The 57671-nt window shown below is 39.2% G+C and carries 53 protein-coding genes and 1 tRNA gene (1 of these 54 running past the window's edge); 35 read left to right on the top strand and 19 right to left on the bottom strand.

Annotated features, from left to right (window positions below):
• The 4 genes from HCJ55_RS13220 to HCJ55_RS13205 form a co-directional block, all read left to right on the top strand.
• Positions 1-262, top strand: partial view of an amino acid ABC transporter ATP-binding protein gene (locus HCJ55_RS13220; RefSeq protein ID WP_185518575.1) — the 3' end only. The gene continues 386 nt to the left of window position 1, outside the view; only the last 262 of its 648 coding nucleotides appear in the window; its start codon lies off the left edge, out of view; it ends in the stop codon at positions 260-262.
• Position 263: 1 nt separating this feature from the next.
• On the top strand, positions 264-1079 hold the full coding sequence (locus HCJ55_RS13215) for an amino acid ABC transporter substrate-binding protein (RefSeq protein WP_185518573.1): 816 nt from the start codon (positions 264-266) through the stop codon (positions 1077-1079).
• Between the two features lie 91 nt (positions 1080-1170).
• Positions 1171-2277, top strand: a complete 1107-nt coding sequence (locus HCJ55_RS13210) for an iron-containing alcohol dehydrogenase family protein (protein ID WP_185518571.1) — start codon at positions 1171-1173, stop codon at positions 2275-2277.
• A 2-nt stretch (positions 2278-2279) separates the two neighbouring features.
• Complete coding sequence (locus tag HCJ55_RS13205) at positions 2280-2798, top strand: GNAT family N-acetyltransferase (RefSeq protein ID WP_185518569.1); 519 nt, start codon at positions 2280-2282, stop codon at positions 2796-2798.
• On the opposite strand, the gene gltC is transcribed toward HCJ55_RS13205, so the two are convergent.
• Positions 2795-3682, bottom strand: a complete 888-nt coding sequence (gltC, locus tag HCJ55_RS13200) for a glutamate biosynthesis transcriptional regulator GltC (RefSeq protein WP_185504693.1) — start codon at positions 3680-3682, stop codon at positions 2795-2797. The genes HCJ55_RS13205 and gltC overlap by 4 nt on opposite strands.
• A gap of 192 nt (positions 3683-3874) precedes the next feature.
• On the opposite strand from gltC, the gene gltB reads away from it, so the two are divergent.
• Together gltB and HCJ55_RS13190 are read left to right on the top strand one after the other, a co-directional pair.
• Positions 3875-8467: a glutamate synthase large subunit gene (gene gltB, locus HCJ55_RS13195; protein ID WP_185518567.1), complete on the top strand. Its 4593-nt coding sequence runs from the start codon at positions 3875-3877 to the stop codon at positions 8465-8467.
• A gap of 14 nt (positions 8468-8481) precedes the next feature.
• Positions 8482-9951 (top strand): glutamate synthase subunit beta, encoded by a 1470-nt coding sequence (locus HCJ55_RS13190; RefSeq protein ID WP_185518565.1) that lies wholly within the window; start codon positions 8482-8484, stop codon positions 9949-9951.
• Positions 9952-9998: 47 nt separating this feature from the next.
• Here HCJ55_RS13190 and HCJ55_RS13185 read toward each other — a convergent pair whose 3' ends face one another.
• From HCJ55_RS13185 to HCJ55_RS13175, 3 genes are all read right to left on the bottom strand, one after another.
• On the bottom strand, positions 9999-10829 hold the full coding sequence (locus HCJ55_RS13185; protein WP_011702528.1) for a carbohydrate ABC transporter permease: 831 nt from the start codon (positions 10827-10829) through the stop codon (positions 9999-10001).
• A 16-nt stretch (positions 10830-10845) separates the two neighbouring features.
• Positions 10846-11739 (bottom strand): carbohydrate ABC transporter permease, encoded by an 894-nt coding sequence (locus tag HCJ55_RS13180; RefSeq protein ID WP_003722208.1) that lies wholly within the window; start codon positions 11737-11739, stop codon positions 10846-10848.
• A 61-nt stretch (positions 11740-11800) separates the two neighbouring features.
• Positions 11801-13045: a sugar ABC transporter substrate-binding protein gene (locus HCJ55_RS13175; protein WP_185518563.1), complete on the bottom strand. Its 1245-nt coding sequence runs from the start codon at positions 13043-13045 to the stop codon at positions 11801-11803.
• 428 nt (positions 13046-13473) lie between these two features.
• On the opposite strand from HCJ55_RS13175, the gene bglX reads away from it, so the two are divergent.
• The 9 genes from bglX (at position 13474) to HCJ55_RS13130 (ending at position 27186) form a co-directional block, all read left to right on the top strand.
• Positions 13474-15645 carry a beta-glucosidase BglX gene (bglX, locus tag HCJ55_RS13170; protein ID WP_185518561.1) on the top strand — a complete coding sequence of 724 codons (2172 nt, stop codon included), beginning with the start codon at positions 13474-13476 and terminating at the stop codon, positions 15643-15645.
• Positions 15642-18902, top strand: a complete 3261-nt coding sequence (locus HCJ55_RS13165; protein ID WP_185518559.1) for a GH36-type glycosyl hydrolase domain-containing protein — start codon at positions 15642-15644, stop codon at positions 18900-18902. Before bglX ends, HCJ55_RS13165 begins: the two co-directional genes overlap by 4 nt.
• A gap of 47 nt (positions 18903-18949) precedes the next feature.
• Positions 18950-19915 carry a LacI family DNA-binding transcriptional regulator gene (locus HCJ55_RS13160; protein ID WP_008948073.1) on the top strand — a complete coding sequence of 322 codons (966 nt, stop codon included), beginning with the start codon at positions 18950-18952 and terminating at the stop codon, positions 19913-19915.
• Positions 19916-19974: 59 nt separating this feature from the next.
• Complete coding sequence (locus HCJ55_RS13155) at positions 19975-20958, top strand: Gfo/Idh/MocA family protein (protein ID WP_185518557.1); 984 nt, start codon at positions 19975-19977, stop codon at positions 20956-20958.
• A gap of 137 nt (positions 20959-21095) precedes the next feature.
• Positions 21096-22424, top strand: a complete 1329-nt coding sequence (locus tag HCJ55_RS13150) for a DEAD/DEAH box helicase (RefSeq protein WP_185503358.1) — start codon at positions 21096-21098, stop codon at positions 22422-22424.
• Between the two features lie 135 nt (positions 22425-22559).
• Positions 22560-25238 carry a sigma-54-dependent transcriptional regulator gene (locus HCJ55_RS13145; protein ID WP_185503357.1) on the top strand — a complete coding sequence of 893 codons (2679 nt, stop codon included), beginning with the start codon at positions 22560-22562 and terminating at the stop codon, positions 25236-25238.
• A gap of 157 nt (positions 25239-25395) precedes the next feature.
• Complete coding sequence (locus HCJ55_RS13140; RefSeq protein ID WP_008948069.1) at positions 25396-25704, top strand: PTS sugar transporter subunit IIB; 309 nt, start codon at positions 25396-25398, stop codon at positions 25702-25704.
• Positions 25705-25773: 69 nt separating this feature from the next.
• Positions 25774-26076, top strand: a complete 303-nt coding sequence (locus HCJ55_RS13135; RefSeq protein ID WP_003728245.1) for a PTS sugar transporter subunit IIA — start codon at positions 25774-25776, stop codon at positions 26074-26076.
• Positions 26077-26097: 21 nt separating this feature from the next.
• Positions 26098-27186 (top strand): DUF871 domain-containing protein, encoded by a 1089-nt coding sequence (locus HCJ55_RS13130; protein ID WP_185399695.1) that lies wholly within the window; start codon positions 26098-26100, stop codon positions 27184-27186.
• A gap of 68 nt (positions 27187-27254) precedes the next feature.
• On the opposite strand, the gene HCJ55_RS13125 is transcribed toward HCJ55_RS13130, so the two are convergent.
• Entirely contained in the window at positions 27255-27839 is a 585-nt protein-coding gene (locus HCJ55_RS13125) for a TetR/AcrR family transcriptional regulator (RefSeq protein ID WP_185518555.1), read from the bottom strand.
• 186 nt (positions 27840-28025) lie between these two features.
• Here HCJ55_RS13125 and HCJ55_RS13120 point away from each other — a divergent pair, with 186 nt between their 5' ends.
• Both HCJ55_RS13120 and HCJ55_RS13115 read left to right on the top strand, forming a co-directional pair.
• Positions 28026-28694 carry a class I SAM-dependent methyltransferase gene (locus HCJ55_RS13120; RefSeq protein WP_185518553.1) on the top strand — a complete coding sequence of 223 codons (669 nt, stop codon included), beginning with the start codon at positions 28026-28028 and terminating at the stop codon, positions 28692-28694.
• A 102-nt stretch (positions 28695-28796) separates the two neighbouring features.
• On the top strand, positions 28797-29369 hold the full coding sequence (locus tag HCJ55_RS13115) for a hypothetical protein (protein WP_185518551.1): 573 nt from the start codon (positions 28797-28799) through the stop codon (positions 29367-29369).
• A gap of 64 nt (positions 29370-29433) precedes the next feature.
• On the opposite strand, the gene HCJ55_RS13110 is transcribed toward HCJ55_RS13115, so the two are convergent.
• The 5 genes from HCJ55_RS13110 to HCJ55_RS13090 all read right to left on the bottom strand — a co-directional run bounded on the left by HCJ55_RS13110 (position 29434) and on the right by HCJ55_RS13090 (position 34003).
• A tRNA-Arg gene (locus tag HCJ55_RS13110) sits at positions 29434-29505 on the bottom strand.
• A gap of 108 nt (positions 29506-29613) precedes the next feature.
• Positions 29614-30606 carry a rod-share determining protein MreBH gene (gene mreBH / locus HCJ55_RS13105; RefSeq protein ID WP_008948064.1) on the bottom strand — a complete coding sequence of 331 codons (993 nt, stop codon included), beginning with the start codon at positions 30604-30606 and terminating at the stop codon, positions 29614-29616.
• 219 nt (positions 30607-30825) lie between these two features.
• Positions 30826-32085, bottom strand: coding sequence for an MDR family MFS transporter (locus HCJ55_RS13100; protein ID WP_185503353.1), 1260 nt, complete (start codon positions 32083-32085; stop codon positions 30826-30828).
• A gap of 102 nt (positions 32086-32187) precedes the next feature.
• Complete coding sequence (locus HCJ55_RS13095; RefSeq protein ID WP_008948061.1) at positions 32188-33420, bottom strand: aminopeptidase; 1233 nt, start codon at positions 33418-33420, stop codon at positions 32188-32190.
• A gap of 136 nt (positions 33421-33556) precedes the next feature.
• Positions 33557-34003 carry a flavodoxin gene (locus HCJ55_RS13090; RefSeq protein WP_008948060.1) on the bottom strand — a complete coding sequence of 149 codons (447 nt, stop codon included), beginning with the start codon at positions 34001-34003 and terminating at the stop codon, positions 33557-33559.
• Positions 34004-34190: 187 nt separating this feature from the next.
• Here HCJ55_RS13090 and map point away from each other — a divergent pair, with 187 nt between their 5' ends.
• Entirely contained in the window at positions 34191-34949 is a 759-nt protein-coding gene (gene map, locus HCJ55_RS13085) for a type I methionyl aminopeptidase (protein WP_185392635.1), read from the top strand.
• 127 nt (positions 34950-35076) lie between these two features.
• The gene (locus tag HCJ55_RS13080; RefSeq protein ID WP_185518549.1) at positions 35077-35883 is read left to right on the top strand and encodes an AAC(3) family N-acetyltransferase; all 807 of its coding nucleotides are present in this window, start codon (positions 35077-35079) and stop codon (positions 35881-35883) included.
• 19 nt (positions 35884-35902) lie between these two features.
• Here the strand turns inward: HCJ55_RS13080 and HCJ55_RS13075 are convergent, their stop codons facing one another.
• Positions 35903-36124 (bottom strand): DUF1128 domain-containing protein, encoded by a 222-nt coding sequence (locus HCJ55_RS13075; RefSeq protein WP_185392631.1) that lies wholly within the window; start codon positions 36122-36124, stop codon positions 35903-35905.
• An 89-nt stretch (positions 36125-36213) separates the two neighbouring features.
• On the opposite strand from HCJ55_RS13075, the gene HCJ55_RS13070 reads away from it, so the two are divergent.
• Positions 36214-37083, top strand: coding sequence for a YihY/virulence factor BrkB family protein (locus HCJ55_RS13070; RefSeq protein ID WP_008948056.1), 870 nt, complete (start codon positions 36214-36216; stop codon positions 37081-37083).
• Positions 37084-37110: 27 nt separating this feature from the next.
• On the opposite strand, the gene HCJ55_RS13065 is transcribed toward HCJ55_RS13070, so the two are convergent.
• The gene (locus tag HCJ55_RS13065; RefSeq protein WP_008948055.1) at positions 37111-37755 is read right to left on the bottom strand and encodes a deoxynucleoside kinase; all 645 of its coding nucleotides are present in this window, start codon (positions 37753-37755) and stop codon (positions 37111-37113) included.
• A gap of 106 nt (positions 37756-37861) precedes the next feature.
• Here HCJ55_RS13065 and HCJ55_RS13060 point away from each other — a divergent pair, with 106 nt between their 5' ends.
• The 4 genes from HCJ55_RS13060 to HCJ55_RS13045 all read left to right on the top strand — a co-directional run bounded on the left by HCJ55_RS13060 (position 37862) and on the right by HCJ55_RS13045 (position 40485).
• On the top strand, positions 37862-38242 hold the full coding sequence (locus HCJ55_RS13060; protein ID WP_185518547.1) for an OsmC family protein: 381 nt from the start codon (positions 37862-37864) through the stop codon (positions 38240-38242).
• A 64-nt stretch (positions 38243-38306) separates the two neighbouring features.
• Positions 38307-39686: a 23S rRNA (uracil(1939)-C(5))-methyltransferase RlmD gene (rlmD, locus tag HCJ55_RS13055; RefSeq protein ID WP_185518545.1), complete on the top strand. Its 1380-nt coding sequence runs from the start codon at positions 38307-38309 to the stop codon at positions 39684-39686.
• Between the two features lie 15 nt (positions 39687-39701).
• On the top strand, positions 39702-40103 hold the full coding sequence (fosX, locus tag HCJ55_RS13050) for a fosfomycin resistance hydrolase FosX (protein WP_185518601.1): 402 nt from the start codon (positions 39702-39704) through the stop codon (positions 40101-40103).
• Between the two features lie 28 nt (positions 40104-40131).
• Positions 40132-40485, top strand: coding sequence for a hypothetical protein (locus HCJ55_RS13045; protein WP_185518543.1), 354 nt, complete (start codon positions 40132-40134; stop codon positions 40483-40485).
• Between the two features lie 40 nt (positions 40486-40525).
• Here HCJ55_RS13045 and HCJ55_RS13040 read toward each other — a convergent pair whose 3' ends face one another.
• Positions 40526-40732, bottom strand: coding sequence for a hypothetical protein (locus tag HCJ55_RS13040; RefSeq protein WP_003762628.1), 207 nt, complete (start codon positions 40730-40732; stop codon positions 40526-40528).
• Positions 40733-40759: 27 nt separating this feature from the next.
• Complete coding sequence (locus HCJ55_RS13035; RefSeq protein ID WP_008948048.1) at positions 40760-41662, bottom strand: methyl-accepting chemotaxis protein; 903 nt, start codon at positions 41660-41662, stop codon at positions 40760-40762.
• A 189-nt stretch (positions 41663-41851) separates the two neighbouring features.
• On the opposite strand from HCJ55_RS13035, the gene HCJ55_RS13030 reads away from it, so the two are divergent.
• Complete coding sequence (locus HCJ55_RS13030; RefSeq protein ID WP_008948047.1) at positions 41852-42394, top strand: GNAT family N-acetyltransferase; 543 nt, start codon at positions 41852-41854, stop codon at positions 42392-42394.
• 34 nt (positions 42395-42428) lie between these two features.
• On the opposite strand, the gene HCJ55_RS13025 is transcribed toward HCJ55_RS13030, so the two are convergent.
• Entirely contained in the window at positions 42429-43394 is a 966-nt protein-coding gene (locus HCJ55_RS13025; protein ID WP_008948046.1) for a cation diffusion facilitator family transporter, read from the bottom strand.
• Positions 43395-43601: 207 nt separating this feature from the next.
• On the opposite strand from HCJ55_RS13025, the gene HCJ55_RS13020 reads away from it, so the two are divergent.
• Positions 43602-44276 (top strand): VanZ family protein, encoded by a 675-nt coding sequence (locus HCJ55_RS13020; protein WP_185503350.1) that lies wholly within the window; start codon positions 43602-43604, stop codon positions 44274-44276.
• 26 nt (positions 44277-44302) lie between these two features.
• Positions 44303-46900, top strand: a complete 2598-nt coding sequence (gene mprF, locus HCJ55_RS13015; RefSeq protein ID WP_185518541.1) for a bifunctional lysylphosphatidylglycerol flippase/synthetase MprF — start codon at positions 44303-44305, stop codon at positions 46898-46900.
• Positions 46901-46920: 20 nt separating this feature from the next.
• Here the strand turns inward: mprF and HCJ55_RS13010 are convergent, their stop codons facing one another.
• Positions 46921-47823: a TIGR01777 family oxidoreductase gene (locus tag HCJ55_RS13010; protein WP_185518539.1), complete on the bottom strand. Its 903-nt coding sequence runs from the start codon at positions 47821-47823 to the stop codon at positions 46921-46923.
• A gap of 97 nt (positions 47824-47920) precedes the next feature.
• Here HCJ55_RS13010 and recX point away from each other — a divergent pair, with 97 nt between their 5' ends.
• From recX to HCJ55_RS12995, 3 genes are read left to right on the top strand one after another with little or no spacing between them, the layout of a single operon-like run.
• On the top strand, positions 47921-48730 hold the full coding sequence (recX, locus tag HCJ55_RS13005; protein WP_008948042.1) for a recombination regulator RecX: 810 nt from the start codon (positions 47921-47923) through the stop codon (positions 48728-48730).
• 1 nt (position 48731) lies between these two features.
• Entirely contained in the window at positions 48732-48965 is a 234-nt protein-coding gene (locus tag HCJ55_RS13000) for a YfhJ family protein (RefSeq protein ID WP_008948041.1), read from the top strand.
• 11 nt (positions 48966-48976) lie between these two features.
• Positions 48977-49438, top strand: a complete 462-nt coding sequence (locus HCJ55_RS12995; RefSeq protein WP_008948040.1) for a dCTP deaminase/dUTPase family protein — start codon at positions 48977-48979, stop codon at positions 49436-49438.
• 31 nt (positions 49439-49469) lie between these two features.
• Here the strand turns inward: HCJ55_RS12995 and HCJ55_RS12990 are convergent, their stop codons facing one another.
• Positions 49470-50450, bottom strand: a complete 981-nt coding sequence (locus tag HCJ55_RS12990) for a metal-dependent hydrolase (protein WP_185518538.1) — start codon at positions 50448-50450, stop codon at positions 49470-49472.
• A gap of 200 nt (positions 50451-50650) precedes the next feature.
• Between HCJ55_RS12990 and mutY the strand changes: the two genes are divergently transcribed.
• The 3 genes from mutY to ntdP all read left to right on the top strand — a co-directional run bounded on the left by mutY (position 50651) and on the right by ntdP (position 53180).
• Complete coding sequence (mutY, locus tag HCJ55_RS12985; RefSeq protein WP_185518536.1) at positions 50651-51748, top strand: A/G-specific adenine glycosylase; 1098 nt, start codon at positions 50651-50653, stop codon at positions 51746-51748.
• A gap of 3 nt (positions 51749-51751) precedes the next feature.
• Entirely contained in the window at positions 51752-52498 is a 747-nt protein-coding gene (gene fabL / locus HCJ55_RS12980; protein ID WP_185392594.1) for an enoyl-[acyl-carrier-protein] reductase FabL, read from the top strand.
• Positions 52499-52652: 154 nt separating this feature from the next.
• Positions 52653-53180: a nucleoside tri-diphosphate phosphatase gene (gene ntdP, locus HCJ55_RS12975; protein ID WP_003723875.1), complete on the top strand. Its 528-nt coding sequence runs from the start codon at positions 52653-52655 to the stop codon at positions 53178-53180.
• Positions 53181-53221: 41 nt separating this feature from the next.
• Here the strand turns inward: ntdP and HCJ55_RS12970 are convergent, their stop codons facing one another.
• Together HCJ55_RS12970 and HCJ55_RS12965 are read right to left on the bottom strand one after the other, a co-directional pair.
• Positions 53222-54310 (bottom strand): aromatic acid exporter family protein, encoded by a 1089-nt coding sequence (locus HCJ55_RS12970; protein ID WP_003739130.1) that lies wholly within the window; start codon positions 54308-54310, stop codon positions 53222-53224.
• A gap of 106 nt (positions 54311-54416) precedes the next feature.
• Complete coding sequence (locus HCJ55_RS12965) at positions 54417-55715, bottom strand: glutamate-1-semialdehyde 2,1-aminomutase (protein ID WP_008947643.1); 1299 nt, start codon at positions 55713-55715, stop codon at positions 54417-54419.
• A 142-nt stretch (positions 55716-55857) separates the two neighbouring features.
• Between HCJ55_RS12965 and HCJ55_RS12960 the strand changes: the two genes are divergently transcribed.
• Together HCJ55_RS12960 and perR are read left to right on the top strand one after the other, a co-directional pair.
• Positions 55858-56799 (top strand): NAD(P)-dependent oxidoreductase, encoded by a 942-nt coding sequence (locus HCJ55_RS12960; protein ID WP_185518534.1) that lies wholly within the window; start codon positions 55858-55860, stop codon positions 56797-56799.
• 82 nt (positions 56800-56881) lie between these two features.
• Complete coding sequence (gene perR, locus HCJ55_RS12955; protein ID WP_008947641.1) at positions 56882-57328, top strand: peroxide-responsive transcriptional repressor PerR; 447 nt, start codon at positions 56882-56884, stop codon at positions 57326-57328.
• The last annotated feature ends 343 nt before the right edge of the window (positions 57329-57671 follow it).

Here is a 57671-nt window from a genome sequence, read left to right as displayed (position 1 = left end):
TAGCATGCCGTTCCAATTATCAGGTGGACAAAAACAACGCGTAGCTATTGCTCGTGCGCTTGCGATGAACCCAAAAGTACTCCTGTTTGATGAACCAACATCGGCACTCGATCCTGACTTACGCGATCACGTTGCAGCGTTAATTTTAAGTTTGAAGAAGGTTGGTATTACGCAGATTATCGTGACGCATGATCACACTTTTGCAGAAAAAGTAGCGGATCAAATGATGGAAGTTGAACCACTAAAAAAGGAGGTAATTTAAGATGAAAAAAGGACTATTAATAGCAGTAATGGCAGTTGTGATGTTAACGCTGGGGGCTTGTTCCAGTAGTGAATCGAAGGAAGACCAGTGGGAGCGAATTAATAAAGATAAGGAAGTCGTGATTGGCTTGGATGATAGTTTTGTCCCAATGGGATTTCGGGATAAAGACGATAATTTAGTTGGTTTTGATATTGATTTGGCGAAAGCAGTTTTTGCGGGATATGGCATTAAAGCGAAGTTCACGCCGATTGATTGGACGATGAAAGAGTCAGAATTGAAAAATGGCTCGATTGATTTAATTTGGAATGGCTATACTGTGACGGATGCTAGAAAGAAACAAGTCGCTTTTAGTAATCCTTACATGAAAAATGAACAAGTACTAGTTACGTTGAAATCAAGCAATATCAACAAATTTAGCGATATGAAAGATAAAACGCTTGGTGCTCAAAACGGCGCAAGTTCGATTGATGACATGGCGAGCAAGCCAGAAGTACTGACAGATATTATTAATAATAATGAACCAGAATTATATGATACGTTTGATACAGCTTTTATTGATCTAAATAATAAACGTATTGATGGTCTAATCATTGATGAGGTTTACGCGCGTTATTACATTGATAAGCAAAAAAATAAAGATGATTACAACATTATAACTGGCGGTTTTGATGCAACAGATTTTGCTGTAGGAATGCGCAAAAGCGATAAAGAACTACAAACAAAAATCAACGAAGCTTTTGAAAAATTATACAAAGAAGGAAAAATGCAAGAAATTAGCAAAAAATGGTTTGGCGATGACGAAATCGCTAAGCAATAGCTAGTTTGACAGTAGGTTTAAGTTCCTATACAATTTGAAATATAAATGTCGCAGCCGAATATCCGACCGTGCCAGACAGAAGGGATGATTTTTGTTGAATAAAGAATTGATTGTTCGCGGAGCTCCGCAAGAGTATTTTTGCCAAGTAGGCGCGTGGGATACGTTACCTACTCACTTAGAACGCCGCGGTTTGAAAAATGTGTTAGTAGTTCGCGGAAATGCTTCTTGGGAAGTCGCTAAAAATAAATTCCCAGTATTATCAACCGTTACATCTACTTTTGAAGTATATAATGGTGGTTCTACCTACGCGGAACGTGATCGTTTGGTAGCGATAATGGAAACGAATAAGATGGATGCAATTATTGCAGTTGGTGGCGGGAAAATTGCCGATGTATGTAAAGCGGCAGCAGCAGTGTTACGTTTACCAGTCATCATTTTACCTACACTTGCATCTACTTGTGCTGCTTATACACCGCTTAGTGTAATGTACGACGAGGCAGGAGCAATGATTCGCTATGATGTGTTCGCTAGTAGCAATGCATTATTATTAATTGATCCAGAAATGATTTTAGATTCACCAAAAGAACTGCTTGTTGCGGGCATTGGTGATACGTTAGCAAAATGGTACGAAGCCGATGTGATTATTAACTCCTTACCGAGCAAATCCGTCGAAATCGAAATTGCCCACATTGCTGCGAAAATGTGCCGTGATAACTTGCTACAATTTAGTGAAGAGGCACTCGCTGCTATGGATAAACAAGAGCTAAATGAAGCATTCGTTAAAATTATTGAAACAAATATTTTAGTTGGCGGAATGGTTGGCGGTTTTGGTGATGATTATGGTCGTTGTGCGGGGGCGCATTCGATTCATGACGCGCTAACGATGGTTCCAGAAACGCATCACTTGTTACATGGTAATAAAGTGGCGTACGGAATTTTAGTTCAACTAGTGATTGAAAATAGATGGGATGAAATCGAACAACTATTGCCGTTTTATTCCAAACTAGGACTTCCAACCAGTTTATACGATATGGGGCTTGCGACACTTGCTGATGAAACGCTTGTTGCTGTTTCTAAGCGCGCCACGGAGCCGCATGAAACAATCCATATGATGCCAGGCGAAATCACGGCTGATGTCGTGTTGAACGCTATGAAACAACTGGAAGATAGTATGGCAATGAAACGAGTGACTAAGTAAAAATGATTATTCGGAAAGAACAACCACAAGATTATCCGGCGATTCGTCGTGTGAATGAGGAAGCTTTTAAAGGCACTGTGGAAGCAGACTTAATTGAAAGTATTCGGACATCTGATTATTATCAGCCGGGGTTATCGCTTGTAGCGGAAGCCGAGGATGGCCGCATTGTTGGCTATATTATGTTTAGCGAAATTTCGCTTGAGGCTGCTGGACGAAGCAGGTTTATTTTAGCACTTGCCCCATTAGCCGTTTTACCTGAATATCAGGGGACGCGAGTGGGGTCAAGGCTAATGGAAGAAGGCATCCGTTTATCACGCGAAAAAGCATATCCGGCCATTGCTGTGCTTGGACATGCTGATTATTATCCGCGATTTGGCTTTATTCCTTCTGAGCAGTTTGCGATTCCAGCACCATTTGATGTACCAGATGAATACTTTATGTTGCTTGAACTATATGATGGAAGCTTGGAAAATTTAGCTGGAACCATTCATTATCCAGCGGCCTTTTCGGTAAATGCTTAATTAGAAAAAAACGAAATAATAAACGAACGGAACAAATTCTCGGAAGGGGATAGGTTCCGTTTTTTTGTCGTAATAATCCCGACTGAACGGCGCAACTCTTTGTCACGAAGCGCAATACTTTTCGTTTCTTTAAAAATCGCCCCATCTAAAATCATTTCCGGCAAAATACTAATACCAAGTCCAGCTCCAACCAACCCTTGGATCGTATAAAAATCTCTACTTTGAAAAGCAATTTGCGGCGCGAAGCCTTTTTTATTGGCGGCTGTTGTCACAATTTTATATAAATCAAAGTCTTCCGGGTAAAGAACGAATTTTTCAGAAGCAAGTTCTTTCAGGGAAACATTAAAGTTTTCAGCAAGCGGATGATTCTCGGGAACGATTAATTTCAATTTCTCATCAAAGAAACGAATGGCTTCGATTTGGTCGCTAGATTCGGGAACGGGTGATAAGAAAGTCATGTCGAGTGCGCCGTTTAGTAGCATTTCGGTAAGCTCCTCATTTGTTCCTTCCATAAATTTATAAGTGATTTGCGGATATTTTTCCCGGAAAGTAGAAATGACGGATGGTAAAACTTTGGTGGAAAGCGAGTTAGGTAAGCCAACTCGGACGGTTCCTTTTGCGGGATCGGTATATTCGGTTACGAGCGCTTCGGCTTTTTGCAATTCATTTAAAGCGATGGCGGATTGCTTTAGAAATTCTTGCCCGACACTTGTGAGCTGCATATTTCTACCAACACGATCAAATAAATGCACACCAAGTTCTTCTTCTAGTTTCGTTATCTGCCTACTTACGGCAGATTGGGCTACGTGCAAATTCTCACTAGCTTTGGTCATATGCTCGACGCGGGCTACTTCCATAAAATACTTTAATTGTCGTAGTTCCATTTCTTACCTCCGATTGTTCTCGAAATGAGATTGTTTTATTCTATTATATATATTGTTTCGATAAATGAAAAGGAATAAAATAGATACTACAAGAAATGTAAGGTAAGCTGAATCGCTGGTTAATTATCAGTTAATTTAAATAATTACCAGAGAGACCTTGAAGGATTCAGTTTTTGAAGAGGAGGAACTAGGATGAAACAAACTAATTTACCAAAAAAACATGGCCTATACAATCCAGAAAATGAGCACGATGCTTGTGGAATTGGCTTCGTAGCAAATATTAAAAAGATTTCTTCTCATAAAATTGTCGAGCAAGGTATTCATATGCTTTGCCAATTAAAACACCGTGGCGGAGAAGTTGGCGGGGATACGGGCGATGGCGCTGGTATTTTACTTGAAATTTCTGACTCTTTCTTCCGACGGGAATGTAGCAAATTAGGAATTAATTTGCCTGAAAAATATCATTATGCGGTGGGTATGTTTAATTTCCCACAAACTAAAGCAGAACGCGAATGTTTAATGGCAGAAACGGAAAAACTGATTGCGAGCGAAGGACAAATTTTTCTTGGCTGGCGCGAATTACCAACTGATGTAACAAAGGTTGGTGCAGGTGCAAGAGAAACAGAACCAGCAATTTATCAACTATTCATTCAAAAAAACGCCGAGCTAGATGAAGCGGGATTTGAGCGGGCACTTTATTTAATTAGAAAACAAGTTGAAAAATTTGCGGCGACTTCTGAGCAAATTACAGAAACTTTCTACGTTCCAAGTTTATCAACGAGAACGGTTATTTTTAAAGGAATGCTACTACCAGAACAAATTAATCAATATTATTTAGATTTAGCAGATCCAGCGTATGTATCGGCTTTTGCGCTAGTGCATTCACGCTTTTCAACGAATACTTTTCCAAGTTGGGAGCGGGCGCATCCGTACCGTTATTTAATTCATAATGGTGAAATTAATACGCAACGAGGCAATGTCAACTGGATGAAAGCTCGTGAAAAAAGAGCGGAATCTGGTTTACTTGGCGATGATTTAGCTAAATTACTACCAATTATTGATGAAAGTGGTAGTGATTCAGCGACTTTAGATAATGCGCTAGAATTTTTAGTGCAGGCAGGGCGTTCGTTACCTCATGCGGCGATGATGCTTATTCCAGAACCTTGGGATAAAAATCCGCACATGACTGATCCGAAACGCGCTTTTTACGAATATCATAGTACGCTGATGGAGCCTTGGGATGGACCGACTTCGATTTCATTTACGAATGGTCGCGTTATCGGGACGATTTTGGATAGAAACGGTTTACGTCCGGCTCGTTATTATGAAACGAAAGACCATACGATTATTTATTCTTCGGAAACGGGCGTTGTACCTGTTGATCCGAGTGAGATTATTCGCAAAGAAACAGTTGGTGCGGGAACAATGTTGTTAATCGATTTAGAAGAAGGACGCATTGTGACGGATTCTGAATTAAAGGAAGAACTAACAACAGAAAAACCATACCGTGAATGGCTGAATGCGGAAATGACGGAGATTGCTGACTTAGCGACAGCAGAGTTAGATTACGAAGCGATGGATAAATCAGAACGCTTTAAAAAACAACGCGCATTTGGTTACACGCAAGATGAATTAAATAAAATTTTGATTCCGATGGTAACAGAGAAAAAAGATCCAATGGGTGCAATGGGTTATGACGCGCCACTTGCCGTTTTAAGCCAACGTCCGCAAGTATTATTTAATTACTTTAAGCAACTTTTTGCCCAAGTTACGAACCCGCCGATTGATGGGATTCGCGAAGAAACAGTTACTTCTGCGATGACGCTGCTCGGGGATGAAGGAAATATTTTAAATCCTACTGCGAAAAATGCGAACCGAATTCGTTTGAAAACACCAATTTTATCACGAAAAGAATTTGCGGCTCTTGCACAGCAAACGAAATTCGCGAAACAAACCGAAACATTATCCATTCTATTTAAAGCAAAAGAACGTGATAATTTAGAAGCACGCTTGGAAGCCTTATTTATAGAAGCCGATAAAAAAATCGCAGGTGGCGCCGAGTTGCTTGTGCTAACAGATGATGGCGTAGATGCGGATTGGATTGGCATTCCTTCATTGCTAGCAGTAAGTGGCTTGCACCATCATTTAGTTAAGGCAGGAACGCGTACACAAGTGAGTATTATTGTGAAAACCGCGGAAGCGAGAGATGTTCACCAATGCGCGCTATTAATTGGCTACGGGGCGGATGCCGTATTCCCGAGTTTAGCTATTGATACATTTGACGGTTTAATCAAAGAAGGTCGTATTAAAGGGTTTACGCTTGATGAGGCAGAAAGTCGTTATATTGAAGCAATCACGGATGGCATTTTGAAAATCATGTCGAAAATGGGGATATCTACTGTCCAAAGTTACCGTGGGGCGCAGATTTTTGAAGCAATCGGTATTGGCGATGATGTGATTAAAAACTATTTCCCAGGGACAGCTTCACAAATTGGCGGTATTCCACTTGAAGTAATTGCCCAAGAAGCTTGGTTGCGTCACCGCGAAGCCTATCATGATATCGGCTACCAAAGTTTCACGCTTAATACTGGCGGTGAATATCAGTGGCGTTCAAACGGTGAATACCATGTGTACAATCCATTAGCAATTCATTCTTTACAACAAGCGACGCGCGAAAATGACCGCGAAACATATAATTTATATTCAGATTTAATGCAAAATCAAAATAATGCCTTTTTAAGAGGGCTGCTAACATTTACAAGTGATCGCAAGCCGATTCCACTGGACGAGGTAGAGCCAGCAGAAGCGATTTTTAAACGATTTAAGTCAGGTGCGATGTCATATGGTTCGATTAGCCAAGAAGCTCATGAGGCGCTTGCTATCGCGATGAATCGTATCGGCGGAAAAAGTAACAGTGGGGAAGGCGGCGAAAATCCGAACCGCTTTACTCCAGACGAAAATGGCGACTGGCGTAGAAGTGCAATCAAACAAATCGCTTCTGGTCGTTTTGGCGTAACAAGTCATTATTTGGTTAACGCAGAAGAGCTACAAATCAAAATGGCTCAAGGCGCAAAACCGGGTGAAGGCGGCCATTTACCAGGGAATAAAGTGTATCCGTGGATTTCGAAAACACGTGGTTCAACAACAGGTGTCGGCCTGATTTCACCACCGCCACATCATGATATTTATTCAATTGAAGATTTATCGCAACTGATTTTCGATTTAAAAAATGCTAACCAAAATGCACGCGTTAACGTGAAGCTAGTTTCGAAAACCGGTATTGGCACGATTGCTGCCGGGGTTGCGAAAGGGAATGCCGACGTTATCTTGGTAAGTGGTTATGAAGGCGGAACCGGTGCTGCGGCGAGAACGAGTATCCGTCACGCGGGTGTACCGTGGGAAATCGGCTTAGCGGAAACGCATCAAACATTACTTTTAAATGGTCTAAGAAATAAAGTCGTTGTTGAAACAGATGGTAAATTAATGACAGGGAAAGATGTCTTAGTTGCCGCGATGCTAGGGGCAGAAGAATTCGGATTCGCCACAGCGCCACTTGTGACACTTGGTTGCGTCATGATGCGCGTTTGTCATTTAGATACGTGTCCAGTTGGTGTAGCGACACAAAATCCAGAACTTCGTAAAAAATTCAATGGCTCTGCGGACTATGTTGTAAACTTCTTCCATTTTATCGTTGCAGAAATGCGTGAAATGATGGCGGAACTTGGCTTCAGAAGTTTGACAGAAGTAATTGGACATAAAGAGTTACTAACAACTCACGAGAAAAAAGAGGCACATTGGAAAGCGAAATATATCGACTTTTCGAATATGCTTTACAGTGATGATTTCTATAAAAACCAAGTCCAATATTGCACAAAACAACAAGACCACAAAATCGAGCAAACACTTGATATGCGAGAAATTGTTCCGTTAATTAAACCAGCACTTGAAAACGGTGAAAAAGTAACTGGAACTTTCGCTGTACGAAACATTGACCGCGCGATTGGAACGATTGCTGGATCCTTTATTAGTAAAAAGTACGGCGCAGAAGGTTTGCCAGAAGATACGATTTCACTTGATTTCGTTGGTTCGGCGGGTCAAAGCTTTGGTGCTTATACGCCACTTGGCATGACACTTCGAATTCACGGTGATGCCAATGACTACTTTGGAAAAGGGCTTTCAGGTGGTAAATTGATTGTTAGTCCAGATGCAAAAACACCAATCAAACCGCATGATTCCGCGATTGTCGGTAATGTAACGCTTTACGGTGCCACTGGTGGATATGCTTATATGCACGGAAAAGCTGGCGCAAGGTTCGCCGTTCGTAATAGTGGTGCTACCGCGGTTGTTGAAGGTATTGGCGACAATGGTTGTGAATATATGACAGGTGGTGCAGTAGTCATTCTCGGCGAAATTGGCGAGAACTTTGCGGCCGGAATGTCTGGTGGGCTTGCTTATATTTATACCAAAAACAAAGAAGAAACTACTACCAAAATCAATCATGAACTTGTTAACAGTCGTTCTACACTTGGTGCGTCAGAACTAGCTAAATTGAAACAGCTAATTGAACAACACGCAAGCCTTACTGGAAGCGAGTTTGCCAAAGCTATTCTCAGCAATTGGGAAGTGGAACAAGCGAATTTCATTTTCGTTATTCCAAATGAATATGAAATGATGCTAACGAGAATCACGACACTTGAACAAACTGGGAAAACACACGATGAAGCAGAATTACAAGCTTTTTATGAGCATAAAGATGGAAAATTAGTTGCCGGAGCGGCGAAATAGAGAGGAGTGAAACCATGGGAAAAGCAACTGGATTTATGGAATATGACCGAATCCCTTCTCCAGGGCGCGATCCGAAAAGTCGGACGCGTGACTGGAACGAATATAGTTTACCAATGCCGGCAGCGGACTTAACGTTACAAGCTGCACGTTGTATGGATTGTGGTGTACCGTTTTGTAGTGTTGGGATGGAAATTAAAAACGGCGTATCAGGTTGTCCACTGCATAATTTAATTCCAGAGTGGAACGATGCAGTTTACCGGGGTGACTGGTATGAAGCGTTACAACTACTATTAAAAACAAATAACTTTCCAGAGTTTACTGGTCGTATTTGCCCAGCGCCTTGTGAAGGTGGCTGTACAGTAGCAATTTCAGAACCAGCAGTAGGAATTAAATCAATTGAAAAAGCGATTATTGACCGCGGTTTTGAAGAGGGCTGGATTAAACCAGCTCCACCTAAAAAGCGCACAGGTAAACGAATTGCCGTGATTGGTTCTGGTCCTGCGGGGCTTGCTTGTGCCGATCAATTAAATAAAGCTGGTCATAGCGTAACAGTCATTGAAAAAAGTGACCGAGTTGGTGGCTTATTAATGTACGGTATTCCAACGATGAAACTCGAGAAAGAACAAGTAACGCGTCGAGTGAATTTGATGGCAGAAGAAGGCGTTGAATTTGTGACTGGCGTTGCAGCTGGTACGGATGTTACTTTTGAAGAACTACGCACAGAGTATGATTCGATTGTACTTGCAACAGGTGCTGGTAACGCACGCGATATTCCACTTGCTGGACGTGATGCAGCTGGTATTCACTTCGCTGTGCCGTATTTAACACAAAGTACGCGCGACAATTTGGACAATGGCGGGGTGCAAACACTTTCTGCTAAAGGCAAAAATGTCGTAATTATCGGTGGCGGTGATACTGGTGCTGACTGTGTGGCAACGGCATTAAGACAAGGTGCAAAAAGTATTTACCAGTTCGGTATTCAAGATAAACTTCCTGAATTACGCGAAGGTGAAAACCCTTGGCCACAATATCCACGCGTATTCAAAATGGATTATGCGCACGAAGAAGCAGAGGCTGTTTATGGAAGAGATCCACGTGAATATCTCATCAATACAACTTCTTTCGAAAAAGATGCAGCAGGTAACCTTGTTGGACTTCATACAGTAGAAGTAGTGGAAGATAAGGCTGCTAGAACGTATACACCTGTAGAAGGAAGCGAAAAGTATTTTGACGTTGATATGGTTTTAATTGCAATTGGTTTTGCTGGTACAACAGAAGATATTTTCACAAATTTTGGCGTAGGGAAAACAGACCGTCATACGATTGATGCTGCTAAAGGATTTTACCGTACAAGTGAAGAAGGCGTGTTCGCTTGTGGGGATGCACGTCATGGTCAAAGTTTAGTTGTAACCGCGATTGCAGAAGGAAGAGAAGCTGCTCGTGAAGTAGACTTTTACTTGATGGGAGAAACATTTTTACCTTAATAGAAAAAAAGCTTATCCTCAAAAGGGTAAGCTCTTTTTTTGGCCAATTATTTCATTCCAGAAACATTGAAGCCTTTTAAAATGTATTTTTGGAAAGTCATGAAGATCAAGATGATTGGAATAACCATAAAGGTTGCACCAGCCATTTGTAACGCGTAGTTGCTGCCGTATTGTCCTTTTAGAAGTTGAAGTCCTACTGATAGGGTATAGAATTTTTCGTCGTTGGCGATGATTAACGGCCATAAGAACGAGTTCCAACCAGCGATAAAAGTAAGGATTCCTTGGACCGCAAGCACAGGACGAGAAATCGGAATAACGATCCGCCAGAAAATGTAAAATTCACTAGCACCATCCAGTCGTGCGGCTTCAAGTAAATCGTCGGAAATGGTGGACATAAATTGGCGGAATAAGAAAATCCCGAAGGCGCCAACCAGTCCTGGAAGTACAATCCCTGTCATGGTGTTTGTTAATCCGGCCGCATTAAGCAGTAGATAAACCGGAATCATCGTTACTTGTCCGGGAATCATCATTGTAGCAAGTACGAGATAGAACAACTTGTTTTTCCCTTTAAATTTAAATTTAGCAAAGCCGTAACCTGCCATCGCATTTAAAAATAAACCGAAAAACGAGAAGAACACAATGATTAACGTGTTTTTTAAGTAAATAGCAAAGTCCATTTCGGTGAATAGTTTCGTGAAATTATCTAGTGTAAACGTTTCTGGCCAAATAGTAGGTGGGATTTTTAAAATTTCAGCATCCGTCTTTAAAGAGGAGAGAACCATCCAAATGAACGGTAAAATCATAAAGAATCCGCCAACTGTTAAAATAGTAATAACGGCAATTTGAGAACCGCGCGATTTTTGTCTATATTGATTCATTTATAACACTCCTCTCTTAAATATCCCCGCCATTATTTTTGCGCTGAATCCGGAACTGGATAATCGTGATAATAATAATCGCGATAAACAAGATGAACGATCCAGCAGCGGCGTAACCAAACTTACTTAGTTGGAAACCGTTTTGATAGATAAATAGGGCGACTGAGTTCGTGCTATCGAGCGGGCCGCCTTCTGTCATGACGAACGGTTCCTCGAAGAATTGCAACCAACCAATCATCGTCGTTACGGTTACAAAGAAAATCGCAAAACGAAGCATTGGAACAGTAATTTTAAATAATTGTTGACGACTATTTGCGCCGTCAAGTGAGGCAGCTTCGTAGTATTCGCGCGGAATCCCTTGAAGTGCCGCTAAGAAAATAATCATATTGACACCGATTGCTCGCCACACAGCGAGGATAATCAATGAGAGTTTCGCAATCGTTGGGTCTTGTAGCCAAGGAACAGGTCCGAGGTCTAAAAAGGAAAGCAAGTAATTAAGTAAACCAAAGCGCGGATTATATAAATAACTCCAAACAACTGCTACAGCGACAACGTTTGTAATTGACGGAGTATAGAAGATTAACCGGAAAAACTGGAAAATCTTTGCTTGCGAGAAGTTAATCATCAGCGCAATCCCGAGCGAACAAACGATAACGAGTGGAACGCCAATAACTACATAGAAAAGCGTGTTAAAAATAGATTTTAAAAATACCGGGTCTTGCATAATATTGACGTAATTATCTATCCCAATAAAGTTAATCTTAGAATAATCGGCAAGCCCGACTAAATCGATATCTGTAAAACTAATGACAAAAGCAAGCAAAATCGGAAGTAAGGAAAACAGAAGAAGTAAAAACAGTGCTGGCGAAATAAACAAATATGGCGTGTTTTTATTTAGAAATTGTTTCATAACATCAGTTCCATTCTAAAAGGGCAAATGGCAGACTAGAATCATTTGCCCTTTTTATTCGTTATTTTTTAAGAAGTGTTTCTACTTGATCGTTAAATGTATCCATTTGTGTTTGTACATCTGCACCACCACGATAAATTTGTTCCCAAGATTTTCCGTAAAGTTGAGCGATTTCTTCAAATTGTGGGATAAGTGGCATTGGTTCAGCCGTTTTCATTTGTTCACCGAATACTTTGTAGTAAGGGTCGTTTTTCAGCATATCGTCTTCCCAAGCATCCATACGAGCGGGCATGGAGTTTGTATCTTTCAACCAAGATAATTGCACGTCTGGTTGGCTCATGTAGTCCATGAATTTAAGGGCATCATCTTTTTTATCACTATATTTGAAGATAGAAAGGTTAGCTCCACCTAAGCTTGATTCGTTATTTTCTTTTTTAGGTAATACAGCAGTAGCCCATTTTCCGTCAATGTCAGGGGCAGTATCTTTAAGCGTGTTAACCATCCAAGGACCACTCATGAACATTGGCACAATGCCGTCGCCGCCAAAGCTTTGAGAAGCATCTAAACCAAGGTCAGTATCTGGTGCGGAACCGTTTTTAATGAAGCTATCTAAATAAGTAACAGAATCAACGAATGGTTTTTTATTGAAAACTGGAGTGCCATCTTTATCGAAAAGAGGGGAGCCATTTTGACGTCCGAAAATGAAACCGGTAGTTTGTTCGTTTGGATCAATTGCAAAGCCGTACATATCTTTACCGCGTTTTGAAAGTTTAAGTGCAGCATCAGATAGTTCATCCCAAGTTTTTGGTGCTTCATCATAACCAACTTTTTTCAGTAAATCGGTACGATAGAAAAGGACACGAGTTTCTGCGTACCACGGAACACCGTAAGTTTTCCCATCAAATTGGGTTGTTTTTACAGAACCAGGGAAAAATAAATCAGAGTTCATATTTTTACTTTTTTCTACGTCTTTTGTAATATCAAGTAATGCGCCGGCTTCGACAAATTCAGGCATCCATGTAGTTCCCATTTGGACTACATCGGGGCCGGATTTAGAAGCGACTGCTGTTAGTAATTTATCATGTGCGTTTGCCCAAGGGATAACTTGGACTTTCACTTCAATACCAGTGTCTTTCGTGAATTTCTGTGCGATTTCTTTTAATGATTTGGCTTCATCTCCCATAGCCCAAACATTTAACACTTTCGAATCGCTGGAATTTGCATCATCCTTTGACCCACCACACGCCATTAATACCAAACTAAGCGACAACACTAAAGCTAAAACGACAAACATCTTTTTCTTCATGATTTTTCCTCCATTTTTTGTTTTTTTCAAAGCAACTTAATGAACTGAAGCTGTTAAAGAATAAAAACTGTTGTACGGAACAGGTTGTGCCGTACGGGATGAAGCAAATTGTGAAAATCAATTCACATACACAATATTCTATAGAAACGTTTCGACAAGGTTATTATAGTATATTATGTAATCGGTTTCAAGCGAATTGCTATTTTATTTTTATTAATAGGAGTTAATCTTTTATGTACCAATGCTTTATGGGTGATAAAAACTTTTGGGTTTAATTTTATTAAAAACGAGATAGTATAGAAGAAACTGGAAAATCGAATCATTTAACCATGTGAATGTCGTTTTTGGTTGACTAAAGAAAAGAAAGCGCTTATACTGTTGTTATATTTGAATAGAAACGTTTCGAAAATAGTGTTCAGGAGGTTCCTATGAAACAAGAAAAAGTGCAAGATTTAGTCAATCAAATGACCTTAGATGAAAAAATTGCCCAATGTCTTCAACTTTCTCCTTTTCTTTTTAAAGGTACAAACAAAAATGCAGAACTTACAGGGCCGCTTCTTCAAGAAATGAAATTAACGGATGCGCAAACTGAAAATGCGGGTTCGGTGCTTGGATCGAGTTCGGCGCTCGATATGATTGGTATTCAAGAAGCATACTTAAAAACAAATCGACTAGGAATTCCGCTTGTTTTTATGGCGGATGTCATACATGGTTATAAAACTGTTTTTCCAATTCCACTTGCGCTTGGATGTTCGTTTGACCGAGAAACGGTTCGAGTAATGGCGGAAGTTTCGGCACTTGAGGCAACCGCGGAAGGGCATCATGTCACTTTTTCACCGATGCTTGATTTAGTACGGGATCCGAGATGGGGACGCGTGATGGAATCGACTGGTGAGGATCCATTTTTAAATAGTGAACTTGGGAAAGCGATGGTTGCTGGGTATCAAGGTGATGCGAGTAAACTTACTGAAAACAAAGAGCGAATGGCTGCTTGTGTGAAACATTTTGCGGCATACGGGGCGGCGGAGGCTGGACTGGAATACAATACGGTCAATATGTCTACGCGCGAACTATATCAAAATTATTTACCAGCTTATAACGCAGCAATCCAAGCAGGCGCTAAATTAGTCATGACGGCTTTTAATGTCGTGGACGGGATTCCGGCGACGATGAACAAATGGCTGAACCGGGATGTGTTACGTGGTGAAATGAATTTTGACGGCGTACTAATTTCTGATTGGGGCGCGGTTGCGGAAGTAATTAATCATGGAACTGCGAGAAACCCGAAAGAAGCGGCGCAGTTTTCGATGGAAGCAGGCGTTGATTTGGAAATGATGACGACTTGCTATATTCATGAATTAAAAGGCTTGATTGAGGATGGTAAACTATCTGAAAGTCTTTTAGATGAAGCGGTATTGCGAATGTTGCAGTTGAAAAATGATTTAGGACTTTTTGAAGATCCATATCGTGGTTTGAAAAATAGCAATCGTTCAGAAGATATTTTAACCGATGAAAGTCGCGGGAAAGCACGAGCAGCTGGTGTGGAATCTGCTGTGTTATTAGAAAATAAAAATCAATTGCTTCCGCTAGATAAAGCGACTAAATTGGCACTAATTGGCCCGCTTGCAACATCGCCTGATATTCTTGGCGGCTGGAACGTGTACGGCGAAGAAAAAGATGGCATCAATGTTGAAACCGGTTTGCGTGAAGTGTTTGAAGCTGTCACAACCGTTTCGACGGATTATACCAAACTTACCGAGGCAGATAAAGCAGCGGTAAAAGAAGCTGTGCAAAATACAGAAGTAGTCATTCTTGCGCTAGGCGAAAAAAATGAATGGGGCGGAGAAGCAGGAAGTCTTGCTACTATTCGTTTGCCAGAAGCGCAATATGACTTAGCGAAATTTGTACAAACGCTTGGAAAACCAGTGGTCATTACTTTGTTTAACGGAAGACCGCTCGAAGTAAAAGAACTTGCGGAGTCTAGTGATGCGCTACTCGAATTGTGGTTCCCGGGCACAGAAGCAGGACGCGTTACTGCAGATTTATTGAGTGGCGCGAGCAATCCTTCTGGAAAATTATCAATGTCATTCCCACAAACAACCGGCCAAATTCCTGTTTATTATAATCATTTACGCACTGGTCGACCGCAAACACCGGAAAATAAAGGTGAACGTTACGTATCACATTATCTCGATATTCCTAATGAACCATTTTATCCATTTGGCTACGGGAAAAGTTATAGTGAATTTGCGCTGAAAACCGCGGAACTTCCGACAGAATTAAACTTAGGCGAATCGCTTCACGTGGAAGTAATGATTAAAAATACGAGTGAAATTGCTGGAAAAGAAGTAATCCAAGTGTATTTACAAGACGTAACAGCGAGCATTTCACGACCTGTCAAAGAACTCAAAGCATTTGAAAAAGTGGCGCTTCTAGCAGGCGAAGAAAAAACAGTTTCATTTGAATTAACTAGCGAAGCATTTTCCTTTTATAACCATCAACTTGAAAAAGTGCAGGAACCGGGACTTCATCGTATTTTTGTTGGGACTAGTAGTGAAGATGTAGACGTTTTTGAAGTGGAAGTAGGTGGATATGTGTGACAACATTAAAGGAAATAAAAAAAGCGGACTTAGCAGCGGCATTTTATCCAAGTGGGGAGCTCGCTTGGTTGAAGTTGAAGGATATTATGTTGAATCAAGTCATTCAAAATCCGTTAGAGAACCGTTTATCGCAAATATATGTACGAGCGCATTTGGCAAATAAAGTGGAGATTTATCCGCTTTTAACCGCAGATGCAGAAGTTGGATTTAATGAGCACGGTGTAGAATATCGCGGGACAGTTGGACCGTTTCGTTACATTGTAGAAATGAAGTTCCATTCACGTGGCTGGTTTTATGATGTAACGGTGGATGGGGAAGGAACTTTTGACCTTGTTTATTTACAAGATTTAGGTCTTGCCGAACAAGCGGCAGTGCGGACGAATGAAGCCTATATGTCGCAATATATTGATTACCATGTGACGGAAGGAGCGAATGGTTTTACGATTCAAGCGCGCCAAAACCAACCACAAAATAATCGCTTTCCAGCAGTCCAAATTGGCGCTTTAACGAACATTGTTGGCTATGCAACAGATGGATTTGATATATACGGAACCAATTATAAACTTACTAATGAACTTGCGGGGCTCGCGGAGAAATCACTACCAAATCGAGTCTATCAATATGAATTCGCGCAAATCTCCTTACAAACCGCGCCATTCACGAATCACGCGGAAACAAGTTTTTACGGCTACACAACCGAAAATCAACCTAAAGCATCTGGAGCACCGATTGAAAATTTGGCCGAAATTAAAGCGAGCATTCCGGAACAAATTTATCAACCAGGTACGAAAGCCATCCGCGCCAAAAATATCGGAACCCCAATTACCGGCGAACCAATTTCCGAAAAATGGTTACAAGCAAAGTTTCCAGACAGAATCCAAGAAGAAAAACAAAACGGCGCACTCCTTTCCTTTTTCACACCAAACTATGCGCATGTCGTTACGCGTGAAAAGGAAGCTGAGCTAGAACGCCCGCACGGCAGTATTTTGCTAGATAAAGTGGCTGTTTTAAACCCCGAAGCAACTCTTTCGGCGACAACGTACATGTATGGCGCATTTTTATCGCAATTGGTTGCTGGAAACACCAATATGAACAAATGGAATAGCCATGCGCGCAATCCGCTTAATATTTTGCAAACAAGTGGCTTGAGAATTTATATCGAACAAAATGGCGAACTTCAACTACTCGGCGTGCCGTCTATTTGGGAAACGAGCACGAACTATTCAACTTGGTATTACCAGTGGAATGATGATCTAATTACCGTACGGACGACATTAACCGCCGAAAGTAAAGAAGCGTTCGTTACCGTTCATTCTGAAAAAGGCCAACCGTATAAATTGGTGCTAACAAACCAAGTAACAATGGGTACAAATGAATACGATACAACGGTGAAAAAGGAAATCAAAGAGGGCGGTGTAACTTATTTCCCAGCCGCAGATTCACCGATTTTAGAAACCTATCCAGCGCTTCAATTCCGGGTGGATGGAACTTACAACGAGATAACCGATGAAAGCTATTTTGCAAAAGAGTATGCAGGAACAGCAGGTTTGGATGTCTTCGTATTTGAACCAAGCGATAACGCGACTTTCCAAGTGCAAGCGAAACTAACGGATGAATTTTCGGAGCAAAACCAAGACTTAGAAGCAGCAAACAAAGAAATCCGAGCAAGCTATGACGAATTAACCGCCCAGTTCCATTTAAATCACCAAAGTCCAACCGCGGAAAAATTAAACTTAACGGTTTATTGGTATGCGCATCAAATGCTCGTTCATTATGCATCGCCGCACGGTTTAGAGCAATACAGCGGGGCGGCGTGGGGGACACGTGACGTAAGCCAAGGTCCATTTGAGTTTTTCCTAGCAACCGGGAACAAAGCTGTTTTACGCCAACTTGTATTAACAATCTTCTCCCATCAATATCGGGATACTGGCGACTGGCCACAATGGTTTATGTTTGATAAATATACATCGATTCAACAAGAAGAAAGCCACGGTGATGTAATCGTTTGGCCACTGAAAATTATTGGTGATTACTTGGAAATGAGTGGGGATACTGAGATTCTCGAAGAAAGTATTCCATTTGTCGACCGTACTTCAAAAACATTTACAACTGAAAAAGGTACACTGTTAGAACATATCGAATTAGCAGTGCAAACTATCGAATCACGCTTTATGAAAGGAACAGCACTTTCTAACTACGGGGATGGTGACTGGGATGACACACTTCAACCAGCTAATGCGCAATTGAAGAAAAACATGGTTTCCAGCTGGACAGTCGCTTTAACGTATCAAACATTTAAACGATTAGCGACATTCTTGCCAGCAGGAGATGAATACGCCGCTCTAGCAAAACGAGTTCAAGCTGATTTTGCTAAATATATGACAGCGGATACCGACGTCATTCCTGGTTTCCTCTATTTAGAAGAAGGAAAAGCGCCAGTTTGGATGATTCATCCGGAAGACAAAGAAACAAATATTAAGTATCGCTTAATTCCACTAACAAGAAGCATAATTGCCGAATTAGTTGATAAAAAACAAGCGAGTCGTAACTTTGACATTATAGGTGAGCATTTACTTCACCCAGATGGCGTAAGGTTAATGAGTGAGCCAGCTCATTATGCAGGCGGTGTGAGCACTCATTTCAAACGGGCGGAACAAGCCGCGAACTTTGGCCGAGAAGTCGGTTTGCAATACGTGCATGCGCATATTCGTTATATCGAAGCACTCGCAAAAATTGGCGACACAGAAGCTTGGCATATGCTGGATGTTATTAATCCAATCAATATAAAAGAAGTAGTGCCAAACGCAGCTCTTCGCCAAAGTAACACCTATTTTAGTAGTTCCGATGCGGCATTTTTAGATCGCTATCAAGCGCAAAATGAGTTCAGCCGTGTGAAAGAAGGAAGCATTCCAGTGAAAGGTGGCTGGCGGATTTATTCGAGTGGTCCAGGCATATATTTACACCAATTAATCAGTTCGGTTCTCGGTATTCGCCAAACGGAACAAGCGCTTATTTTTGATCCGATTTTGCCAGAAGAATTAGATGGATTGGAATGTCATATTGAACTGGATAATTATCCGTTAGATATTACTTTTGAAAGTGCTGATGTGGCGGGTATTATCGTGAATGGCGAGGAACAACCAGTGGAAAATGACGCGAATGCATACCGAACCGGCGCCCTTATTTTGCCGAAAAAGAACTTAACGACAAAATGTTCACAAATCACGATTAAATTTCAAAAAAATAACCGTCTCTAAGGTTGTTTTGTGTATAATAAAAGAAAACAGAAAAGGATGCGATTCACGTGGTAGGAATTAAAGATATCGCGAAAAAGGCAGGGGTTTCCATTTCAACAGTATCCTACGCACTTAATGGCAGCCCGAAAGTGACCGAAAAAACGCGAAAACGAATTATGACCATCGCAAATGAATTGAATTATATTCCCAATATGGCAGCACGAACGTTAAAAACGAGAGAGACAAAAATTATCGGCGTCTATTTAACGAACTACGGCGGGATTTTTTACGGGACATTACTGGAAGGTTTAACGCAAACGCTCTATAAACACGGATATGAACTCATTGCTTGCAGTGGCACGAAAACACACCGATTTTTACCCGAAAAAATGATTGATGGCGCTATTATTTTAGATGCGAATTTCCCATCGAGCGAAATTATTAATTATGCTGATCGTGGGCATAAATTAGTAGTGCTCGACCGGGAGCTCACGCATGAAAATGTTAGCCAAGTCTTACTCGATAATAAAGGCGGCGCAACACTTGCAATCGATTATTTATCTACTAATTTTAAAGGTGACTTTTATGTGATTACCGGTCCGGATGATTCGTACGATGCGAGGGTCAGACTCGAAACGGCCAAACAAGAACTCGCTCGTTCTGGCGATAAAAAAGTGCATATCATCGAAGGAGACTTTTCCGAACAAAGCGGTGAAAAAGCAGCAGCAACAATCGCTAAAAACTGGAAAGCACCTGTATCCGTATTCGCTTTAAATGATAATATGGCCATCGGTATGTATCGCTATTTCGCTGGTACAGATTTAGAAATTGGCAAAGACGTGCGCATTATCGGCTTCGATAATACCGATATTAGTGAATATTTAGTGCCACGCCTTGCAACTATCGAATATTCGAAGTACAAATGGGGCGCGGTTGCTGCCGATAAACTTGTCGAACTGCTCGAGGGTGAAAAAGCTGAAAATGAAATAATCTATACAACTAGAATCAGTGGTCCATCTGTTTCAAACAATTAGTACGCTTTTTTCCTTATTTTAAGGTATACTTAAAATAAAATGAAAGGAGTTGTCGGCTAATGAAACTTGGAATTATGGGAACAAACTGGATTACAGATTCTTTTATCGAAGGTGCCGTTAATTCGGGCGAATGGAATCTCACTGCTGTTTATTCGCGCACAGAAGAAAAAGCACGCGCATTTGGAGAAAAATACGGAGAGTTGACTTATTTCACGGATATTGAAGAAATGGGCAAATCAGACGCATGTGACGCTGTTTATATTGCTTCTCCTAATGCACTTCATTATCAACACGCGGTTAGCTTACTTAAAAATAAAAAACATGTAATTGTCGAAAAACCAATTTTTTCTACAGTGGCAGAATTAGAGCATGCGCACCAAATTGCTCGTGAAAACAATGTCTTTTTATTTGAAGCCGCACGCCACATCCAAGAACCTAACTTCAAACGTTTACAAGAAAGCCTTGAAAAAGTGGGAACCATCCACGGTGCAACACTGGCCTACATGAAATATTCTTCCAGATATGATCAAGTTTTAAACGGTGAAGAACCAAACATCTTCTCCTTGAAATTCTCTGGCGGTTCGATTGTTGATTTAGGCGTGTATTCACTTTACTCGGCGATTACATTATTCGGCGAACCCGTTAAAGCGACTTACTTTGCGACCAAATTACCAACAGGTGTGGACGGACTTGGCCCAATTATTCTTGAATATCCAACATTCAACGTCACCATCATTCAAGGGAAAAATTCCCAATCCTTCTTACCAAGCGAAATTTACGGTCAAAAAGGGACGTTAATCGTGGACCCACTTACTGGAATTGAACATATTACTTTTTATGACAATGCAACAAAAGAAGAAACCGAACTCGCTGGTCCAACTGTTGCCAATGATATGCAATTTGAAGCAGCCGAGTTTGCAAGAATTATCGAACAAAGCGACCGAGATACATCCGAATACTTAGCAGACCTAAGCTTAAAAGTATTACGTGTCTCCAACGAACTACGTCACCAAAACGATATTTGGTTTGACGCGGAAAAATAATCTTTGAAAAAGCTAGGAAAAGGCGATTGCGCTGCTTCCTAGTTTTTTTGTTTATAGCAACAAAAATCCTAAATAAAAGTGCAGACTTGCAGTAAGCATGGTATGATACAGAGAAGAACTAATAAAGGAGTCGGGTCATGACAGAATCAAATATCCCAAGCTTTTGGGCGGAAAAATGGAAAGAACATGGTTATGAAACGCCAACAGAGATTCAAAGCGCGATGTACCAACCAATCAAAGACGGGGCAGATGTACTCGCAGTATCACCAACTGGAACGGGGAAAACAGTAGCTTATTCACTACCAACCCTTGAAAAAATAGAAGCAATTCCAAAAACACAATGGCTAGTTTTAGCGCCATCTCATGAATTAGTTATGCAAATCACGGAAGTAATCCGTTCATGGTTACCAAGCGATGAATTGACGGTTATATCTTTAATCGGAGGAGCCAACGTTAAACGGCAAATCGAAAAACTAAAGAAAAAACCACAAATTATTGTAGCCTCTCCAGGCCGCGCGCTTGAACTAATCAAACAAAAGAAAATTAAAATGCACGAAATCAAAACAATTACGTTGGACGAATGTGACCAATTACTTCGCCAAGAGAATTTTAAAAGTACACTTGAAATTGTCGAAAGTGCCGTTCGCGATCGCCAATTAACACTTGTATCAGCAACAAAACTAGAAAACCCAGAGGCATTTTTCGCGCAAACAGAAAATACACCAGTGATGCTTGAAGTAACTGCGAAACCGGAAGAATTAACGAACGTAGAACATTTATACATGGACGTTGAATCTCGTGATAAAGCGACATTATTGCGCCGAATTTCGCATATTAAAGACATGCGCGGCCTCGTTTTCGTGAAAGACAAACCGCGAATGGAAATTTTGCTAGAAAAACTGCATTACGATAAAGTAAAAGCAGCTGGAATTCACGGCGAAATTCGCAAAGAAAAACGCAAAAAATATCTCGATGACTTTAAAAAAGGTACATTGACTTATTTAATCGTGACAGATGTCGCGGCTCGTGGGCTTGATATAGAGGATTTACCATACGTTATTCACTATGATTTAGCAGCAAGCGAAAAAGAATATACGCACCGTTCTGGACGTACTGGACGAATGGGTAAATCAGGCACGGTAATCACTTTTGCCAACCCACGTGAAATAAGAACATTAAAACAATATTTAACCATCCACAATTTAAAAGGGAAACAAGTACGCTTCTACCAAGGGAAACTTCTTGACGGCGCTGTCCCTGAAAATAAAATTGCCAAAAAAGCAACTAGACCACCAAAACAAGTGCAAAAAGGCAAAAAAGACGATACGAAAAAACCATTCCGCAAAGATAAACCAAGTGGAACTGCTGGGGGACGTAAAGAAAAGCCTACTAATTCAGCGAAACCGGCACGTAATAACAAACCAAATAAATTCAACAAAAAACAAAACAATTTTAAAAAATCATAAGCTGCGCGGAATGTTTTTCTCTCTGGATAGAAAGGAAAGCATTCGCGCTTTTTTGTTACTTAATTTTTATCGTTGCGAGGATGCCATTTAAAAAGGTATAATGGAAACATAGAGTTTCAAAAAGGAGTAGAGTAGATGTCTAGTAGAAAAGAAGAAGTCCTCCAACTTCTAAACGCAAAAGAAGAAAAAGTATCTGCAGCAGATGTCGCAGAATTGCTTCAAATGGACCGAGCGAACGCTAGTCGTTATCTAAATGATCTTTTTAAAGAACAAAAAATAGACAAACTTCCTGGGAAACCGGTATTTTACCAAGCCATTAAAACGACCGAACGAGCAACCCAACCAGCAGGAAACATGCAAACATCTGCTTTTGGGCGATTAATTGGCTCTGAAGATAGTTTAAAGGTAAGTATCCAACAAGCGAAAGCCGCGATTTTATATCCACCAAACGGGCTTCATAGCTTGATTTTAGGCCGTACTGGGACAGGGAAATCACTTTTTGCTGAATGTATGTATCAATTTGCCAAGGAATCAGAAACGATTCCAGCCGATGCACCTTTTGTTTCGTTTAACTGTGCTGATTATGCACAAAATCCGCAGCTTTTATTTGGCCATATTTTTGGGGTCATTAAAGGTGCTTACACGGGAGCGGAAGAAACACGCGAAGGATTGCTGAAAAAAGCAGATGGCGGGATATTGTTCCTTGATGAAATTCATCGCTTACCTCCAGAAGGACAAGAAATGCTCTTCACCTTTATCGATAAAGGGGAATTCCGTCCACTTGGAGAAAGTGCGAACGTCCATCATGCGCAAGTTCAAATTATCGGTGCGACAACAGAATCACCAGATAACTTTCTGTTAGAAACGTTCACAAGACGTATCCCGATGACGATTACACTGCCATCACTAGCGGAACGAAACTTGGAAGAACGTTATCAATTAGTAGAATTTTTCTTAAATCAGGAAGCGACCAGACTACATCAATCGATTCGCGTACATAGAAAAGCACTGATTGCCTTTTTACTTTACCATGCAAGCGCTAACGTTGGTCAACTGCAAAGAGACCTAAAACTGGCCTGTGCAAAAGCCTTTTTGCATTATAAAACCAAAACAGCCAATTATATTTTAATCGAACAAGACGATTTACCGATTCACGTCCAAAAAGGTTTATTGCACTTAAAAGACGAACCAGAAAAATTAAACCGTTTAATTGATGTGGATAAATCCATTTTCAAATTTGTTGATACAAGTGACGCTTTAGTTGAAATGGAAGATGTGCACGATGTCTACCATGCTATCCAAGAAAAAGCGGATCAGTTGATGAAAGAAGGGAAGGACCAAAGCGAGCTAGAAGAAGCGCTTTATGTCGATGTAGATCAATATTTCCACGACTACATGGTCCAATTACCAACCCATCAAACAGCCAAAGAAATCATCGCACCAGCCGTTTGGGAATTAACCGAAAAAGTATATGCCATGGCAGAAGAAAAACTAAATCGCAAATACAATGAAAAAATGAAATTTGCTTTCTCGTTACATTTACAAAGCACAATTGAACGAGTACGCGAACAAAAACACATTATTCACCCAGATTTAAATAATATCCGCAAAAAATATCCAAAAGAATTCCAAGTAGCGATTGATTTATCCGCGCTAATTGAGCAAGAATTAAGTATCGAAATTCCTTTTGATGAAATTGGCTTTTTGACGATGTTCTTGACGGAAGAAGTGGTAGATACATCGCTCTCACAAGAAAATCAAGTTGAAGTAATTGTCATGATGCACGGTCGTTCTACAGCGACAAGTATGGTGGAAACAGTGCAGGAATTACTAAGCATCGAAAGCGGAATCGCGCTTGACATGCCACTTACCGTCGAAGTAAAAGCGATGTACGAAAAACTAAAACAAACCGTGATCAAATTAAATCCTGTCAAAGGCGTACTAATCCTTTCTGATATGGGTTCACTCACTTCTTTTGGGAATATGTTAACAGAAGAGCTTGGCATTCGCACAAAAACTGTTACAATGGTAAGTACACCTGTTGTTTTAGAAGCGATGCGCAAAGCCTCATTAGGCCGAGGTTTAGAAGATATTTATCAAAGTTGTGAGCAATTATTTGAAAATAAATATAAAGCACATGTTTTACGAGCAAAACCAGTAAAAAATGCGGTTATCTTCACTTGTTTCACAGGAGAAGGGGTCGCCGAGCAATTGCGTAAAGTCGTAGCGCCAATTATTGACGAAACAAAAATTGAAATCATCGTGTTACAATTCTTGCATAAAGAAGCGTTCCGCGAGCGAATTGACCAACTGATGGAAGAATATAATATTCTAGCAATCATGGGTTCGGTAGCCTTTGAATATCGCGATATTCCATTCTTTAGCGCGCTGGAAGTATTATCAGATGGCGGTTTAGAAGTTATTTCCAGAATTTTAAATGATGAAGTGCCATATGAAAAATTAATCGCTTCATTAGAAGGCAATTTACAAGCAGTTAGTTCGGCTGAGCAACTCGTTTATTTTTTACGAAAAGTGATCTCCGAATTGCAACTGCAACTTAATGTAATACTTGAGTCGGGTGTAGATATCGGCATGATTCTTCACTTAGCATTCCTTATCGAGCGCGTTAAACTTGGCGCTGTAGACCGGGAATTCCCAGACTTAAACGAATTTGCTAAAAACCATATGGTCGAAATGCAAATCACGCAACAAATGATGGAAAATGTGGAAATTGAGTACGACATCGTAATACCCCAATCAGAAATCGCATATTTAACACAGATGATGCTCTCAAACCAGGTGGAAGAAAATTAAGAAAACGGAATCTACCAAGTGTGTATTGTCTTACACACTTGGTTTTTTATTGTGTAAGTAAGAAAGTTCGCATATAAGCGATGAATAACTATAAAAGTTGGCACATAACTTGCATATTATATATGCGTGCAGCTTTTCAAACTAGGAGGTTAAATTAATGAATAACATCATGTTAGTTTGTTCGGCCGGTATGTCCACAAGTCTACTCGTAAAAAAAATGACAGAAGCTATCGAAAAAAAACAAGTAGAAGCCACTGTAATCGCAGTTGCGGAAGCTGATTTTGATAAGTACAAAGGCGATGTAGACGTTGTATTGCTCGCACCACAAGTTCGCTTTTTAGAGAAGAATTTGAAACGAGTACTGGACCCATTAGGTATTCCAGTTGCAATCATTAACGGGATTGACTACGGAACAATGGACGGCGAAAAAGTGCTAAATGATGCACTAGCAATGATTGAGAAATAATCTCGAGTTCGAGACTGCTTGAAGAGGAAATAAACACAAGTTCGATAAATGAAAAAGGATGTGTAAACAATGGAATTAGAACAAACAATTATGCAATTAATCGTACACGGGGGAAACGCTAAAAGTGACGCAATGCTAGCAATCGAAGCGGCAAAAAAAGGGGATTTTGACGCGGCAGATGAGCAAATTAAAAGTGCAGAAGCAGCACTACTTGAGGCGCATCATTCACAAACTTCATTAATTCAAGGGGAAGCACGCGGCGAAAAAGCAGAAGTATCTTTACTACTAGTTCACGCGCAAGATCACTTAATGAATGCTATTACTTTTAAAGATTTAGCTAAAGAAATTATTGATTTATACCGCTCTAAATAAGCTTTTGAAGGGATGATTTAAATGAGAAAATTAGGAATATCCGTATTTCCGCAACATGTAGCACTTGAAGAATCGTTAGAATACATTGAAACAGCTGCAAAATATGGTTTTAGCCGTATTTTCACTTGTTTGATTTCTGCTAATGACGAAGCGGAATTTGCTAAATTAGAAACAATTTGCAAACGCGCAAAAGAATTAGGATTTGACGTTATTGCTGATGTTGACCCGACTGTATTTGAATCGTTAAATATAACTTATAAGGAATTAGATCGTTTTAAAGAGCTTGGCCTAGCTGGATTACGCCTAGATTTAGGTTTCTCTGGTTCCGAAGAGGCAGCAATGTCCTTTGACGATACAGACCTAAAAATCGAGCTAAACATTAGTAATGGTACTCGTTACGTTGAAAATATCTTATCTTACCAAGCAAACGTAGGAAACATCATTGGTTGTCATAACTTCTACCCAAGAAAATACACTGGTCTTTCCAGAGAACATTTCTTACGTACAAGTAAACAATTCAAAGACTTAAACCTACGCACTGCAGCATTCGTTTCTTCTAACAGCGGCGAATTTGGTCCATGGTTTGTTGTAGACGGCGGCCTTCCAACAATGGAAGAACACCGCGGCGAGGACATCACTGTTCAAGCTAAAGATCTATGGAACACAGGACTTATCGATGATGTCATCGTTGGGAATATGTTCGCTTCAGAAGACGAGTTACGCGCTTTGAGCGAATTAAACCGCAATGAATTACAGTTAGCTGTTGAATTTTTAGATGGTGCAACAGACGTAGAAAAAGAAATCGTTTTAACACAAAAACATTTCAATCGTGGCGATGCTTCCGAGTACGTTTTACGTTCGACAATGACGCGTGTTAATTTCAAACAACACGATTTCCCTGCGCATGACACAAACACCATTGCAAAAGGCGATGTAACAATCGACAACAATGGCTATGAACGCTACAAAGGCGAAATGCAAGTAGCCCTTCAAGAAATGGAAAACTCCGGCAACACAAATATCGTTGCTAGAATTGTACCAGAAGAGCGCTATTTACTAGATACTATTCTTCCGTGGCAACATTTTAGATTGGTTGAGAAGAAGAAATAATAAAAAGACTGCAATCCATTTATAAATATGGATTGCAGTCTTTTTTGATATAAAATAGTAGATCAATGTTATTTCTGAGCTTTACCAATCAACCCATACAAAAACAACTGAATTATCTCCGCTTGTTTTTCCTCAAGCTCTTCCTCGGGGACTGTGAGCCCCAAACCATTAATCGCATCAATAAAAAGTTGAATCACTTCATCCGAAATGGCATTATCTATGACTTGTGCTTCTTTTCCAGCAGCAACATATTTCATATAAATGTCTTTTTTTAGCGAACTAATATTATTTACTAAAAGCATTAAGAATTGCTGGTCTTTACTAGCTTCTTTGGATATAAATTTACTTAAAGATAGATTTATTTCTGCGTTACAAAGCTGAATAGCCCGCTCTAATTTTTGCGTAAATGTTCCCTCAGATGCCAAAATTTCTTCTGCTAAAGCAATCGTATCTTGCATAATAATTCTCGCGCATTCAGCAACGAGCGCTTCTTTACTTCCAAAATAATTATAAATGGAAACTTGTGAAACATCAGCGAGAGCGGCGATTTCTTTAATACTTACATCAGAAAAGCCTTGTTTTCCAAATAAAGTAAGAGCTGCTTGAATAATTGCCAGCTTCTTTTTTTGCGTTCTTTTTTCATAATTATTCATATCCTAAACACTTCCCAAAGGCTAATTTTTATCTTTAGCATAATATAACATAAAAACTTTTATTTTGAAATATAAACCTATTAATTTCAAAAGTTCTTGACTTGGACAACAAACTTATCATACAATAGTTTTGAAATATAGTTATAGTTATTTCAAAACCAAGATGCCTGCGAAAGGACTTTGATAATGATGAAAATGACAAAAAGAAAGAAAATAACTTTAATCATTTTGGGAGGTATGCTAGGGATGAGCTTTATTTTATATAAACCACTAATTGACTATTTAAGCGAACAAGCGGCTAATCCGCGTGGAATTATTGGTGAAATCACTACGAAAATATGGTCATCTTACTTTACAGATTTGAGTAAGTGGACAATTAGTAATACAGAAATGAACGAGCCTACTAATGTGTTAGATATTGGCTACGGCGGTGGCTCCAATGTTAAGAATCTTGTTGAACTAAATAAAAATCTAACTATTTATGGCGTGGATATTTCTAAAGAGTCTTATAAAACTGCCACGAATTTAAACAAAAAAGCAGTAAATACTGGAAAAGTAAAACTATCTATACAAGATGTCGCTGCGATGAGTTATCAAGCCGAGTTTTTTGATATAGTTTATGCCATACAAACACATATGTACTGGGACAATCCTCAAAAGGGCTTTGAAGAAATCTATCGGGTGATGTCAAAAGAAGGGATTTTCATACTATCATCGGAAAAAGATAAAATTGATTACCATATGGATGAATATAAAACAACGGCATCGCTAACAGCACTTTTAAAAGAGATTGGTTTTAGGAAGGTAGAGGTGCAAGAGAAGGGGAATTGGATTTTATATACGATAACTAAATGATTGAGAAAAATAGTAATCTCTTGGAATATCTGTGATAATGAGATAAACTTAATGGGAAAGAGTTCGATTTTTGTTATAAAACTAAACACCACGAGGTGAAACATGCTAAAACTATATAAAAAAGAATCAACCGGAATTTCCTACGCAGAATATTGGATCCATGATAAGGAAGCAACCATCCATTACGGAAAAATAGGTAAAGTTGGTCAAACGGAAAAAGGCGCTAATTACTTGGAAAACTATCAAGATGAAGCGGCTTTCAAAGAAGCATTTCTTAATCGCTTTGTACCTCAGGGCTACAGTGAGTTCTCAGAAGAAGAAAAATGTTGGATAGTCGTGCAATATCCACTGAAAAGTTTAAATGGAACGAAACGTGATATTTGGCTGAAAGATAGAGTCACAGACGTCTTAAATAGTGATTTAGGTTGGAAAGGTTTAGGACTTGTTGATGGTTTTGACATGGGACAAACCGCGAATCCAACGAAGCAATTTGCTTTAAATGTATTTTGTGTAGTCGTCGATGAAGAAATAGGCATCAAAGCGATTAAGTCTGCATTAAGAAATAATAGCTGTGACTTTACGCAGGTGAAAATTGCCTCAAGATCTTTTGCAGCGAATACAGATTTCATGTTAAAATTTTCAGCAAAGAAAAAAGATGAAACGTTTTATGTCTGAACAATAAAGTTTGAAAAAAAGCCGAAAATCTTGATTTACTCAAGTATTTTCGGCTTTTTTATAACGCCCATACGCGGAATCGAACCACGAACTAGCCCTTAGGAGGGGCTTGTTATATCCGTTTAACTATATGGGCTAGGAAAGACAGACAACAGAAATAAGTTTACCAGAAATAAAGAATTTCAGCAAGATAAAGAAGCATTTGGATTAGCGATAAACACAGTAATCCAAATGCTTCTGATGGTTAGCTTTTAGTTAATTTATCTGCAAAAACGAGGGATCTACCTGTGCCGATTGCAACAGATTCCAAAGGACTTGGAGCCATATGTACAGGGACATCGATTTCTTGTACAAGCCAGTCACGGAAACCTTGCAGAAGGGAACCGCCACCACTTAAAATAATACCTCGGTCGACAATATCACCACTTAATTCTGGTGGACATAACTCAAGTGTATTTCGAATCGCTTCCAGAATGCGTAGTAGCGTTTCTGATAAAGCACTTTGAATTTCCGTGGAGCTTATTTGAATCGTTTTTGGCAAGCCAGTGAGTAAATCACGACCGCGAATATCAGTTGTTTGTGGTACATGTTCAATCGGCGCGTAGCCAAGTTCCATTTTAATCCGTTCAGCGGTTGATTGGCCGATTAGAAGGTTGTAGTTTTTACGGATGTATTGAATAATTTCTTCGTCCATGTGATCGCCACCAGTTCGAATCGATGTGCTTGAAACGACACCACCGTATGAAATAATCGCAATCTCACTCGTACCACCACCGATATCGACAATGACATTTGCGACAGGCTCGGCAACGGGTAAATCAGCGCCAATTGCAGCAGCGACAGGTTCTTCAATTAAAACGACCGAACGAGCGCCAGTTGATTTTACTGCATCTGAAATGGCACGACGTTCGACTGATGTAGCTCCGGTTGGCGTACAAACGACCACATTGGGCTTTTTCACACCACTAATCGAAATTCGGCGCATAATCTCACGCAGAAGGCCGCTCGTTAAATCAAAGTCAGCAATAACACCATCTTTCATTGGTCTTACAGCAGAAATCGAAGCGGGCGTTTTGCCAATCATCTCTTTTGCTTCCTGACCAATCGCAAGAACCGTGCCATCATGCGTATTTAGCGCCACCACAGATGGCTCATTCAAAATAATACCTTTTTCCTTACTGTAAACTAAAATATTCGCAGTACCTAAATCAATTCCAATAGTTGTTGTTCCAAACATTCTCACACCTAACTTTCTATTAAAAATAGCGAGTAAATTCTAGGTGTATAACTAACAGTATAGACTTTTTTCACTTTATAAGCATTCTTTAAACATGGATGACATGAAAAGGTAATTTAAAATGGGTATATGACAGGTGTTTTCAGCTTTTCGTAAATAAATCGTAAAAAACGTAATCAAAACAAAAACGACTATCCATAAATAGATAGCCGTTTTTACTTATGAAGTTCTTTGTTGTTTTTCAAATTCTGAGTACATATAGTAGTAAATCAGCCCACTAATGAGCGCTAAAATACCGATAATAACAAACGTTCCAGTATAGCCAATTAAAGTAGAAAGCGTAATCGCGAGTGGCGCAATCACTTTACCAAGCGTGTAACGAAGCCCGGCAGCAGAAAAATACATCGCGCGCTTATCTTCTGGCGCTAACTGAGAAACAAACGTTTGTTGCAAACCGACCGTCATTAGTTCCGCAAAGCTAAAGAGAATAATCGCACAAATCGCTCCCCACGGTCCAGTCGCAATCCCGAATAAAAATATCGCAATTGCATAAAGAAAGGAAGAGTTCATAAAGACAAATTTTTCTCTAAAATGGCTCATCCAACGAGTAACGACAACCGTAAGCGCGGCAACAAAGAATCCGTTAATAGAAACAATCACACCGAACAATTGCTCACCAGTAAAATGGAACGAGAACAAGTTAGATGCACCGATAACTTCTTTAATATAGAGCGGGAACAGCAAATCCAGTTGCATAAATGACTGAGAAACAATAATTCCAGCAATGATATATAAGAAGAAAATCTTATCTTTAAAAATAATTTTATAATTTTTCAACTGCTCCATTAAAACGGCGCCAATGCTTTTCCGAACAACCTCTTTTTGTAAATCTGGGTTAACTAAAAGCGGGGCTGTTTCATGGCCAAATTTTTGCAGTAAGAAGAGTAATAATAAATCTGCGCAAACAATTGCAAGTAATGTTTCTGTCGTAAAATTATAAAATAATACCGAACCAAGAATCGGGCCAATAACGACCGCGATATTAATCATCATATAGAAAACCGAATAAATATGTGTCCGGTGTTCAGGCGGCACCACATCTGCAATCATCGCTTGACTCGCTGGTTGATAAAACGCCATAAAGACACTGGCAATCGCAAAACCCGCGAAACTTAAATAAGGGGAATCGACAACATGAAGGGCACCTATTGCAAAAACAAGAAACCCAAAACCTTCGCCAATAACCGAAATACTCATCATCCGTTTTCGACCAAAGTTATCCGCAAAGTAACCGCCGAGCAATGCTGTGAAAACCGCCAATACTTGCGAAATAATCAGCAAGAGACTCGTGAGCTCACGGCCAATACTTTCCGAAAAGTAAATCGTTAGAAAGGGGAAGACCATCCAAAAAGAAATATCGAGTAGCGCTTCCCCAAAAAGCCTTACTTTTAAATTGATGTCCCACGTACTAAATTTCATCCAATGCACCTCACTCTCTTTTATAAAAAATAACAAACGAAAACCCTTGAAAGCCAAAAGCTACAAGGGTTTTACGCAAAAGGCATAAGTTTTAAAAAAGGATTAGAATGCCCAGTCGCCTTTACGGAAAACAGGAACAACTTCACCAGATTCGGTTACACCATCAATGTCCATTTCAGAAGAACCGATCATGAAGTCAACATGCGTTAAACTATTGTTAACACCAGCTGCTTCTAGTTCTTCGCGAGACATTTCTTCGCCACCTTTAACGTTAAATGCATACGCACTACCGATTGCTAAGTGGTTAGAGGCATTTTCGTCAAATAGGGTGTTGTAGAATAAAATGCCGGATTGGGAAATAGGGGAAGGATCTGGAACAAGCGCCACTTCGCCTAAGTAGTGAGAACCTTCATCAGTCGCGATTAAATCTTTTAAAATTTCCTCGCCTGACGCTGCTTCTACACCTACAATACGACCTTTTTCGAAAGTGATTTTGAAGTCATCGATAATATTTCCTGCATAACTAAGTGGTTTTGTGCTAGAAACATAGCCCTCCACTTTTAGTTTATCCGCACAACAGAAAACTTCTTCTGTCGGCATATTGGCCATAAATTCATGTCCTTTTTTATTCTTACTACCAGCGCCAACCCAAAGATGGTTTTTTGGAAGACCAATTGTAAGGTCAGTTCCAGGAGCTGTATAATGTAAAGAAGTAAATTGTTTTTCATTTAAACTATCTGCTTTTGCAGCTAGTGTTTGATCGTGATTTTTCCAAGTTTCTACCGGGTTTTCGGTATTGATACGAGTTGTTTCAAAAATAGCTTCCCAAAGTGTTTCCATTTGTTCTTCTGGAGTCAAATCAGGGAATACTTTTGCTGCCCAGCCTTGTGAAGCTGCTGCAACAACTGTCCAACTTACCACGTTTGCTTGCATTAACTCGCGAAACTCGCTCATTGCGCCACCCATTGTTTTTTGGAAAGTCGCAATTTTGTTGCTATCTACGCCGTTTAGCAAATCCGGATCTTCGGAAGTGATGGAAATAAAACAAGCTCCTTCTTTAGCAAGCTCTGTTTTTTCTGCAACACGGTGAACCGGAGCACTTTCAAAAACGCGTAGTGGGGCATTTTTATAACGTAATGCACCTAGTTCTTCATCGCGCCAATCCATAATAACGTCCTCTGCGCCAACTTCAAAAGCATATTTGGAAATTAGGCGAACAAGCGGAGCCGCGTCAACTGGAGCCATAATTACTACTTTCTGTTCAGGTTGGACATTTACTCCAACTTTGATAATCAATTCTGCATATTTTTCTAACTTTTCACTAAATACTGTCATAATTAATCACTCCAATCTTTTTATTCAATACGAGAATTGTATCTCAATTAATAAGGTAAAGCAACCACGAAGCGCCGTTTTTCGCTATTTTCGTAAAATAAAAAAGCAAGCACCCAACTGGCCGCTTGCTTTATAATTAACCTTTTAATACATCAACAAATGTTTTAGCATAACTTTCTGCGCGAACAACATCTTCTTCGTCAGGATCAAGATCAACTTTTAGCCCCGCAACTGGAACCGTCGCACCTTGTTCTTTTAGACGAGTTTCAATTAAATCAACGGTTAAGCAATATTCATCATAAAAAGTATCACCAGAACCGAAAGAAGCGCACACTTTGCCGCTAAAATCAACGTCCGCCATATCTTCATAAAAATCAACGAATTCATCAGGAAGCTGACCATCATCGTATGTATAGCCGCCGATTAACGCGCCATCATATTCTAGTAAGTCTGCAGGGTCCACTGAAATACATTCTTCAATTTCTACTTCGATATCATATTTTTCTAATTCTTCACCTAAAATGTCGGCAATTTCTTGTGTATTACCAGTCATGCTGGCATAAACGATCATCACTTTTGTCATTTTGCATCACCATTTTCTGAATTTTTTATTGTTTAAAATGGCACAAATGAGCCCACCATTTTTTCACTGATACATTCTATTATAAATGTCTTCAGAAAAACTGCAACCTTTTTTCCAGATTACTTTATTTCTAAGGGGTTTCGAGCTATAATAGGAAATAGTGGAAATTTTAGGAGGGAATGAAAAGATGATCACACTCAAATCAAGACGCGAAATCGATGAAATGAAAGCAGCAGGGAAAATCCTTGCCGATACGCATAAAGAACTAAAAAAAATCATTAAACCTGGTATTACTAGCTGGGATTTAGAAGTTTTTACAGAAGAATTTTTACGTAAAAATGGCGCAACTCCAGAGCAAAAAGGCTTTGAAGGATACGAATATGCTATTTGTGCAAGTATCAATGACGAAATTTGTCACGGATTCCCGCGCAAACAAAAGCTAAATCAAGGCGACATTATTACCGTAGATATGGTCGTGAATTACCACGGCGCACTTGCTGATTCTGCTTGGACTTATGCTGTAGGTGAAATTCCAGATGATGTGAAGCATTTAATGGATGTAACCCATAAAGCACTTTACTTAGGTATTGAGCAAGCACAAGTTGGCGCTCGAGTTGGCGATATTGGTCATGCCATCCAAACATACGTAGAATCCGAAAATCTAGCAGTTGTGCGCGAGTTTATCGGGCACGGCGTTGGACCAACTTTACATGAAAAACCAGATATTCCGCATTTTGGTCAAGCTGGAAAAGGACCACGCTTAAAAGAAGGCATGGTTATCACGGTGGAACCTATGGTAAACATGGGCGCTTGGAAAGCAAAAATGGACGATAATGGCTGGACTGCAAGAACAGTTGATGGCTCTTTATCCGCTCAATATGAGCATACGTTTGCTATTACAAAAGATGGCCCAGAAATTTTAACATATCAAGGCGAAAACGACTAATTAAACTATTTAGCCAGATGCTTTTAGAACAGAATTCAAGTAAAAACATATGTAAAACTACATCTGCTTTTACTTTGACGTTTTTTTCTAGGCATCTGGCTTTATTTTAGGGGTGGTGACAGACAAAATGGGAGAAAAAATGGCCATCTGGCGAACCAAAAAACCAGCAACAAAACATAAAATCGTGTCTGACCTGAGAAAAGCGGGTATTGAAAAAGGCGATACGATTATTTTTCATGCTTCGATGTCAAAAGCAGACTGGATTTGTGGCGGCCCGGTCACGGTTATTTTAGCCTTACAAGAACTTGTTGGTGAAACGGGCAATATTGTTATGCCAGCTCAAACGGGACAATTAACGGATCCATCTAAATGGGAAAATCCGCCAGTTCCAGAAAGTTGGTGGAAAATCATTCGCGCAGAAACGCCTCCATTTGATCCACTCGTTACCCCAACTCGCGGGATGGGTGTCATTGCTGAAACATTTCGCGCAATTCCTGATGTGATGCGTAGTTTTCATCCGTATCATTCGTTTTGTGCCTGGGGAAAGGATAAAGAAAACATCCTCGCAAACCAGCCACTCGCGAAAAGTATGGGAGATGAGTCTCCGCTTGGAAAACTCTACCAACTTGGGGCGAAAATCATTTTATTTGGCGTTGATAATAATAACAATACATCGCTACATTTGGCGGAAGAGCGATCTAACGCCTTTCCACTTATCGAAAATCAAGCGGCTTTTCTAAAAAACGGCGAAATCATTTGGGAGAAGTATCAAGAAATCGACTATAATAGTGAGGCGTTTATCGCTTTAGGTCGAGCTTACGAGAAAGAGCGTGATTTTCATCCAACATCCATTATCGGAGCGCCGACGAAAATTTATGATATGCGGGATTTAGTGGATTTTGGCACTAATTATTTCCAAACAAAAAACCACTAAAAAGTGGCTGGAATTTGTTTTATTTTCTAATCCGACGCAACTCTTCTGCAAATAATTGCATTTCACGCGGGCTAAAATTAGATTTGCGTTTTATTAGCTGATAAATATCGATAAGTGCGTTATAATCAACAGAGTCAAGCTCAAGATTTTCAAAAACACCAACATTCACCATTTTTAGTTTCGTAGTAATTTCAGTTAACATAAAAGTCAAGTTTTCCTGCGAAGGGGTTTCAAGATTCATCTTTTTGCTCCTTTCAAGCTAATAGACAAAATTTTACCATAATAGAACAAAAACTTCCAGACGAATGACTAGAACAGGGGGCCTTAGTAGTGTGGAAAAAAGTAGTAAAATATATTAAACATAACGGGATAGTTCAAGTGGGCCAAGCAGTAAGTGCGCGAGTTGGACGAAATGACGTTTCTGGGAATGCAGCACAGTTAGCTTATTATATGCTGTTTTCGATTTTCCCAATGCTCTTAATCGCGGCGACGTTGCTTGCATATCTTCATATTGATAAAGATTCTGTTTTCAATATGATAAAAGAATTTGCGCCAGACCAGATTATGGACTTTTTAGAAGATAATTTAAATACCTTATTAACGCAAAAAAATGGCGGCTTACTTTCCATCGGGATTATCGCGACATTATGGTCAGCATCGAACGGTATGAATGCGGTCATGAAATCGCTCAATAAAGCGTATGGCGTAACGAATAAACGAAATTACGTCGTGCAACGCTTATTATCCATGTTTTTCACGCTCGCAATGCTTGCAACAGTAGGAGCAACCTTGCTATTACTCGTATTCGGACAGCAAATTGGGATGTTTTTAATAAATCATTTAAATTTCTCGGAAGACTTTCTTAGTTTTTGGAATAATCTTCGTTGGACCGTTACGCTCGTTGTTATTTTTGTTGTCTTTACCTTTTTATACTGGGTGGCACCAAACAGGCGGAGTACGTTAATTAGTGTCCTCCCGGGAGCATTATTTTCAACAATCGGATGGACAGTCGCTTCAGTAGGATTTGCCTATTACGTGAACAATTTCGGCAATTACTCAGCAACTTACGGTAGTATCGGGGTAATTATTATTTTAATGTTATGGTTTTATTTGACCGGCATTATTTTAATGATTGGCGGAGAGCTGAACGCTACACTGGCAATTCGGAAAAAGAAAAAAGAATTAGGCGAAATCAATTAAAAAACGCTAAAACAGCATAAGTCTGTTTTAGCGTTTTAATTTTTCACGAATTAACTGCATGACATAATTTGCGTCATCCGGTTTAGTAATATCAATCTCGTCAATGTTAATCACGAGTGTATCACTTTTATCGTAGGATTCAAACCAGCTGTCATAACGACTATGAAGGTGTTTATAATAATCAAGCAAACCGGGATTATCGTCAATTTGCTCATAAGGACGACCACGAAGAGAAATCCGGCTGAGAACCGTTTCTAAACTTCCGCGCAAGTAAATTAATAAATCCGGCGCTTTTTTCGGCATATAAGCAAGTTCTTCCATCATATTATCAAGCAAATCAAGATATGTATCCATCTCAGGTTCCGAAATGTTACCTTCTTCAAAATTAATTTGCGTAAAAAGCGCGTCCTCGTAGATGCTTCGATCAAGCACATTATTTTGATCCGTCAACGCGGCTTTAATACTGCGAAAACGGGTATTTAAAAAATATATTTGTAAGGCAAAAGCCCATCTTTTTGGGTCATCATAAAACATTTCGAGGATGCGATTATCCTTAATGCTTTCATAAAATGCCTTTGTTCCGAGTTCATTTGCGATTAGCTCCGTATAACTACTTTTCCCAGCGCCAATCATTCCTGCTAAAACAATCACTTTATTTCCTACTCCTTCCATAACATGAGTAGCCTCCTTTTCTGGTCGACTATCTGTTCATTATACTACTAATTTGCTTAATAAGGAGAATTTTTGTACGATAAAAGAGAAGAAATGAGGGATAAGGATGACAAAACTATTAAAGCTAGTTTATACCGAAAATGGGTTTGACACAGGGGATTTTTTAATTGATGAAAAAATGACCAACTATTCACCAGCTGATTTGATGTTAATGTCTATTGCCAGTTGTAGCGCCATTGTTTTTCGCAACATTTTAAGAAAAAAACGGGTGGAGTTCAGCGATTTATGGATAGACGCAACGATGGAACGCATCCCCGAAGAAGAAAATCGAATTAGCGCGATACATCTTCATTTTAAAATAACCGGTTCAGAGCTAGATCCTAAAGCACTCGAAAAGGCGCTAAAATTGACGCCGAAATACTGTTCGATGGTTCGTTCTGTCGAAAATAGCATCATTGTCGATGAAAGTCTGGAAATCATGCCGTAAACTACTGACAAGTTGCTGTTTTTTTGTTAGTATTAATGAAGACTTGGAATGATGGAGGAAAATAATGAATCAAAATCCAGTAGAAGAAGGCCAAAAATTCCCACTAACGATTCGACGTATGGGAATCAACGGGGAAGGAATTGGCTACTTTAAAAAAGCAGTTGTATTTGTACCTGGCGCAATTACCGGTGAAGAGGTAGTTGTCGAAGCGGTCAAAGTTCGTGATCGTTTCACCGAAGCAAAATTAAATAAAATCCGTAAAAAATCTCCCAACCGAGTTACCGCACCTTGCCCAGTTTATGAGGCGTGTGGAGGTTGCCAGTTGCAACACGTGGCTTATAGCGCCCAACTTGAATTAAAACGAGATATTGTTATTCAATCAATCGAAAAACATACAAAAATCGATCCATCTAAATTAAAAATCCGCCCAACAATCGGCATGGAAGATCCTTGGCGTTACCGCAATAAGAGCCAATTCCAAACAAGAATGGTAGGCAGTGGCCAAGTCGAAACAGGACTTTTCGGAGCTAACTCGCACCAACTTGTTCCAATTGAAGATTGTATTGTCCAACAACCTGTTACGATTAAAGTAACGAATTTTGTTCGCGACTTACTCGAAAAATACGGCGTACCAATTTATGATGAAAAAGCTGGTAGTGGCATCGTCCGGACAATCGTCGTTCGTACGGGTGTAAAAACTGGCGAAACGCAACTAGTTTTCATTACGAATAGTAAAAAACTGCCGAAAAAACGCGAAATCCTTGCAGAAATCGAAGCAGCTCTTCCAGAAGTGACTTCAATCATGCAAAACGTAAACCAAGCAAAATCCTCGCTCATTTTCGGCGATGAAACATTCCTTTTAGCAGGAAAAGAAAGCATTGAAGAAAAATTAATGGAACTCGAATTCGATTTATCGGCTCGTGCCTTTTTCCAATTAAACCCATTCCAAACAGAGCGGCTCTATCAAGAAGTCGAAAAAGCACTCGTACTAACGGGCAGTGAAACATTAGTAGATGCTTATTGCGGCGTTGGAACAATCGGACAAGCTTTTGCCGGAAAAGTAAAAGAAGTTCGCGGTATGGATATTATTCCAGAATCGATTGAGGACGCCAAACGAAACGCCGAGAAAAACGGTATTGAAAACGTCTATTATGAAGTAGGGAAAGCAGAAGACGTATTGCCGAAATGGGTGAAAGAAGGTTTCCGCCCCGATGCTGTAATCGTCGACCCACCAAGAAGCGGCTGTGACCAAGGACTGATTAAATCACTCTTAGAAGTAGAAGCAAAACAACTTGTTTACGTATCTTGCAACCCATCCACTTTAGCTCGTGACTTAGCTTTACTTGCGAAGAAATATCGCATTCGCTATATGCAACCTGTCGATATGTTCCCGCAAACAGCGCATGTGGAAACTGTGGTACTTTTGCAGTTAAAAGATAAATAAAGGTTGGGGAAAATGATGATTTCAGGATTAAGCCATATAACGCTCATCGTGAAAGATTTGAAAAGAACAACTACTTTCTTGCAGGATATTTTTAATGCAGAAGAAATCTATTCCAGTGGAGACAATACTTTTTCACTTTCCAAAGAAAAATTTTTTCTAATAGCTGGTCTGTGGATTTGTATTATGGAAGGGGAATCTTTACAAGAGCGAACTTACAATCATATTGCGTTCCAAATTCAATCCGAGGAAGTGGATGAATATATCGAGCGGATTAAATCTCTTGGTGTGGAAATAAAACCAGAACGCCCTAGAGTCCAAGGTGAGGGACGGTCGATTTATTTTTATGATTTTGATAATCATCTCTTTGAACTACACGCTGGAACATTAGAAGAACGCTTAAAAAGGTATCACGAATAGAAATAACACCCAATAGGAGGAAACAATCATGAAAAAACTATTTGATGAAACAAATGAATTTGAAGCAAAACACTACCGAACTATTTGGTACGGCTATATCGAAAATGAATTCGCGCCAGAATTAAGTGAAGAAATAAAACAACTCATTCAAAGCGACCTTGCAGGAAAAACAGCAAATCCAATCGAAGCAACACATTGGGTTTTCTATAATGAAACACAAGCAGGGGATGCAATTGGGGATAAAGTTCGTTCATCCATTATGGTTCGCCATCGTGATAACAAGTTTGTTGTCCATTATAACGTGAGCGATTTCCAATTTGTTACTGTGTTTGATGTGGCAACTGCCTTTAAAGATCAACTAGAACAAGCTTTGAATGCGTAAATAAAAAAAGCCCACCTATAAAAATAGGTGGGCTTTTTGTTTATCCAAGCTCTTTCCAGTGCCAATTACCAATATGTAGACCTTGATCCATTTCATTAGAGGTAAAACTATCGGCTCTAGCTTCTGTCTTTGCTCTCGTAAGTGAAGTGGCGCTTCCAAAACTATTTGCGGTTTCATAATGGTACTCTTGGTTGTTTAAACGAATAATAATGGCGCGACCAGAAGGATGTTTTCCTATTAGTTTCAAGATTTCTTCGCTCCTTTTTTCAGTCGGTTAAATCATTTTTGTGAAAGCACCGGCATTTTGATCCAAAGCAGTAGAGGCAGATTCAATTTGGCTAAAATCTTCTAAAGATAAAATAAGTACTTCTTGGCTTTCCTCGACTTTTGCTTCGACGCGTTCTGTACCACTGGAAATCGTATTAATTTCTTGGGTGATACCGTTGACACTTTTTTCGACTTCTTTAATCGCTTCTTCCACACGGCTTGAAAGTTTGCGAACTTCTTCTGCGACAACACTAAAGCCACGACCAGCATCACCAGCACGTGCGGCTTCAATCGCTGCATTTAGCGCTAGTAAATTCGTTTGCGAGGCAATACCATTAATTGTATTAATAATCCCATGAATATTTTGTGCTTCCGTTTGCAAGTCGTGTAGAGTAACAGTATTCTCATTTGACTCTTTCGTGATTGATTTCACGAGTTCGAGGAGAGCTTCACTGCGCGTTTTTCCAACACTGGAATGTTCTTTTAAATTGGTTGCCATATTTTTTAAACCTGATGCAAAATCATGAACTGTTTCTTCTCTTCGCGTAATGTCAGTCGCGATTTTTGCAACACCAACAACCAAGTCTTCGCGAATAATCGGGATATAAGTCGCTTCAAACCAAACACGTTCACCACGTGCATTTTTTCGTTCAATTTTATTTTGAAATTTTTGCCCAGCAAGCAGGTTGGTCCACATTTCTTTGTAGCTTGCACTTTGAACAAAATCAGGAAAGCATAAGTCCGGATGGGACAATTTCAACATTTCATCTTCTGAATATCCCATAGCTTCCGCAAAAAGGGCATTAGCATAAGTTACTTTTTTATTAGTATCAAAACGAATTATTGCCACGTTTTGAAGTAAACCATCGAGAAGGAGAGTTGCGTCTTCTGTTTCCGCATTAACAATCATTAAAAAAACCTCCATTTTTTAGAAAAATAATATAAAAATAACCAACATCAACATAATAACACACTTATATTCGTAATAGAAGGTTTATTTTTTAATAAAATGGGTATAAAGAGGAATTTGACTTAGTAGTTTGACTTGCAATCAAACGAGAACAATCTTATAATTTAGAAAAATGCGGGAGGGATACGGATGCGGATTACAGGGGAACGGATTTACTTAAGACCATTTCAAATAACAGATGCGAATCAAAAACTAGCTTTTCATCTAGCGAATAAAGCTTTTTTTGAAGGCTATTCGATGGAGCGGGATGAGCGATTTTATTTGATAGAAGAACAGCAAGCGCTTATTTCACGTTTAGAGGATTTTGCTGCGAGCGATGTGGAATATTATTATGGGATATTCTTGAATAATACTGATGAACTGATTGGCACGATTAATTTATTTAGTATTTTGCGCGAATCGTTGCAATCAGCCTTTATCGGTTATTTTCTAGATAAAGAACATAATGGAAATGGTTATGCCACCGAGGCAGTAGAGTTAATAGTAGATTTTGGTTTCGATATCCTTGGTCTTCATCGTATTGAAGCTGGTGTGATGCCAAAAAATGAACGTTCCAAACAAGTGCTTTTAAAAGCGGGCTTCCACATAGAAGGGCTCGCGGTTAAAAATGTGCGCATTAATGGTACGTGGGAAGACCACCAAGTACTCGCAATTATAAATCCTGGAGACTAAAAAAAGCCAAGTGCACGCACTTGGCTTTTTCTTCTTAGCGTCCGTCACCATATTCCCAGTTACGAATCGCATCATCTTCATCAAAGGAAATGAGTACATCCGCAACACCGCGCAGATTTCCAATGTTTTCTTCTAAACGATCTTTAATATCATCTACTTCAGCGAGTGTCAGCATTGGGTCTAATTCAACCTCGACATCGACATGGAAAACGTCGCCTTCTTTAAGTACAGTTAAAACTTGAATATCGCGAACATCCGGGTCACTCATTACTAGTTGGCCAACTGTCAAGTGCATACTTTGATCCGACTCGCCAATAACACCCGCCGCATTGTCCAAAAAGACTTTTCCAACAACGATAAACATCATGACTCCAATCAACATCGAAGCAATACCTTCTGCCTGATGGAAAGGGGTGAAGTGGGAAATAATAACGGCAATCATCGCGAGCAATCCGCCACCAGTTGCAACGGAATCTTCTAAAAATACCAGTTTGGTTGCCGCTTTTGCCTTACCGAGATTTAAGATGCTGTCTTTAAACAATTGAAGTCCTTTTGATTCTAAACCAACATCATGTGCAATTTCATGCATTGCCTTCACTAAAACCGAAAACTCAAGTACGGTACAAAGTAAAAGGACAGTAAGGTTAATCAGAAAACCGGTCGAACTTGTTGGATGGATAATATGCGCGAAACCTTCACGAATCGTTTCAAACGCCATAATCCCAACAACAATAACCGCACCAAGTAATACTAAGTTAACCATCCGCCCAAAACCATGCGGAAAACGTTTCGTTGGTCGTTTCTTACTTAAAGCAGAGCCGATAAAAACGAAAAATTGGTTAGCCGCATCACCAAGACTATGTAACGTTTCAGCAAACATCGCAATATTTCCTGTAAAAAAATAAGTCACGCCTTTGATAATGGAAACAATTGTATTAACAAGCGCCGCAGTTAAAGCTGATTTATTACCTTCTTTTAATAACCCTAATAATTCTTTCATCCTAGTCTCCTCCACAAATATCATTAAGAAATTGTAGCACTTTTTCGGTTAAAAAGAAAATAAGAACCCGAAACCCTTACATAAGCTTGCAAAAATGTAAGCACAAACAAGCTTTCTTTTCATTTTTATATCTGCTAAACTGTTACTAGGAGCTTATTCAGAGAGTCTGAAAGCTGATTTTGAAACGGAAGGCGTTGGAATACGAGAATGCAGGTCCAAAAATGCCGTTTTTTTGTGTTGTTATTACCAGTATTATATCTCCTTTACGGGATTTCGCTCGCATTACAATTTGGGAATAACGCTGATTTAATTAATGCGATTGCTAATAGTTGTTTACTTTTTTTAGCGACACTCATACTAACTAACATGGCGCAGCTAAAAAATTGGATAGACTTTATCTGGTTTTGTGTTTTTATTCTCTATATAATTATCTTATTACACCTAGTGGCTTACATATCGATTGGAGATTTCGTAAATAGTACCTATACAGGAACTTTCCATATTCAAAAAGAAATGATGAACTTAATACCCTTTACAACGATAGAAAATACATTCAAGCAAACATTACCAACGATGCCTACCATCATTCAAATTATCGGGAATGTTTTATTGTTATGCCCACTGTCTTTCTTCATGCTTTACTTCAAAATAACAAACACAGCGAGCAAAACACTGCTAGTAGTATTCCTTACTTCATGCGGCATCGAACTACTACAATTTGCGCAAACAACGATGATTACAGGATTCGAAGGCATTTCGCTACCACCCAATCGTTCGACAGACATAGATGATATCATTTTAAATACGTTAAGTGGTTTAATCGGCATTATGCTCGCGTATGCTGTACCATCCGTTAGAAAACGAATAAATAAAAAAAGATGAATGGAAAATGTTAAGGAGACTCTATTATGAAAGAAAAATTGATGCAAGCCTATGCGTGGTTTCAAAAAAATAGTACCATCGTAAAAATTGTCTTTATCACTTTTGTGATGGGATTCGTTATATACGAAATTATTAATATTGCGACCGGAATTGACTATTCGTCATTAAAAGCCAATATCACTTCCCAAAGCCCAGAACAAATATTTATTATGTTTATCGTTGGCTTAATCGCAGTGACCCCGATGCTTTTATATGATTATGTCATTGTTAAGTTGTTACCCGGAAAGTTTTCACCATCGCATGTGATTGCTTCTGGTTGGATCACCAATACTTTTACGAATATTGGTGGATTCGGTGGGGTGTTAGGAGCCAGCCTAAGAGCAAGCTTTTACGGGAAAAATGCCTCCCATAAAGAAATTTTACTAGCTATTTCCAAAATTGCTTTATTCTTAGTATCCGGCTTATCGATTTACTGTTTAGTATCATTAGCCACATTACTCATTCCAGGATTTGCAGATCATTTTGTTAATTACTGGCCGTGGTTACTTGCTGGAGGACTTTATTTCCCCATCTTATTCACTATTACAAAATGGAAAAGTAAGTCACTCTTTGTCGATTTACCAATTAAACGCGAACTAACATTAATCGCAGCATCTCTTTTAGAGTGGGGCTTTGCATTTGGGTGTTTCGCTATTATTGGAACGCTGATGGGAGAACCAGTAGACATCTTCAAAGTTTTCCCACTATTCGTTATCGCTTCTGTCATTGGGATTGCCTCCATGGTACCCGGTGGAGTAGGGACGTTTGACGTTGTAATGATTCTTGGACTAAGCCAATTAGGCGTTTCTCAAGAATTAGCACTCGCGTGGATGCTATTTTATCGAATTTTCTACTATATTATTCCATTTGTAGTCGGACTACTTTTCTTCGTTCAAAAAGCCGGCAAACGAGTAAATGACTTTTTAGAAGGCCTGCCATTGCTATTTTTACAAAAAGTGGCGCATCGCTTTTTAGTTATTTTCGTCTATGGATCTGGTTTATTACTGATTTTATCGTCATCTGTGCCAAACGCCATCTATCACGTGCCATTCCTATACAAAATTATGCCGTTTAATTTCTTATTTACATCCCAAATTACGATTGTTGCTTTCGGCTTTTTACTGCTCGGACTTGCGAGAGGGATTGAATGTAAAACGAAAAAAGCATACATTATTACGGTTATTGTACTAGGTTGCGCGATTTTCAACACATTAGCTCGTGTATTCTCGATTAAGCAAGCTGTCTTTTTAGGAATTGTTTTATTATGTTTATTCCTAGCTCGCAATGAATTTTACCGAGAAAAGCTAGTTTATACTTGGAGTAAAGTAATTATTGATAGTATTATTTTCATTGTTTGTTTGGCAGGTTATATCGTTATCGGTATTTACAATTCGCCAAATATCAAGCATTCTAAAGAAATTCCAGACTATTTACGTATTGCCTCTGAACATCTATGGCTAGTCGGATTTGTCGGTGTCTTTATCGCTGTCGTTAGTTTAGTCGTTATCTATATTTATTTATCCACAACAAAAGAAAAGTTAGGCTCACCATTTGAAGCGGTCAAAGTGCGTGAACACCTAGCAAAATGGGGTGGAAATGAAGTCAGCCATACAATGTTTTTGCGTGATAAACTTCTTTTCTGGGCAGCGAATGGGGAAGTACTTTTCTCTTACCGAATTATTGCGGACAAAATGGTTATCATGGGAGAACCTACTGGTAATATGGACAAAATGGAAGATGCAATTGAAGAAGTTATGATGAACGCGGATCGATTCGGTTATCGACCAGTTTTCTATGAAGTTCGTGGCACCATGATTCCTTATTTACACGATCACGGCTTTGACTTTATCAAACTTGGTGAAGAAGGCTTCGTGGATGTCCAAAACTTCACTATGAGCGGCAAAAAGAAAAAAGGCGAGCGCGCGCTAATGAACAAGTTAGAGCGGGAAGGCTATACGTTTGAAATAATAAATCCACCATTCAATCATGAAACCTGGACGACACTACGAGCAGTTTCCGATGAATGGCTGGACGGAAGAGAAGAAAAAGGTTTTTCACTAGGATTCTTTGATACCTATTATCTCGAACAAGCACCTATCGCCATTGCTAAAAACGGTGAAGGTACTGTCGTCGGTTTTGCCTCGATGATGCCGTCTTATACGGACGAAATGACTTCCATTGACCTAATGCGTTATTCCAAAGAAGCGCCATCAGGCATTATGGATTTCCTTTTCATCAACTTATTCGAACAAGCCAAAGAAGATGGCTTCCAAACATTTAATGCCGGCATGGCGCCACTTGCCAATGTCGGAGAAAGTAAATATGCTTTCCTAGGTGAACGATTAGCGGGACTTGTTTACCGTTATAGTCAAGGCTTTTACGGTTTCAAAGGATTACGTAATTTCAAATCCAAATACGTAACCGAATGGGAACAAAAATTTGTTGCCTTTAGAAAACGAAGCTCCATTGCTTTCACGATGTTACAACTAATGATTCTCGTTGGTAAAAAACGACCACTTGCAAACAACCAAGTCGTCCTTGATTTCCCGCTTGAAGAACAAACAAAAAAACCAGATTCTGAGTAAAATCAGAGTCTGGTTTTTTATTAATCGAGCAAGTCATCCAGCGCTTCCTGTAAAGTTTCAAAGCGAAATTCAAAATGATGACTCATTAATTTTTCCGGATAAGCTCGCTGGCTATCTAAAATAGTCATAGCGCGTTCACCAAGAATAAACTTGATAATTTTTTTAGGAACCGGTGTTTTATATGGTTTATGCATCTTTTTCCCGAGTCGTTCTGCAAATTTCTTCTCTTGGACAGGATGTGGGGCAGTAAAATTAACGACACCACTTATCTCTTCATGGTCAAAAATAAATAATAACGCCGCAACAACATCATCAACATGAATCCAAGAATACCATTGTCTACCATTACCAAAGCGGCCACCCGTGTAAGTTTGAAATAACTTTTCAAAAACAGGGAACGAGCCACCATCAGTCCCAAGCACAAGACCAAAGCGCGCATAAACAACGCGAATACCTAAATCACCCGCCGCACTTGCTGTCTTTTCCCATTCATAAACCGTTTTTCCTAAGAAATTATCGGCATAAGTATTTTCTTCTGTATCCAGATAAATAGTTGATTTAGAGGACGTATAAGCCCCAATTGCACTTGCATTAATCCATAGTTTTGGCTTGGATTTCATTTTCTTCACAATCGATAGAAGCGCTGAAGTAGCTTCGATGCGGCTATTTACAATCACTTTCTTTCTATCATAAGTCCATTTTTCATCCATCAAACCAGCACCAGCAAAATTAATACCAACATCTACTGGTAAATCATCTAAATTAGGTAATTTATCATCATTTAACCATTCAATATAATGTACATTCGCGCGGTTTTTTAGCTTTTGCCTCGTTAAAATATAAAGCTCATGATCAGATTTTTCTAATTCATGCACTAAATGATCACCAATAAAACCCGTTGCGCCTGTAAGTAAGATATGCAATTTTATCACCTCTTTATTGTCCTAACTAGTTTATTCCCTTTTTAGTAGTATTAAAACCAATTTTTGCGGTATGATAGAGGGGAGAAGGAGGCGGATTATGAAAATCACGTCCATAAGTGTCCAACAGAAAAACAAAGAGCGCTACAACATTTTTATTGATGAAAAATACAACTTTAGTGTAGACGAAGAAGTTTTAGCCCGCTACCAGTTAATGAAAGGAAAAACGCTCACTGAGGCTGAAATAGAAGAAATCAAACAATCCGATATGGTCCGAAAAGGTCTTAATAAAGCAATCAATTTCTTATCTCACCGCGTCCGCTCGGAAAAAGAAATTCGCGATTATTTAAGAAAACAAGAAATGGAACCTTTTGCTATTGATGAGATTTTAAAAAAACTAGCTGATATGGATTACATTAACGATGTTGAATTTGCGGAACTATATACTAAAACACAAATCAAAACAACCCTAAAAGGTCCGCGAACCATCGAACGCGAATTAGTCGAAAAAGGCTTAACACGAGAAATCATTAGCCAAGTTATCGAAGAATATTCCGATGAGGATCAACTCGAAAACGCCACGAAACAAGCAATCAAAATCATGAAACGAAATAACAAAAGCGCTAAAAAAATGCTCCAACAAAAAATCATCACCGATTTAATCCAAAAAGGCTATACGAGCGAATTAGCCAAAGCGGCCGCATTGGAAGCAACGAGCGAAATAGATGTAGCCGATGAAGCAGACATCTTACAAAAACAAATCGAAAAAACCATGCGTAAAAATAAACGCTACAAACCAAGCATCGCCAAGCAAAAAACAATCACATCGCTAATGCAGAAAGGTTTTTCTTATGATACAATTCAATCATACCTAACTGAAAATGAAATCAGTTTCGAGGAGGAAGAGTGAAGTGTACACATATTTAGATGAACTAACGGCGGAATTGATGGCTAAAAACCCGCATTTAGATAAAGAAAAAGCTTTATGGTGGATTGAAATGCTTTGGTCCGATTTCGAAAGTTCCTATGCAAAAGCAGGCTACCCGTACCGCGGTCCTGAGTACGCGGCGGATTACGTTCGACAACAAATCGAGCGCCACGGTAGCTTTTTACATCAAGTAGAACGAAAAGACCCAAACAAATAGGAGTGAACAAAGTGAAAGTAAGAGGATTTGAAGTAGTAAATGAAGCAAGCAGAAAGTTTCCAGAACAAACGATATCTTTACCAATACGCGGCGACAAAGGTTCAGCCGGCTATGATTTCTTCTCCAATGAAACAGTAACTATCGCGCCAGGAGAAAAACATATTTTTTGGACAGATATTAAAAGTTATATGCAAGAAGATGAAGTGCTAAATATCCATGTGCGTTCTTCCATTGGTATTAAAAAAGGTTTATTACTATGTAACGGTACAGGAATTATCGATTCTTCTTATTATAGTAATCCAGGTAATGACGGCAATATCGGCATTGCCATCAAAAATTTCTCTTCCGAACCAGTAGCGATTGAAGCGGGTGAACGTGTCGCTCAAGGTGTATTCCAAAAATACTTAGTCGCAGATACAGATATCGTTGCCAACGAATCACGTGTTGGTGGGGTAGGAAGTACAGGTAGATAAATAAAAAAGACCCGGAATCCCGGGTCTTTTTTTAAATACTAACAGGTGCTAGTTTTTTGTATAATTTTTCTGTTGAGAAAATCCAACCAGTATACGATGAAATAATATTTAAATCATCATCTAGCTTAACTACTGCTACAAATGGATAATGCCCATTACTACGATAACGTAAATCGGTGAATGTTACATAAGTGCCATCAAGTTTTTCCTCAATCCGCCAGTTGTAAACTTTCGAGAATGAGATGAAAGCAGCAAGATTCTTATCTTTTTTAGCAGAACGAATGATTTCGTTATCTGGAACGGGTAACCGGTCAAATTTTTCGTAGATGGAGATGTTACGTTTGAAAGCTCGACCTACATAGTAATGATCCTTCGTTGTTACCGCCACACGCCACTGGAAGAAGTGGATGGTGGAAGCAATAATGATTTCTTCTGAATCTGGAATTAAGTTTTGAACCGCATGTTTGATCATTCGCTGCGTAACAAATCTTGCCACATAATAAAGTGCCAAAACGATATAGAGCGTGATAAACGTGGGTAACACTGGAGAACCTAACAACCAAGCCGCAATAGCAACTACATGAGAACCAAAAATGAACCAATCAAACGTGTTGATAAATCCAAATGCGACCCATGTTTCCTTAAACGGTCTTATTGCTTGTGTCCCGTAAGCGTTAAAAATATCTACAAAAATGTGTAATCCCACCGCGATAAACGTCCATAACAATAAATGAATAAACGTGGCCGCTGGGAAAAGTAAATACAAAATGGATGAAATAAGTAATGGCCAAATAGCAAGCATCGGCAAGGAATGCGTGATTCCTCGGTGATTTCTAATATAATCAGCGTTGTTTTTAAGTTTTAATACAGTGTCAATATCTGGAATCTGTGAACCAATAATTGTTGCTGTCATAATACCAATGGCAGCTTGAGAACTTCCGGCAACTACCGGGTCTACGGTGGCTAACGCTCCGAGTGCAATTCCCATTACTACGTGTGTGCCAGTATCCAATGACTTTGCCTCCTCTAAAATCGGTCTTAAAAAAATACAAGTGGTGTTGCCTTTGAGAGCACAACACTATTCAATTAAGCCAGCATTCTGTATAATAGAAATCGGCTTAATAATGGGTATACTATTTTATTCCCTGTCTACATTATACTACACATCCGGAGCATCACACATTAGAAATCTATTAGAATTACGAGGGGAAAATGAGAAAAATGAAGAGACTAACATGGGATGAAACAAAAATAACCGCTTTTCAAGAAGCACTTGTTTCCTGGTATGAAGCGAATAAACGCATCTTACCGTGGCGTGAAAATAACGAACCTTACAGAATTTGGGTCTCAGAAATCATGCTGCAACAAACAAAAGTCGACACAGTGATTCCTTATTTTAATCGCTTTATGACTCAATTTCCAACAATGGAACATTTTGTTAAAGCGGATGAAGCAGATATTTTAAAGGCTTGGGAAGGATTAGGTTATTATTCTCGCGTCAGAAATCTTCAAACAGCGATGAAACAAGTTATGGCGGACTTTTCTGGTGTAGTCCCAAACGATTTAACAACGATTTTATCACTTAAAGGTGTTGGTCCATATACAGCTGGAGCCATTCTTAGCATTGCTTACAATCAAGCAGAACCTGCCGTTGATGGCAATGTAATGCGTGTCATTGCGCGCGTTTTAGAAATTAGCGAAGACATCATGAAAGCATCCACCCGGAAAATATTTGAAGAAGTGTTGTATCAATTAATCGACAAAGAACATCCGTCCGCCTTTAACCAAGGTCTAATGGAAATTGGGGCACTCGTCTGTACGCCGACTAAACCAATGTGTATGCTTTGCCCGCTTCAACCGTTTTGTGAAGCGCATAAAAATGGTGTCGAAACGAATTACCCAGTGAAAATCAAAAAAGTAAAAACGAAAACCAAGGAACTATTAAGCATTATCGTTATTTCAGATGATGGCAAAATTGCCATCGAAAAGCGTCCAGAAAATGGTCTGCTTGCGAATATGTGGCAATTTCCAACCATCGAAATCACCAAAAAAGAAAATGATGAAGTAGTAAAACTACAATTTTTACATAATTATGGCTTGGAAGTTTTACTAGAAGAAGAGCCAATTGCGCATATCAAACACGTTTTTTCTCATTTAGTCTGGAAAATGGATATTCGTGTAGCAACGCTTAAGTCAGCAATTCCAAATGAAAATTGGTATTTTGCGACAGAAGAAGAAATGAAGCGGCTTGCTTTTCCAGTACCATATCAAAAAATGTGGCAAGCTTGGAAAGATTTTAAGGGGGAGTAACAAATGAATAAAGTAGCATTAGTAACAGGAAGTAGTCGCGGTCTTGGAAGAGAAATCGCCATCGCACTTGCAAAAGAGGGGTATGATATCGCGGTCAACTTTTCCAGAAATCGCAAAAAAGCAGAAGAAGTACAGCAAGAAATTGAACAACTTGGTAGAAAATGCACGATTTTTAAAGCCAATGTTGGTGACGTGGAAAAAATTAGAGAATTATTTAAAGCAGTAGACGAGGAATTTGGTCGTCTAGATGTTTTTATTAACAATGCAGCGAGCGGCGTACTTCGGCCATTGATGGAACTGGAAGAATCACACTGGGACTGGACGATGAACATTAATGCGAAGGCGTTATTATTTGCTGGACAAGAAGCGGCTAAATTAATGCAACGCCACCAAAGCGGGAAAATTATTAGCTTGAGCTCGATTGGTTCGATTCGTTATTTAGAAAATTATACGACAGTCGGTGTATCGAAAGCGGCAGTAGAATCACTTACTCGTTATTTAGCAGTTGAATTGGCGCCATTTGGCATTGCGGTTAATGCAGTTTCTGGCGGTTTAATCGAAACAGACGCACTCAACCATTTTCCCAACCGTGAAGAATTATTAAAGGACGCTGTCAGCAAAACACCGGCCGGACGAATGATTGAGCCAAATGATCTAGTAAATGCCGTACTTTTCCTCGCTAGTGATAAAGCAGACATGATCCGCGGACAAACTATTTTAGTAGATGGTGGTAGAACACTTTTAGTATAGTATAGTAAAACAGGTGAAAATTAGTTATTTTGCATAAAAATCACTCTTTTTTTAGGAAAATCTTCCGTTTCAGCACGATATTGTTTTTTTGCAGTCTTGCCTTATGTTATAATAATAATGATTTTGATAGTACATGAGGAAAGTAGGATAAAGGATGTACTTACCCAAAGAGAAAGAAATAATACAGATCAAGAGCTACAAACATAACGGTAAACTTCATCGTACTTGGAAAAAGACAGTGGTGCTTAAATCGACGGAGAATATTATTATCGGCGGAAACGACCACACATTAGTTGTGGAAGCAGACGGACGTAAATGGGTAACGCGCGAACCATCTATTTGCTACTTTCATAGTGATTACTGGTTTAATGTAATCTCGATGATTAGAGAAGATGGCATTTATCATTACTGCAATCTAGGTACACCTTTTGCAGTAGATGAGCAAGCGCTGAAGTACATTGACTATGATCTCGATATTAAGGTTTTCCCAGATGGAAGGTTTCATTTGCTTGATGAGGGCGAATACGAACAACACCGTCGCCAAATGAAGTACCCGGACTCGATTGACCGGATACTTCGACATAATGTGGATGTGCTAAGCCACTGGATTTTGGACAAAAAAGGTCCATTTTCTCCTGACTACATCGACATTTGGTATGAAAAGTATAAAGAATACCGTTAAAAAAACGAGCTTTGGAGTTTATCTCCAAGCTCGTTTTTTGTTTATTCTTCGTTAACATTAATATCGATTTGATTTTCTTCTGTATGTCTTAGTTTAAAACTATGAATCAATTTTTCTAAATAATCGATAGTCTCTTGATAAGCAAATATCGAGGCGATAATACGCATTAAATGGTATTTATCCATCATATCCTCATATTCATCTTTTTCCGTTTCTTCCATTTCACGCAAGAAAAGTTGCATTAAATCTTGGGGATCTTGAGCTAAATGGGATTCTACATATTCAAGATCAATCGAAACCTTATCGATATAAGTTAATAAAAGTTGTTCATGTTTATCGGTTAGGTAGTCGATATGTTGCCGAATTAATTCTTGCTTATCTGGTGGCAGTTGCAAATAATCATTTTCATAACGGTGCTGAATTTTTAAAAGCTCAAAACCTTTTTGAGAACAAAGCAACATTTGCCTATAAACAGCAATTTTCCGGCCTTTTGAAATGGCATTTTTCTTTAAGAAAGTACGTTCTTCTCGGTATAATCCGTATAAGTTACGCGTTTGGTTTAACTGTTTTTGCATCCATTCCATGTCTTTTTTTAGAAGAGGGAAGTCTGCAGCGTGACGCAAGTTTAATTTAATCCAACGAACAATCTCGCTATTCGTATTATAAATTAACTGAAATAATGAAACCTCGTATTTCGGTGGTAAAAAGAACAGATTGACAATAAATGCGGCAAGTAAACCTAACATAATTGTCCCAAAACGAATAAGTGCGATTTCTAAAAAGTCATTACCAGGAGAATCCATAACGATAATGAGCGTCACAACTGCGAGGCCAATCGTATTCTCCAAGCGGAATTGCATTAATAAAGCAACACAGATAATCGAAGCAACTCCAATTAAAATAAAATCATTACCAATATAAAGTCCAAAAATAATTGCGATGATAGCTCCAATTACGTTCCCTTGTGCCCGTTCTAAAATAGTTCGATAAGACCTATAAATAGAAGGTTGGATAGCAAAAACGGCGGAAATGCCTGCCAGAGATGGAGAGGGTGAATTGCAAAGTTGAGCGATAAAAAGCGCCAATGTGATTGCAATACCAGTTTTCAAAATTCTAGCTCCGAATTTCATGGAAGGTTATTCCTTTCTATAGACTATTTGAGCGGGACTTTTCGCATTTTCCCGCTCATTCTTCTTCTATTATAACGTTTCTCTCGAGTTTATAAAGTAATATTACCTAGTTATCTTGAACCATTTTTCCAAAAACAGTATCAACTGCTGCGATTGTTTCTACAATATCTGCTTCCGAATGCGCGGATGTAATAAACCATGCTTCGTATTTAGAAGGCGCCAAATTAATACCTTCTTCTAACATACCTTTGAAGAAACGACCGAATAATTCGCCATCGGTAGCACCAGCTTCTGCATAGTTAGTAATGGCTTCGTCTGTAAAGTACACTGTCAAAGCGCCAACAATTTGGTTTACAGTAACTGCGATACCATGTTTGGCAGCTGCTTTTTCAATACCAGCTTTCAACATCGAACCATATTTTTCAAAGCGCTCATACAATCCTTCTTCTTGTAAAACTTCGAGACAAGCAATCCCCGAAAGAATGGATGCCGGGTTACCAGCGTGAGTCCCAGCTTGATATGCCGGGCCAAGCGGTGCCACTTTTTCCATAATATCAATGCGACCACCATAAGCGCCAATCGGAAGACCGCCACCAATAATTTTACCCATAGCAGTTAAATCAGGAATAACGCCTAGATAATTTTGAGCTCCACCATACATAAAGCGGAAAGCAGTGATAACCTCATCATAAATAACTAAAGAATCATTGGCATGCGCAAATTCATTAACCGCCTCCAAAAATCCTTCTTTTGGTGCAACCATTCCAAAGTTACCAACAATTGGCTCTACTAAAACTGCAGCAACTTGATCGCCCCAAACAGCGAGTGCTTCTTTAAATGCTTCCAGATCATTAAACGGAACTGTAATAACTTCTTCTGCAGTAGATTTTGTAACCCCAGCAGAATCAGGAATCCCAAGTGTAGATGGCCCAGACCCAGCTTCCACCAACACTAAATCAAAATGCCCATGATAACAACCAGCAAATTTAATAATTTTATCTCTTCCTGTATAAGCACGAGCCACACGAATAGTTGTCATAACAGCTTCCGTCCCAGAATTTGTAAAACGAACTTTCTCAAGTGAAGGAATAGCTTCTTTTAACATTTTCGCAAATGTAATTTCGTGTCTCGTAGGTGTTCCGTATAAAACGCCATTTTGCGCCGCTTTTGTAATCGCTTCTGTAATATGAGGATGTGCATGCCCAGTAATGATTGGCCCGAATGCAGCTAAATAATCAATATACTTATTGCCATCCACATCATAAAAATAAGCGCCACTAGCTCGCTCCATTGTTACAGGAATTCCACCGCCAACCCCTTTATTTGACCTAGATGGGCTATTAACCCCGCCAACTATATGTAAAAGTGCTTCGTCATGCAATTGCTTTGACTTAGAATGATCCATTTCGTCATCTCCTCAAAATTTTAATACCTACTATATTCTATGCGAAAAAATAAGATGCCGCAATCGAAAAAACAATATAATTGCCGATAAATGAAAAAAAGCATAAAATTAAATCATAGCAAAGGAAAGGAAGTGCGGCAAAATGAACATTTTATTTACTTTAGACGTACCCGAACACCTAAAAACCTTGCAAGCGGAGAAATTCCCAGATGAAACTTTTTACTATGAAAGCAATAATCATTTTGCCGATTTAGCAGAAATAGATGTCATCGTCACATACGGCTCCAATATTACAGAAGAAAAAATAAAACAAGCTAAAAAACTACAATTAATCATGGTCTTCTCTGCGGGAGTTGATGGCTTACCGACAGAAATAATCCAAGAACGACAAATAAAGGTCGCGAATGTAAGAGGGATTCATGCAATACCAATGGGGGAATATGCACTATCTTTCATGCTATCTCACGTCAAAAAAACTTCTTTCTTCTATAAAATGCAAAAAGAAAAAAACTGGGTAAGTGAGGAACCAATTACAGAACTAGCAGGAAAAACATTAGTTGTCGCAGGAACAGGAGCTATCGGAGCAAAAGTGGCTGAATTCGCTAAAGCATTCGATATGCAAGTTATAGGAGTTAACACAACAGGTCATCCTGTAAAACCATTTAGCAAAACTTATGCTATGTCCGATATCGAAAAAGTAGCTCCTTTAGCAGATTTTTTTGTTAGTGTGTTACCTCATACAAAACAAACAACAGGAATCTATCCGCTATCATTTTTTGAGAAAATGAAAGAAAATGCGGCTTTTATCAATATAGGAAGAGGAAGTGCCGTAGAGTTAAATGTGCTAGAGCAAGCTTCGAACCAGCAGTTAATCACTCATTTTTATTTAGATGTTTTACCAGCAGAACCACTTTCTGAAGATAATTACTTATGGCAAGCGAATAATGTAACAATCACACCACATGTTTCTGGACATTCCGACAAATATTTAGAACGTAGCTTTGAAATTTGGTTTCAAAATATCAATCTTTTGAAAGAAAACACTCCATTACGCAATGAAATTGATTTAAGTAAAGGATATTAAGCTATAAATTCTGCCATTCTATTGACAGTTAAGCGTTATTTCCGGTATTATAAAGATAATAATTATTTTTGGAAGGGAGTGCATGGCGGTGTCTAATGCAACTCTAAAAGAGGCAGTAGATGTCTTGAAGAAAACAGGAGTAAGAATCACTCCTCAGCGTCATGCTATACTTGAATTCTTAATTAACTCACATACACACCCAACTGCGGATGACATATATCGGTCTCTAGAAGGCAACTTCCCAAACATGAGTGTAGCAACTGTATATAATAATTTACGCGTTTTCCGCGATGCGGGTCTAATTAAAGAATTATCCTATGGTGACGCATCTAGTCGATTTGATTTTTCTACTTCTAATCATTACCACGCAATTTGTAATGTTTGTGGAAAAATAGTTGATTTTCATTATCCAGGTTTAGACGAAGTAGAGCATTTTGCAGCTCATATGACTGGCTATGAAATCGATAACCACAGACTCGAAGTATATGGTACATGTCCAGATTGCAAAGAAAAACAAGCAAATAATTAAACAAAAACACTTAGCCTAGCTAAGTGTTTTTTTATGTTTCATGCAATTTTTTTCATTTTTATTAAATTTTATGCATAATTCGGTTGACATATTTCTCAAAACTTGATATATTAGTTTTCGGCGCTACGATAGCGGCAATTTAAAAGAATTTTATTCATAAATTAATTTTAAAAAGTTGTTGACAGATAGTTGCTAAAATGATATGATTTAAAAGTCGCAAAAAACAAATGAAAACATTCGCACATCAAGTGTGAAAGCGACTAACCGACCTTTGAAAACTGAACAAAGAAGAAGACGAAAAGCAATGAGACGTAAAGTCTCACTGGTAATCGCAGGGCAGAAA

The organism is Listeria marthii, from assembly GCF_014227425.1.
Lineage (GTDB): Bacteria > Bacillota > Bacilli > Lactobacillales > Listeriaceae > Listeria > Listeria marthii.
This window is presented reverse-complemented; position numbering and strand designations above follow the sequence as displayed.

What these genes read in the sequence shown, in the direction of transcription:
- map (WP_185392635.1), top strand. Translation starts at nt 34,191, where the DNA reads ATGATCACACTCAAATCAAGACGCGAAATCGATGAAATGAAAGCAGCA.
- HCJ55_RS12965 (WP_008947643.1), bottom strand. Translation starts at nt 55,715, where the DNA reads ATGGATCATTCTAAGTCAAAGCAATTGCATGACGAAGCACTTTTACAT.
- rlmD (WP_185518545.1), top strand. Translation starts at nt 38,307, where the DNA reads ATGAATCAAAATCCAGTAGAAGAAGGCCAAAAATTCCCACTAACGATT.
- HCJ55_RS13180 (WP_003722208.1), bottom strand. Translation starts at nt 11,739, where the DNA reads ATGAAACAATTTCTAAATAAAAACACGCCATATTTGTTTATTTCGCCA.
- HCJ55_RS13035 (WP_008948048.1), bottom strand. Translation starts at nt 41,662, where the DNA reads ATGATTGTTAATGCGGAAACAGAAGACGCAACTCTCCTTCTCGATGGT.
- HCJ55_RS13065 (WP_008948055.1), bottom strand. Translation starts at nt 37,755, where the DNA reads ATGGAAGGAGTAGGAAATAAAGTGATTGTTTTAGCAGGAATGATTGGC.
- HCJ55_RS13130 (WP_185399695.1), top strand. Translation starts at nt 26,098, where the DNA reads ATGAGAAAATTAGGAATATCCGTATTTCCGCAACATGTAGCACTTGAA.
- HCJ55_RS13120 (WP_185518553.1), top strand. Translation starts at nt 28,026, where the DNA reads ATGATGAAAATGACAAAAAGAAAGAAAATAACTTTAATCATTTTGGGA.
- gltC (WP_185504693.1), bottom strand. Translation starts at nt 3,682, where the DNA reads ATGGAACTACGACAATTAAAGTATTTTATGGAAGTAGCCCGCGTCGAG.
- HCJ55_RS13175 (WP_185518563.1), bottom strand. Translation starts at nt 13,045, where the DNA reads ATGAAGAAAAAGATGTTTGTCGTTTTAGCTTTAGTGTTGTCGCTTAGT.
- mreBH (WP_008948064.1), bottom strand. Translation starts at nt 30,606, where the DNA reads ATGTTTGGAACAACAACTATTGGAATTGATTTAGGTACTGCGAATATT.
- HCJ55_RS13150 (WP_185503358.1), top strand. Translation starts at nt 21,096, where the DNA reads ATGACAGAATCAAATATCCCAAGCTTTTGGGCGGAAAAATGGAAAGAA.
- HCJ55_RS13205 (WP_185518569.1), top strand. Translation starts at nt 2,280, where the DNA reads ATGATTATTCGGAAAGAACAACCACAAGATTATCCGGCGATTCGTCGT.
- HCJ55_RS13155 (WP_185518557.1), top strand. Translation starts at nt 19,975, where the DNA reads ATGAAACTTGGAATTATGGGAACAAACTGGATTACAGATTCTTTTATC.
- HCJ55_RS13075 (WP_185392631.1), bottom strand. Translation starts at nt 36,124, where the DNA reads ATGAATCTTGAAACCCCTTCGCAGGAAAACTTGACTTTTATGTTAACT.
- HCJ55_RS13135 (WP_003728245.1), top strand. Translation starts at nt 25,774, where the DNA reads ATGGAATTAGAACAAACAATTATGCAATTAATCGTACACGGGGGAAAC.
- HCJ55_RS13145 (WP_185503357.1), top strand. Translation starts at nt 22,560, where the DNA reads ATGTCTAGTAGAAAAGAAGAAGTCCTCCAACTTCTAAACGCAAAAGAA.
- recX (WP_008948042.1), top strand. Translation starts at nt 47,921, where the DNA reads ATGAAAATCACGTCCATAAGTGTCCAACAGAAAAACAAAGAGCGCTAC.
- HCJ55_RS13190 (WP_185518565.1), top strand. Translation starts at nt 8,482, where the DNA reads ATGGGAAAAGCAACTGGATTTATGGAATATGACCGAATCCCTTCTCCA.
- HCJ55_RS13095 (WP_008948061.1), bottom strand. Translation starts at nt 33,420, where the DNA reads ATGACAGTATTTAGTGAAAAGTTAGAAAAATATGCAGAATTGATTATC.
- HCJ55_RS13140 (WP_008948069.1), top strand. Translation starts at nt 25,396, where the DNA reads ATGAATAACATCATGTTAGTTTGTTCGGCCGGTATGTCCACAAGTCTA.
- HCJ55_RS12970 (WP_003739130.1), bottom strand. Translation starts at nt 54,310, where the DNA reads ATGAAATTCGGAGCTAGAATTTTGAAAACTGGTATTGCAATCACATTG.
- fabL (WP_185392594.1), top strand. Translation starts at nt 51,752, where the DNA reads ATGAATAAAGTAGCATTAGTAACAGGAAGTAGTCGCGGTCTTGGAAGA.
- perR (WP_008947641.1), top strand. Translation starts at nt 56,882, where the DNA reads ATGGCGGTGTCTAATGCAACTCTAAAAGAGGCAGTAGATGTCTTGAAG.
- ntdP (WP_003723875.1), top strand. Translation starts at nt 52,653, where the DNA reads ATGTACTTACCCAAAGAGAAAGAAATAATACAGATCAAGAGCTACAAA.
- HCJ55_RS13060 (WP_185518547.1), top strand. Translation starts at nt 37,862, where the DNA reads ATGACAAAACTATTAAAGCTAGTTTATACCGAAAATGGGTTTGACACA.
- HCJ55_RS12960 (WP_185518534.1), top strand. Translation starts at nt 55,858, where the DNA reads ATGAACATTTTATTTACTTTAGACGTACCCGAACACCTAAAAACCTTG.
- HCJ55_RS13030 (WP_008948047.1), top strand. Translation starts at nt 41,852, where the DNA reads ATGCGGATTACAGGGGAACGGATTTACTTAAGACCATTTCAAATAACA.
- HCJ55_RS13185 (WP_011702528.1), bottom strand. Translation starts at nt 10,829, where the DNA reads ATGAATCAATATAGACAAAAATCGCGCGGTTCTCAAATTGCCGTTATT.
- HCJ55_RS13080 (WP_185518549.1), top strand. Translation starts at nt 35,077, where the DNA reads ATGGGAGAAAAAATGGCCATCTGGCGAACCAAAAAACCAGCAACAAAA.
- mprF (WP_185518541.1), top strand. Translation starts at nt 44,303, where the DNA reads ATGAAAGAAAAATTGATGCAAGCCTATGCGTGGTTTCAAAAAAATAGT.
- HCJ55_RS13100 (WP_185503353.1), bottom strand. Translation starts at nt 32,085, where the DNA reads ATGAAATTTAGTACGTGGGACATCAATTTAAAAGTAAGGCTTTTTGGG.
- HCJ55_RS13090 (WP_008948060.1), bottom strand. Translation starts at nt 34,003, where the DNA reads ATGACAAAAGTGATGATCGTTTATGCCAGCATGACTGGTAATACACAA.
- mutY (WP_185518536.1), top strand. Translation starts at nt 50,651, where the DNA reads ATGAGAAAAATGAAGAGACTAACATGGGATGAAACAAAAATAACCGCT.
- fosX (WP_185518601.1), top strand. Translation starts at nt 39,702, where the DNA reads ATGATTTCAGGATTAAGCCATATAACGCTCATCGTGAAAGATTTGAAA.
- HCJ55_RS13045 (WP_185518543.1), top strand. Translation starts at nt 40,132, where the DNA reads ATGAAAAAACTATTTGATGAAACAAATGAATTTGAAGCAAAACACTAC.
- bglX (WP_185518561.1), top strand. Translation starts at nt 13,474, where the DNA reads ATGAAACAAGAAAAAGTGCAAGATTTAGTCAATCAAATGACCTTAGAT.
- HCJ55_RS13215 (WP_185518573.1), top strand. Translation starts at nt 264, where the DNA reads ATGAAAAAAGGACTATTAATAGCAGTAATGGCAGTTGTGATGTTAACG.
- HCJ55_RS13125 (WP_185518555.1), bottom strand. Translation starts at nt 27,839, where the DNA reads ATGAATAATTATGAAAAAAGAACGCAAAAAAAGAAGCTGGCAATTATT.
- gltB (WP_185518567.1), top strand. Translation starts at nt 3,875, where the DNA reads ATGAAACAAACTAATTTACCAAAAAAACATGGCCTATACAATCCAGAA.
- HCJ55_RS13115 (WP_185518551.1), top strand. Translation starts at nt 28,797, where the DNA reads ATGCTAAAACTATATAAAAAAGAATCAACCGGAATTTCCTACGCAGAA.
- HCJ55_RS13025 (WP_008948046.1), bottom strand. Translation starts at nt 43,394, where the DNA reads ATGAAAGAATTATTAGGGTTATTAAAAGAAGGTAATAAATCAGCTTTA.
- HCJ55_RS13020 (WP_185503350.1), top strand. Translation starts at nt 43,602, where the DNA reads ATGCAGGTCCAAAAATGCCGTTTTTTTGTGTTGTTATTACCAGTATTA.